The sequence below is a fragment of the Ensifer sp. GW823-FHT05D09 genome (assembly GCF_058795755.1).
This window is the reverse complement of record NZ_JBXAIA010000001.1, coordinates 953,724-1,006,853: the sequence shown is the minus strand read 5'-3', so window position 1 is coordinate 1,006,853 and position 53,130 is coordinate 953,724. Positions and strand designations below refer to the sequence as shown.

General features: G+C 62.4%; 60 protein-coding genes, 2 tRNA genes and 2 pseudogenes (2 of these 64 running past the window's edge). 37 read left to right on the top strand and 27 right to left on the bottom strand.

What is annotated here, in order from left to right; translation table 11 throughout:
• Positions 1-261 carry the final stretch of an MFS transporter gene (locus tag AC1Q80_RS04945; RefSeq protein WP_492359774.1) on the top strand. 900 nt of this gene lie to the left of the window's left edge, so 261 of the gene's 1,161 nt are visible here — the last part of the coding sequence; its start codon lies beyond the left edge, outside the window; the stop codon is at positions 259-261.
• A gap of 9 nt (positions 262-270) precedes the next feature.
• Here AC1Q80_RS04945 and AC1Q80_RS04940 read toward each other — a convergent pair whose 3' ends face one another.
• Positions 271-1,179, bottom strand: a complete 909-nt coding sequence (locus AC1Q80_RS04940) for a LysR family transcriptional regulator (RefSeq protein ID WP_492359773.1) — start codon at positions 1,177-1,179, stop codon at positions 271-273.
• Positions 1,180-1,299: 120 nt separating this feature from the next.
• On the opposite strand from AC1Q80_RS04940, the gene wrbA reads away from it, so the two are divergent.
• From wrbA to AC1Q80_RS04925, 3 genes are read left to right on the top strand one after another with little or no spacing between them, the layout of a single operon-like run.
• A complete protein-coding gene (gene wrbA, locus AC1Q80_RS04935) occupies positions 1,300-1,932 on the top strand; it encodes an NAD(P)H:quinone oxidoreductase (RefSeq protein ID WP_492359772.1) in 633 nt (210 codons plus the stop codon).
• Entirely contained in the window at positions 1,932-3,140 is a 1,209-nt protein-coding gene (locus AC1Q80_RS04930; protein WP_492359771.1) for an MFS transporter, read from the top strand. Before wrbA ends, AC1Q80_RS04930 begins: the two co-directional genes overlap by 1 nt.
• The gene (locus tag AC1Q80_RS04925) at positions 3,137-3,784 is read left to right on the top strand and encodes an MBL fold metallo-hydrolase (RefSeq protein ID WP_492359770.1); all 648 of its coding nucleotides are present in this window, start codon (positions 3,137-3,139) and stop codon (positions 3,782-3,784) included. Before AC1Q80_RS04930 ends, AC1Q80_RS04925 begins: the two co-directional genes overlap by 4 nt.
• Before the next feature lie 87 nt (positions 3,785-3,871).
• Here the strand turns inward: AC1Q80_RS04925 and AC1Q80_RS04920 are convergent, their stop codons facing one another.
• Positions 3,872-4,264: a hypothetical protein gene (locus AC1Q80_RS04920; protein ID WP_173419306.1), complete on the bottom strand. Its 393-nt coding sequence runs from the start codon at positions 4,262-4,264 to the stop codon at positions 3,872-3,874.
• Positions 4,265-4,621: 357 nt separating this feature from the next.
• Between AC1Q80_RS04920 and AC1Q80_RS04915 the strand changes: the two genes are divergently transcribed.
• Both AC1Q80_RS04915 and AC1Q80_RS04910 read left to right on the top strand, forming a co-directional pair.
• Positions 4,622-6,184: a helicase HerA-like C-terminal domain-containing protein gene (locus AC1Q80_RS04915; protein ID WP_173419305.1), complete on the top strand. Its 1,563-nt coding sequence runs from the start codon at positions 4,622-4,624 to the stop codon at positions 6,182-6,184.
• An 89-nt stretch (positions 6,185-6,273) separates the two neighbouring features.
• Entirely contained in the window at positions 6,274-6,486 is a 213-nt protein-coding gene (locus AC1Q80_RS04910; RefSeq protein WP_025426258.1) for an alkylphosphonate utilization protein, read from the top strand.
• Positions 6,487-6,602: 116 nt separating this feature from the next.
• Here the strand turns inward: AC1Q80_RS04910 and AC1Q80_RS04905 are convergent, their stop codons facing one another.
• Positions 6,603-7,025, bottom strand: a complete 423-nt coding sequence (locus AC1Q80_RS04905; RefSeq protein WP_043610962.1) for an organic hydroperoxide resistance protein — start codon at positions 7,023-7,025, stop codon at positions 6,603-6,605.
• A gap of 117 nt (positions 7,026-7,142) precedes the next feature.
• Here AC1Q80_RS04905 and AC1Q80_RS04900 point away from each other — a divergent pair, with 117 nt between their 5' ends.
• Positions 7,143-7,619, top strand: coding sequence for a MarR family winged helix-turn-helix transcriptional regulator (locus AC1Q80_RS04900; RefSeq protein ID WP_492359769.1), 477 nt, complete (start codon positions 7,143-7,145; stop codon positions 7,617-7,619).
• A gap of 148 nt (positions 7,620-7,767) precedes the next feature.
• On the opposite strand, the gene AC1Q80_RS04895 is transcribed toward AC1Q80_RS04900, so the two are convergent.
• From AC1Q80_RS04895 to AC1Q80_RS04880, 4 genes are all read right to left on the bottom strand, one after another.
• Positions 7,768-8,556 (bottom strand): L,D-transpeptidase family protein, encoded by a 789-nt coding sequence (locus tag AC1Q80_RS04895; protein WP_492359768.1) that lies wholly within the window; start codon positions 8,554-8,556, stop codon positions 7,768-7,770.
• 181 nt (positions 8,557-8,737) lie between these two features.
• Complete coding sequence (locus AC1Q80_RS04890) at positions 8,738-11,071, bottom strand: putative bifunctional diguanylate cyclase/phosphodiesterase (RefSeq protein ID WP_492359767.1); 2,334 nt, start codon at positions 11,069-11,071, stop codon at positions 8,738-8,740.
• Positions 11,072-11,235: 164 nt separating this feature from the next.
• Complete coding sequence (locus AC1Q80_RS04885; protein ID WP_492359766.1) at positions 11,236-12,612, bottom strand: PepSY-associated TM helix domain-containing protein; 1,377 nt, start codon at positions 12,610-12,612, stop codon at positions 11,236-11,238.
• 160 nt (positions 12,613-12,772) lie between these two features.
• The gene (locus AC1Q80_RS04880; protein ID WP_492359765.1) at positions 12,773-13,138 is read right to left on the bottom strand and encodes a hypothetical protein; all 366 of its coding nucleotides are present in this window, start codon (positions 13,136-13,138) and stop codon (positions 12,773-12,775) included.
• Between the two features lie 208 nt (positions 13,139-13,346).
• On the opposite strand from AC1Q80_RS04880, the gene AC1Q80_RS04875 reads away from it, so the two are divergent.
• Positions 13,347-14,006: a glutathione S-transferase family protein gene (locus AC1Q80_RS04875; protein WP_492359764.1), complete on the top strand. Its 660-nt coding sequence runs from the start codon at positions 13,347-13,349 to the stop codon at positions 14,004-14,006.
• 36 nt (positions 14,007-14,042) lie between these two features.
• On the opposite strand, the gene AC1Q80_RS04870 is transcribed toward AC1Q80_RS04875, so the two are convergent.
• Positions 14,043-14,984 carry a LysR substrate-binding domain-containing protein gene (locus tag AC1Q80_RS04870; RefSeq protein WP_209787123.1) on the bottom strand — a complete coding sequence of 314 codons (942 nt, stop codon included), beginning with the start codon at positions 14,982-14,984 and terminating at the stop codon, positions 14,043-14,045.
• 90 nt (positions 14,985-15,074) lie between these two features.
• On the opposite strand from AC1Q80_RS04870, the gene AC1Q80_RS04865 reads away from it, so the two are divergent.
• On the top strand, positions 15,075-15,284 hold the full coding sequence (locus AC1Q80_RS04865) for a hypothetical protein (RefSeq protein WP_492359763.1): 210 nt from the start codon (positions 15,075-15,077) through the stop codon (positions 15,282-15,284).
• Entirely contained in the window at positions 15,281-15,667 is a 387-nt protein-coding gene (locus AC1Q80_RS04860; RefSeq protein WP_492359762.1) for an MmcQ/YjbR family DNA-binding protein, read from the top strand. The genes AC1Q80_RS04865 and AC1Q80_RS04860 overlap by 4 nt, the downstream gene beginning before the upstream one ends.
• Positions 15,668-15,705: 38 nt before the next feature.
• On the opposite strand, the gene AC1Q80_RS04855 is transcribed toward AC1Q80_RS04860, so the two are convergent.
• Positions 15,706-16,236, bottom strand: coding sequence for a GrpB family protein (locus tag AC1Q80_RS04855; RefSeq protein WP_492359761.1), 531 nt, complete (start codon positions 16,234-16,236; stop codon positions 15,706-15,708).
• Between the two features lie 113 nt (positions 16,237-16,349).
• Positions 16,350-16,928, bottom strand: a complete 579-nt coding sequence (locus AC1Q80_RS04850) for a dihydrofolate reductase family protein (RefSeq protein WP_173419295.1) — start codon at positions 16,926-16,928, stop codon at positions 16,350-16,352.
• Positions 16,929-17,180: 252 nt separating this feature from the next.
• Here AC1Q80_RS04850 and AC1Q80_RS04845 point away from each other — a divergent pair, with 252 nt between their 5' ends.
• Both AC1Q80_RS04845 and AC1Q80_RS04840 read left to right on the top strand, forming a co-directional pair.
• Positions 17,181-18,107 carry a bestrophin family protein gene (locus AC1Q80_RS04845; protein WP_492359760.1) on the top strand — a complete coding sequence of 309 codons (927 nt, stop codon included), beginning with the start codon at positions 17,181-17,183 and terminating at the stop codon, positions 18,105-18,107.
• A gap of 128 nt (positions 18,108-18,235) precedes the next feature.
• A complete protein-coding gene (locus AC1Q80_RS04840) occupies positions 18,236-18,664 on the top strand; it encodes a hypothetical protein (protein WP_492359759.1) in 429 nt (142 codons plus the stop codon).
• Here the strand turns inward: AC1Q80_RS04840 and AC1Q80_RS04835 are convergent.
• Positions 18,661-19,281: a glutathione S-transferase family protein gene (locus AC1Q80_RS04835; RefSeq protein WP_492359758.1), complete on the bottom strand. Its 621-nt coding sequence runs from the start codon at positions 19,279-19,281 to the stop codon at positions 18,661-18,663. The genes AC1Q80_RS04840 and AC1Q80_RS04835 overlap by 4 nt on opposite strands.
• A gap of 139 nt (positions 19,282-19,420) precedes the next feature.
• Between AC1Q80_RS04835 and AC1Q80_RS04830 the strand changes: the two genes are divergently transcribed.
• Entirely contained in the window at positions 19,421-20,152 is a 732-nt protein-coding gene (locus tag AC1Q80_RS04830) for a DUF4198 domain-containing protein (protein WP_492359757.1), read from the top strand.
• 115 nt (positions 20,153-20,267) lie between these two features.
• Here AC1Q80_RS04830 and AC1Q80_RS04825 read toward each other — a convergent pair whose 3' ends face one another.
• Positions 20,268-20,639 carry a DUF4406 domain-containing protein gene (locus tag AC1Q80_RS04825; RefSeq protein ID WP_492359756.1) on the bottom strand — a complete coding sequence of 124 codons (372 nt, stop codon included), beginning with the start codon at positions 20,637-20,639 and terminating at the stop codon, positions 20,268-20,270.
• Positions 20,640-20,733: 94 nt separating this feature from the next.
• On the opposite strand from AC1Q80_RS04825, the gene AC1Q80_RS04820 reads away from it, so the two are divergent.
• The gene (locus AC1Q80_RS04820) at positions 20,734-21,486 is read left to right on the top strand and encodes a DeoR/GlpR family DNA-binding transcription regulator (RefSeq protein WP_173419289.1); all 753 of its coding nucleotides are present in this window, start codon (positions 20,734-20,736) and stop codon (positions 21,484-21,486) included.
• Between the two features lie 82 nt (positions 21,487-21,568).
• Here AC1Q80_RS04820 and AC1Q80_RS04815 read toward each other — a convergent pair whose 3' ends face one another.
• Complete coding sequence (locus AC1Q80_RS04815; protein WP_492359755.1) at positions 21,569-22,576, bottom strand: asparaginase; 1,008 nt, start codon at positions 22,574-22,576, stop codon at positions 21,569-21,571.
• A 72-nt stretch (positions 22,577-22,648) separates the two neighbouring features.
• On the opposite strand from AC1Q80_RS04815, the gene AC1Q80_RS04810 reads away from it, so the two are divergent.
• Both AC1Q80_RS04810 and AC1Q80_RS04805 read left to right on the top strand, forming a co-directional pair.
• Positions 22,649-23,386 (top strand): DUF3750 domain-containing protein, encoded by a 738-nt coding sequence (locus tag AC1Q80_RS04810; RefSeq protein WP_492359754.1) that lies wholly within the window; start codon positions 22,649-22,651, stop codon positions 23,384-23,386.
• Between the two features lie 140 nt (positions 23,387-23,526).
• Positions 23,527-23,727 (top strand): NUDIX domain-containing protein, encoded by a 201-nt coding sequence (locus AC1Q80_RS04805; RefSeq protein ID WP_492359753.1) that lies wholly within the window; start codon positions 23,527-23,529, stop codon positions 23,725-23,727.
• A gap of 348 nt (positions 23,728-24,075) precedes the next feature.
• On the opposite strand, the gene AC1Q80_RS04800 is transcribed toward AC1Q80_RS04805, so the two are convergent.
• From AC1Q80_RS04800 to choX, 3 genes are read right to left on the bottom strand one after another with little or no spacing between them, the layout of a single operon-like run.
• Positions 24,076-25,077 (bottom strand): NAD(P)H-quinone oxidoreductase, encoded by a 1,002-nt coding sequence (locus tag AC1Q80_RS04800; RefSeq protein ID WP_492359752.1) that lies wholly within the window; start codon positions 25,075-25,077, stop codon positions 24,076-24,078.
• Positions 25,078-25,108: 31 nt separating this feature from the next.
• The gene (locus AC1Q80_RS04795; RefSeq protein ID WP_492359751.1) at positions 25,109-25,963 is read right to left on the bottom strand and encodes an alpha/beta fold hydrolase; all 855 of its coding nucleotides are present in this window, start codon (positions 25,961-25,963) and stop codon (positions 25,109-25,111) included.
• A gap of 2 nt (positions 25,964-25,965) precedes the next feature.
• Positions 25,966-26,901, bottom strand: coding sequence for a choline ABC transporter substrate-binding protein (gene choX / locus AC1Q80_RS04790; RefSeq protein ID WP_492359750.1), 936 nt, complete (start codon positions 26,899-26,901; stop codon positions 25,966-25,968).
• A 103-nt stretch (positions 26,902-27,004) separates the two neighbouring features.
• Between choX and betI (AC1Q80_RS04785) the strand changes: the two genes are divergently transcribed.
• Complete coding sequence (betI, locus tag AC1Q80_RS04785; RefSeq protein WP_209787144.1) at positions 27,005-27,592, top strand: choline-binding transcriptional repressor BetI; 588 nt, start codon at positions 27,005-27,007, stop codon at positions 27,590-27,592.
• A 52-nt stretch (positions 27,593-27,644) separates the two neighbouring features.
• On the opposite strand, the gene AC1Q80_RS04780 is transcribed toward betI (AC1Q80_RS04785), so the two are convergent.
• From AC1Q80_RS04780 to AC1Q80_RS04770, 3 genes are all read right to left on the bottom strand, one after another.
• Positions 27,645-29,441 (bottom strand): EAL domain-containing protein, encoded by a 1,797-nt coding sequence (locus AC1Q80_RS04780; RefSeq protein ID WP_492359749.1) that lies wholly within the window; start codon positions 29,439-29,441, stop codon positions 27,645-27,647.
• A 200-nt stretch (positions 29,442-29,641) separates the two neighbouring features.
• Positions 29,642-29,929 (bottom strand): DUF3995 domain-containing protein, encoded by a 288-nt coding sequence (locus AC1Q80_RS04775; RefSeq protein WP_492359748.1) that lies wholly within the window; start codon positions 29,927-29,929, stop codon positions 29,642-29,644.
• A gap of 173 nt (positions 29,930-30,102) precedes the next feature.
• The gene (locus AC1Q80_RS04770) at positions 30,103-30,504 is read right to left on the bottom strand and encodes a hypothetical protein (protein WP_492359747.1); all 402 of its coding nucleotides are present in this window, start codon (positions 30,502-30,504) and stop codon (positions 30,103-30,105) included.
• Between the two features lie 85 nt (positions 30,505-30,589).
• Here AC1Q80_RS04770 and AC1Q80_RS04765 point away from each other — a divergent pair, with 85 nt between their 5' ends.
• The gene (locus tag AC1Q80_RS04765; protein WP_492359746.1) at positions 30,590-31,171 is read left to right on the top strand and encodes a TetR/AcrR family transcriptional regulator; all 582 of its coding nucleotides are present in this window, start codon (positions 30,590-30,592) and stop codon (positions 31,169-31,171) included.
• Here AC1Q80_RS04765 and AC1Q80_RS04760 read toward each other — a convergent pair.
• Complete coding sequence (locus AC1Q80_RS04760; RefSeq protein ID WP_173419279.1) at positions 31,168-31,716, bottom strand: HdeD family acid-resistance protein; 549 nt, start codon at positions 31,714-31,716, stop codon at positions 31,168-31,170. The genes AC1Q80_RS04765 and AC1Q80_RS04760 overlap by 4 nt on opposite strands.
• Before the next feature lie 145 nt (positions 31,717-31,861).
• Between AC1Q80_RS04760 and betI (AC1Q80_RS04755) the strand changes: the two genes are divergently transcribed.
• The 4 genes from betI (AC1Q80_RS04755) (at position 31,862) to betA (ending at position 37,354) form a co-directional block, all read left to right on the top strand.
• Positions 31,862-32,464, top strand: coding sequence for a transcriptional regulator BetI (gene betI, locus AC1Q80_RS04755; RefSeq protein WP_173419278.1), 603 nt, complete (start codon positions 31,862-31,864; stop codon positions 32,462-32,464).
• A complete protein-coding gene (gene betC, locus AC1Q80_RS04750) occupies positions 32,461-33,996 on the top strand; it encodes a choline-sulfatase (RefSeq protein ID WP_173419277.1) in 1,536 nt (511 codons plus the stop codon). The genes betI (AC1Q80_RS04755) and betC overlap by 4 nt, the downstream gene beginning before the upstream one ends.
• A 1-nt stretch (position 33,997) precedes the next feature.
• On the top strand, positions 33,998-35,461 hold the full coding sequence (betB, locus tag AC1Q80_RS04745) for a betaine-aldehyde dehydrogenase (RefSeq protein WP_492359745.1): 1,464 nt from the start codon (positions 33,998-34,000) through the stop codon (positions 35,459-35,461).
• Between the two features lie 243 nt (positions 35,462-35,704).
• Entirely contained in the window at positions 35,705-37,354 is a 1,650-nt protein-coding gene (gene betA, locus AC1Q80_RS04740) for a choline dehydrogenase (RefSeq protein ID WP_492359744.1), read from the top strand.
• 114 nt (positions 37,355-37,468) lie between these two features.
• On the opposite strand, the gene AC1Q80_RS04735 is transcribed toward betA, so the two are convergent.
• Positions 37,469-37,948, bottom strand: a complete 480-nt coding sequence (locus AC1Q80_RS04735; protein ID WP_173419274.1) for a DUF2214 domain-containing protein — start codon at positions 37,946-37,948, stop codon at positions 37,469-37,471.
• A complete protein-coding gene (locus AC1Q80_RS04730; protein ID WP_173419273.1) occupies positions 37,945-38,334 on the bottom strand; it encodes a DUF6152 family protein in 390 nt (129 codons plus the stop codon). Before AC1Q80_RS04730 ends, AC1Q80_RS04735 begins: the two co-directional genes overlap by 4 nt.
• A 241-nt stretch (positions 38,335-38,575) precedes the next feature.
• Here AC1Q80_RS04730 and AC1Q80_RS04725 point away from each other — a divergent pair.
• From AC1Q80_RS04725 to AC1Q80_RS04700, 6 genes and pseudogenes are all read left to right on the top strand, one after another.
• Positions 38,576-39,229, top strand: a pseudogene (locus AC1Q80_RS04725) (MCP four helix bundle domain-containing protein); the annotation flags it as partial.
• Between the two features lie 126 nt (positions 39,230-39,355).
• Positions 39,356-40,642, top strand: a pseudogene (locus AC1Q80_RS04720) (methyl-accepting chemotaxis protein); the annotation flags it as partial.
• Between the two features lie 247 nt (positions 40,643-40,889).
• A complete protein-coding gene (locus AC1Q80_RS04715) occupies positions 40,890-41,645 on the top strand; it encodes a phosphoadenylyl-sulfate reductase (RefSeq protein WP_492359743.1) in 756 nt (251 codons plus the stop codon).
• A gap of 45 nt (positions 41,646-41,690) precedes the next feature.
• The gene (gene cysD, locus AC1Q80_RS04710) at positions 41,691-42,644 is read left to right on the top strand and encodes a sulfate adenylyltransferase subunit CysD (RefSeq protein ID WP_209787159.1); all 954 of its coding nucleotides are present in this window, start codon (positions 41,691-41,693) and stop codon (positions 42,642-42,644) included.
• The gene (cysN, locus tag AC1Q80_RS04705; RefSeq protein WP_173419269.1) at positions 42,644-44,149 is read left to right on the top strand and encodes a sulfate adenylyltransferase subunit CysN; all 1,506 of its coding nucleotides are present in this window, start codon (positions 42,644-42,646) and stop codon (positions 44,147-44,149) included. Before cysD ends, cysN begins: the two co-directional genes overlap by 1 nt.
• Positions 44,150-44,295: 146 nt before the next feature.
• Positions 44,296-44,490 (top strand): hypothetical protein, encoded by a 195-nt coding sequence (locus tag AC1Q80_RS04700; RefSeq protein ID WP_234941600.1) that lies wholly within the window; start codon positions 44,296-44,298, stop codon positions 44,488-44,490.
• A gap of 81 nt (positions 44,491-44,571) precedes the next feature.
• Here AC1Q80_RS04700 and AC1Q80_RS04695 read toward each other — a convergent pair whose 3' ends face one another.
• Positions 44,572-44,715, bottom strand: coding sequence for a hypothetical protein (locus AC1Q80_RS04695; RefSeq protein WP_173419267.1), 144 nt, complete (start codon positions 44,713-44,715; stop codon positions 44,572-44,574).
• Between the two features lie 828 nt (positions 44,716-45,543).
• Between AC1Q80_RS04695 and AC1Q80_RS04690 the strand changes: the two genes are divergently transcribed.
• Complete coding sequence (locus AC1Q80_RS04690) at positions 45,544-45,723, top strand: hypothetical protein (RefSeq protein ID WP_173419266.1); 180 nt, start codon at positions 45,544-45,546, stop codon at positions 45,721-45,723.
• A gap of 59 nt (positions 45,724-45,782) precedes the next feature.
• Here AC1Q80_RS04690 and AC1Q80_RS04685 read toward each other — a convergent pair whose 3' ends face one another.
• On the bottom strand, positions 45,783-46,289 hold the full coding sequence (locus tag AC1Q80_RS04685) for a hypothetical protein (protein WP_492359742.1): 507 nt from the start codon (positions 46,287-46,289) through the stop codon (positions 45,783-45,785).
• A 91-nt stretch (positions 46,290-46,380) separates the two neighbouring features.
• Positions 46,381-46,457, bottom strand: a tRNA-Pro gene (locus tag AC1Q80_RS04680).
• Positions 46,458-46,731: 274 nt separating this feature from the next.
• Here AC1Q80_RS04680 and AC1Q80_RS04675 point away from each other — a divergent pair.
• Positions 46,732-47,205 (top strand): hypothetical protein, encoded by a 474-nt coding sequence (locus tag AC1Q80_RS04675; RefSeq protein WP_173419264.1) that lies wholly within the window; start codon positions 46,732-46,734, stop codon positions 47,203-47,205.
• Positions 47,206-47,602: 397 nt separating this feature from the next.
• Positions 47,603-48,040, top strand: coding sequence for a hypothetical protein (locus AC1Q80_RS04670; RefSeq protein ID WP_173419263.1), 438 nt, complete (start codon positions 47,603-47,605; stop codon positions 48,038-48,040).
• A 264-nt stretch (positions 48,041-48,304) separates the two neighbouring features.
• Here AC1Q80_RS04670 and AC1Q80_RS04665 read toward each other — a convergent pair.
• Positions 48,305-48,379 (bottom strand) — tRNA-Gln (locus tag AC1Q80_RS04665).
• A 214-nt stretch (positions 48,380-48,593) separates the two neighbouring features.
• Here AC1Q80_RS04665 and AC1Q80_RS04660 point away from each other — a divergent pair.
• Genes AC1Q80_RS04660 through AC1Q80_RS04645 form a run of 4 tightly spaced genes read left to right on the top strand, consistent with a single transcriptional unit; the run spans position 48,594 to position 50,927 of the window.
• Positions 48,594-48,890 carry a cupin domain-containing protein gene (locus AC1Q80_RS04660; RefSeq protein WP_457582550.1) on the top strand — a complete coding sequence of 99 codons (297 nt, stop codon included), beginning with the start codon at positions 48,594-48,596 and terminating at the stop codon, positions 48,888-48,890.
• Between the two features lie 17 nt (positions 48,891-48,907).
• Positions 48,908-49,831, top strand: coding sequence for an MBL fold metallo-hydrolase (locus AC1Q80_RS04655; protein WP_492359741.1), 924 nt, complete (start codon positions 48,908-48,910; stop codon positions 49,829-49,831).
• 2 nt (positions 49,832-49,833) lie between these two features.
• Positions 49,834-50,286: a thiol-disulfide oxidoreductase DCC family protein gene (locus tag AC1Q80_RS04650; protein WP_209787168.1), complete on the top strand. Its 453-nt coding sequence runs from the start codon at positions 49,834-49,836 to the stop codon at positions 50,284-50,286.
• On the top strand, positions 50,283-50,927 hold the full coding sequence (locus tag AC1Q80_RS04645; RefSeq protein ID WP_492359740.1) for a DUF4166 domain-containing protein: 645 nt from the start codon (positions 50,283-50,285) through the stop codon (positions 50,925-50,927). The genes AC1Q80_RS04650 and AC1Q80_RS04645 overlap by 4 nt, the downstream gene beginning before the upstream one ends.
• A 25-nt stretch (positions 50,928-50,952) precedes the next feature.
• On the opposite strand, the gene AC1Q80_RS04640 is transcribed toward AC1Q80_RS04645, so the two are convergent.
• Positions 50,953-51,861, bottom strand: coding sequence for a DUF1499 domain-containing protein (locus tag AC1Q80_RS04640; protein ID WP_492359739.1), 909 nt, complete (start codon positions 51,859-51,861; stop codon positions 50,953-50,955).
• A 260-nt stretch (positions 51,862-52,121) separates the two neighbouring features.
• Between AC1Q80_RS04640 and AC1Q80_RS04635 the strand changes: the two genes are divergently transcribed.
• Complete coding sequence (locus AC1Q80_RS04635; protein ID WP_173419257.1) at positions 52,122-52,511, top strand: hypothetical protein; 390 nt, start codon at positions 52,122-52,124, stop codon at positions 52,509-52,511.
• A 358-nt stretch (positions 52,512-52,869) separates the two neighbouring features.
• On the top strand, positions 52,870-53,130 hold the 5' portion of the coding sequence (locus tag AC1Q80_RS04630) for a hypothetical protein (protein WP_173419256.1). It continues 21 nt past the right edge of the window; the window shows 261 of its 282 coding nt (coding positions 1-261); the start codon lies at positions 52,870-52,872; the stop codon falls past the right edge of the window.

Genomic DNA, 53,130 nt, shown 5'->3' with positions numbered 1-53,130 from the left:
CTGGCGCTGTTCGCGCTGATTGGCGCGGCCAGCTTTGCGCTCTATACCGCAGCGCTCACCATGCTCGGCGAGCAATATCGCGGCAGCATGCTGGTGGCGGGAAGTGCCGCCTTTTCGCTCGCCTATGCAGCCGGCAGTGCGGCCGGCTCCGGCGCCACCGGCTTTCTCATGGCACTGATCAACCCGACAGCCGGCCCGCTCGGCGTCGGCCTGGTGCTGGTCGTCTTCACGCTGATTTTCGCCATCGCCGGCCGAAGATAAGGGCTGCCGTCAGCTTCTGCAAAGCAGCGCGAGCGCCTCGCCAAAGACGCGGGCCGCCGGCCCAAGCGGCTCGTCGATCCGGTGCACGAGATAGGCCTCGGCGGTGACCTGGCTATTGCGACCGAGCGAGGCCGTCGGCAAGCGGACGAGCCGACCTTCGGCGAGATCCCGCTCCACCTGCCAGAGCGGCAACCGCCCCCATCCGAGCCCTGCCAGGATCAGCGCATGCTTGGTGTCCTGGCTGCTGACCCGGCAGGTCTGCGGCGAAAGCACGCCGAAGTCGCGTCCCTCTGAGCGTTGCGAGGGGTCCGACTGGACGATCTGCAGATGGTCGGCAAGCTCCGGGCTGCCGAGCACGCCATCGTCGGCGCCGAGACCGAGGGGATGATGGGCTGCAACGACTGCGATCAGATGCACATCCGTCAGCGCCTGCCGGCCGATCGCCGGATCGCGAAAATCCTCGCCGACCATGATGCCCAGCGTGAAGCGCCGCTCGATCAGGCCATCGAGCGGGGCACCGAGGGGCGCAACCGCCAGCCTGATGGAAACGGATGGATAGGCCACCCGCATTTCCTTCAGCGCCGCACCGATGGTTGCGATGGGGAACAGCGTATCGACGATCAGCGACAGTTCCAGTTCAACGCCCTCGCCGAGGCCGCGCGCACGCGCCCGCATGGCGTCTACACGCAGCAGGATATCGCGCGCATTGGCGAGCAAAGCCTGGCCCTCGGGCGTTAAGACCGGCCGATGGCCGGAACGGTCGAACAGGGAAACGCCGAGCCCTGCCTCGAGGTTGGCAATGGCATGGCTGACGGCGGACTGGACGCGCGAAAGCCTGATCGCACCGGAACGAAAGCTGCCGCTTTCGGCAACCACCACGAAGGTCCGCATCTGGTCGAGGGTCAGGACATCCAACATGATCGATATCATAGATCAGTTTGATGAAAATTATATCACTTTTTCAGATCGATTGAAGCCTTCATCCTGCCTGACATCAGCGGCGGCAAATGCGCCGCAAGCGGAACAAGGGAAAGCGAAATGGCAAAGATCCTCGTGCTTTACTACTCCTCCTACGGCCACATAGAGACGATGGCCGCTGCCGTGGCCGATGGCGCCCGTGCCACCGGCGCGACCGTCTCGTTGAAGCGGGTTCCGGAGATCGTGCCCGAGGCTGTCGCGATCAAATCCGGCTACAAGCGCGATCAGGAGGCACCGGTCGCAAGCGTCGCAGAGCTCGCTGACTACGACGCTATCATCCTGGGCACACCAACCCGCTTCGGTAACATGGCTGCGCAGATGAAGAACTTTCTCGATCAGGCCGGCGGCATCTGGGCCAGGGATGCGCTGGTCGGGAAAATCGGAAGTGTGTTCACTTCGACCGGCAGCCAGCATGGCGGCCAGGAATCGACGATCCTTGCGACCCATACGGTGCTGCTTCACCTGGGCATGGTGATCGCCGGCCTGCCCTACAGCTTCAAGGGACAGATGCGCATGGACGAGATCAGCGGCGGCTCACCCTATGGTGCCTCGACGCTTGCCGACGACGGCAATGGCGGCGACCGACAGCCGAGCGCCAACGAACTGGACGGCGCGCGCTTCCAAGGCCGCCACGTCGCCGAACTGGCATCGGCACTGGTCGCCGGCAGGGCCCGCGTGGCGGAGCTCGCCTGATGTCGGCGGTTGTCGCTCTCAGCCCGGAGAGAACCGAGTGGATCGCCGTCACCGCCGTCGTTGCGGCCGGCATGGTCGCAGCGATGCAGGTTGGCAAGGGGCTGATCGCCGGCCCCCTCCTGCAGGCAGATCTCGGCCTTGACCTGACTGCACTCGGCTGGATCACGTCGATTTTCGCGATCGTCGGCGTCGCCGGCGGCATGCCGGCCGGCGCCATGGTCGCGGCCATCGGCGACCGGCGCATGATGGTCATTGGCATGGGAATTCTCCTCATCGGCATCCTGATCGGCGCCGTGAGCCCGAACTTCTCGCTGCTCATCCTGTCGCGCCTGTTCGAGGGCTTTGGCTTCCTGCTCGTGGTCGTCGCCGGTCCGGCAATCCTCATGCGCATTGTCGCGCTGTCTCGGCGCGACCTCGTCTTTGCCCTGTGGAGCTGCTTCATGCCCGCCGGCATGGCGGTCGCCATGCTCTCAGGCCCGCTGTTTGCAAACTGGCAGGCGATCTGGTGGGGCAACGGCCTCGTCGCGCTCCTCAGCCTGTTGACCGTGATCGCAGCGGTGCTGCCCTCCCGCAGCGGGCCACGCGCATCGGCCAGCGGCATCCGCTCGGACATGCTCACAACGTTGACAAGCCGCGGACCTGTCTTGCTCTTTGCGCTCTTCAGCCTTTACAGCCTGATGTCGTTCACACTGTCCAGCTTCCTGCCGATCCTGCTCGTCGCGCGCATGAACGTTTCGTTTGCAACGGCGGGTGTGCTCAGCGCCCTCATCACGCTTGCCAACGTCATCGGCAATCTTGCAGCAGGGACCATGCTGGCTCGGGGCGTCGGCCGCGGCCGTCTGGTCATCGTAGCCGCCACGCTGATGGGAGCCGCAGGCCTGTGGATCTTTCTGTCGCAATCGGGCGATACGCTGACCTTTGCGCTGTGCGTGCTGTTTTCGGCCATAGGCGGGCTGATCCCCGCGACGTTGATCTCAACGGTCCCGATAGTCTCGCCACGGCCCGAGTTGGCACCGATGGCGATGGGGCTGCTGATGCAGGGGAGCAATCTCGGGCAACTCGTCGGCCCGGTTGCCGTCGGAACCGCAATCGAAACTTTTGGCTGGACGTCGGGTGCCGGATTCATCGGAGCAGGTGCTCTCTGCTGCATCCTGCTTGCAACCATGCTCAATCGCACCCTTCGTACCAAGCCGCGGGAGACGGCATGATGGAGCATCTGTTCGACACCCTCTATGGCGTCGGTGCCGAGCAACTGAGCTTCGCACCGGATTTCACCGGTCGCGCCTTCGTCCTTCGTCGCCCCGATGGCAACCTCATCGTCTACGCCTCGCGGCGGCTTGCAGACGAGGCGGACGGACTGCTGTCGACGGGGGCGTTCGCCCGGCAATACATCAACCACCATCACCAGGCGATGCCGTCCTGCGATTGGGCCTGCGAGCACCTCGCCGCACCGCTGTTCGGTCCGGAGCTGGAACGACGGCAGATCCTGACACATTGCCGTATGGGGGGTGGCTTTGCCGGCCGCGAGACGCACTTCCCGGATTTCGAGGTGATCCCCACGCCAGGGCATACCGCCGGTTCGGCCTGCTTTCTCTGGAACGATGGCCAGCGTCGTTATCTGTTCACCGGCGATACGATCTTCCTGAAAGAGGGACGATGGATCGGCGCTGTTTTGAACAGCAGCGACAGGGCCGCCTATCTTGCGTCGCTGGCGCTGATCAAGTCACTCTCCTTCGACGTCCTGGTACCCAGCCTGGCAAAGGGGCAGCCGTTCCACCAGACCGATCCCCGGGAAACGGAACGCCAGATCGATGCGATGATATGCCGGCTGGAACGCGGCGCGGACGGTTGAGCGTTGATCGAGGATAGGACACGGAGGCAACAAAAAACCCACCGGCGCGAGCACCGGCGGGTTTTCCTTAGACGCACCCGAAACGGATCAGACGAACTGGCTGAGGCCCGGGACCGAGGCGACGACTTCGTCGACGACGTCGGCGCCAGCCTTTTCCTTGGCGAATGCTATGGTTTCCTTGGCAAGCGAGGTGATCTCGCCCATGCCGAGGCCCTGGCTCATCAGCTGCTGGCCGAGCGCCATCACGCCGCCGCCACCGATCGCAGACATCAGGCCGCCGAGCAGGCCGCCGCCGCCCTTGCCTTCGCCGTTGTACTGGGCGATCAGGTCGGTCGCACCCGGGATCGATGCGATCATCTGGGCAACCGGGCCGTCGGCCGCTTCGCGCTGCAGGAAGCCGAGAATCATGCCGACAGCCTTTTCAGCCGTCGCAGGCTCGAGACCGACATTCTCCGCTACGCGCGTGACCAGTTCATTCATGGATAACTCCCTCGTTGAATTTTGACGTTGACGTCAAGGTAAATGATCGCTTCCGAAATAACAAGCGATGATGGATGGAATGCCGGGTAAACCACCAGCTTTCAAACAGCGGTTTACACTTCGCGCTGGCGTGCATTTCCACAGGTCTACACGATCGTTTCACGCTCGCGACCGCTTGGCAATGCGACCGATCCGCCCCTGCCCCATGCGCAACTTTCGCGGCTGTGCGCCGCAATCGACTTGTTGCCGGGTAGAGCGGCACCGCCTATAACAGGGGCGAGCCACATTTCGATGACGGGCCTCGGCGGAAAGCCGCGAACCGCCCGCTTTCATTGATGAAACGGAGATGAAGCCCACATGGTGGAAGAAGGCAAGCTCTTTATCGGCGCCAGCCGCAAGCCGGACGATACGATCAACAAAGGCGAATACCTCGAGCTGAAATTCGGCAACCGCCACGGGCTCATCACCGGCGCAACCGGCACCGGCAAGACCATCACGCTGCAGATCCTGGCCGAAGGCTTTTCGAATGCCGGCGTTCCGGTGTTCTGCGCCGACGTCAAGGGCGACCTTTCGGGCATCGGCGCGATCGGCGAGCCGAAGGATTTCATCACCAAGCGCGCCGAACAGATCGGCCTGCCGACGAACCCCTACGACTTCCAGGAGTTCCCGGTCATTTTCTGGGATCTCTACGGCGAAAAAGGCCACCGTGTCCGCACCACCATGTCGGAAATGGGCCCGCTCCTCTTGTCGCGCTTGATGAACGCGACCGATGCACAGGAAGGCGTGCTCAACATCGCCTTCAAGATCGCCGACCAGGGTGGCCTGCCGTTGCTCGACCTGAAGGACCTGCAGGCGCTGCTCAACTACATGGGCGAGAACGCCACCCAGCTTTCCAACCAGTACGGCTTCATCTCCAAGGCCTCGGTCGGCTCGATCCAGCGCGAACTCCTGATCCTCGAACAGCAGGGCGCCGAGCATTTCTTCGGCGAACCGGCGCTGAAGATCACCGACATCATGCGCACGACCAATGACGGGCGCGGCGCGATCTCGGTGCTTGCCGCCGACAAACTGATGATGAACCCGCGCCTCTACGCGACCTTCCTGCTCTGGCTCTTGTCCGAGCTGTTCGAGGAACTTCCCGAAGTCGGCGACCCCGAAAAGCCGAAGCTGGTGTTCTTCTTCGACGAGGCGCATCTTTTGTTCAACGATGCGCCGAAGGTGCTGACGGAACGCGTCGAACAGGTCGTGCGCCTCATCCGCTCCAAGGGTGTGGGCGTCTACTTCGTCACGCAGAACCCGCTCGACGTGCCGGAAACGATCCTGGGCCAGCTCGGCAACCGGGTCCAACATGCGCTGCGCGCCTATACCCCACGCGACCAGAAGGCGGTGAAGACCGCCGCCGACACCTTCCGCCCCAACCCGGAGTTCGACTGCGCCACCGTCATCACCAATCTCGGCACCGGCGAGGCACTGGTCTCGACGCTCGAGGGCAAGGGCGCCCCGTCAATGGTCGAACGCACGCTGGTGCGCCCGCCGCAATCGCGCGTCGGCCCGCTGACGGCGGAGGAGCGCCAGAAGGTCATGGATGTCAGCCCGGTCCGCGGCCAGTACGACGAAGATTTCGACCGGGAATCGGCCTATGAAATGCTAACGGCACGGGCGAAGAAGGCGGCGGAAGCGCAGCAGCAGGCCGAGCAGGAGCCGGTGGAAGCCAATACCGGCGGCAGCCGCTGGACGCTTCCGGGCTTCGGCGACGATGAGCCGGCGGCGCCGGCCGGAAAGCAGGCCCGCCCGAAGTCTTCCGGATACCAGCGCGAGACCGTGGTGGAGGCGGCGATGAAATCGGTTGCCCGCACGGTTGCGACGCAGGTTGGCCGCGCCCTGGTCCGCGGCATTCTCGGCAGCCTGAGCAGACGCTAACCCCGTTGGCCAAGACGATACGAAGGACGAATTCCGCGCGCCCTGGTCCACCGGATCAGGGCGTGCCCGCATCTTGAAAGGAGCATCCCATGGACGTGAAAGATTCGAACGGCGCCATCCTCAATGACGGCGACAACGTCACCCTGATCAAGGATCTGAAGGTCAAGGGCACCTCGACCACGCTCAAGCGCGGCACGGTGGTCAAGGGCATCCGGCTCACCGACAATCCCGACGAAGTCGAGTGCCGGGTCGAAAAGATCAAGGGACTGGTGCTGCGTACCGAATTCCTGAAAAAGGCCTGATACTGCCGCAGGCATGTTCGGGAAACGGCGCGCGCTCCCTCCCCGTCATTGAAAAACAGCAAAGCCCGGCGGGAACCAACCCGCCGGGCTTTGTTACTTCCGGATGGGAGCAGGTCTCAGGCGACCGTCAGCTTGACGTCGATATTGCCCTTGGTCGCGTGGCTGTAGGGGCAAACGATATGTGCCTTCTGGACCAGATCCTCGAGAACCGCCTTGTCGACGCCCGGCGACGAGATTTCGAGCGCAGCGTCGATGCCGAAGCCGGTGCCATCTTCGCGCGGGCCGATGCCGACCGTGCCCGTCACGGTGGTGTCTTCGGGAAGCTTTACCTTCTCCTTGCCAGCGACGAACTTGAGCGCGCCGAGGAAGCAGGCGGAATAGCCGGCGGCAAAGAGCTGCTCAGGATTGGTGCCGCGGGCGCCGTCGCCGCCCAGTTCCTTCGGCACGGTCAGCGTGACGTCAAGAACGCCATCGGCGCTCTTGGCCTGGCCAGCGCGGCCACCAGTTGCGGATGCTGTGGTACGATAGAGAATGGGCATTGGCGGGGTCTCCTGTGCGGTTTCAATGTCGATGGAGAACGTGTATCGCAAAATTAAATTGTACGCAAATTAATTTTGCAAATTGCATTTTCGACCCAAATTTGCGACAATGCGACCATGACGACGAAAGCGGCACCATTCGAAGCGATCCCCGACGAAGCGCTGACGCTCGGCAAACAGCTCTGTTTTGCCGTCTATTCCGCCGCCCACGCCTTCACGCGCGCGTACAAACCGCTGCTCGATCGTTTCGGCCTCACCTACCCGCAATATCTCGTGCTGCTGGCGCTCTGGCAACAGGACGGGATGACGGTCAAGCGGATCGGCGAGGAGATCGGGCTGGATTCGGGAACACTGTCCCCTCTCCTCAAACGGCTGGAGGCGGCAGGGTATGTCGCTCGCCAACGGGATCCTGGCGACGAACGGCAGGTGATCGTCAGCCTGACCGACAAGGGCCGTGAACTCAAGACGGAGGCCTTCGGTATTCTGGCAGATATCGGCAAGGCATCGGGTTGCAGCCTGGAGGAAGCCGGAGAGATCCGGGAATCCCTGCACCAGTTGACCCGACGGCTCTCGTCCAGCGAGAGCGAAAACTGATCGCCGCCGTTGCGGAGCAGCGCAACACCCGAATTCAGGCCTTGAGTAGCGTGCAGATCACGAGGTTCAGTCTGCGTGCGCCACAGCAAACCGGGATGCCGCAAGTCGGGCATCCGAATTATTTTGACGCGCGGTACGCAAAAGCGGATCAGACGACGAGGATCGGCGCCTTGCCGCGCACGCGATCGTAGAGATCCATGACATCCTGGTTGAGCATGCGCACGCAGCCGGACGACACGGCCTTGCCGATCGACTTCCATTCGGGCGAGCCGTGCACGCGATAAAGCGTATCCTGCCCATTCTGGAAGATGTAGAGCGCGCGGGCACCCAGCGGGTTGTTGACCCCCGGCGCCATGCCGCCGTTGCCGGCGGAAAATTTCGCCAGTTGCGGCTGACGAGCGATCATCGAATCGGGCGGCGTCCAACGTGGCCACTTTGCCTTCCACTGGATGACGCCACGACCGTTCCAGGCAAAGCCCTCGCGACCGAGACCGACACCGTAGCGCAGCGCGCTGCCACCCGGCTGGATCAGATAGAGGAACCGGTCGCCGGTATCGACGACAATGGTGCCCGGGCGCTCGCCAAAGGGATCGCTGACTTCCTGCCGATAAAACCGCGCGTCGATCTGGCGGTAGGGCACGGCCGGGATCTGATAACCGCCATCGTCGACCGCAGCATAGATGTCGCCATAATAGGCGCTCTGGGGCGGCAGACCGGTCGGCTGCGGGCCTTCACCGATCGGGCCTTCCAGAATGCCCTCGGCACGCGGATCGACCCAACGCCCCTCAAGAGCAGGATTGCGGAACACCGGCGCGGTTTCCTGACGGAAACGGTCGGTGTTCATCGAGGACGTACAGCTTGCAAGACCTGCAGAAGCAAGCGCGATGCCTGATGCACGGAGGAACTGGCGACGGGAAAAAATGACTGAAGAGGACATCGAACTCTGAAAGGCTTGAGTGCGGCGACGAACTGGAGTGCTGCACGAAATTGATTAACGAAACGATTCGCGCAGACCCGCCCAATGTAAGAATGCTGGCATCTACGGCTGGAACGAGGCTTGTGTCAGCAAACGTCGGATCACGTTTCCGATGGCATCACGGCGCGTGCAACGGCGCGGATCAGAGTGCGGCGGCTGTCATGGCTGGCTGGCGCAACAGCGCCTCGAAGTCGGCGGACGCGAGCGGGCGGCTGAAGAAATAGCCCTGGATCTCGTCGCAACCGCTGTGGCGCAGGAAATCTACCTGCGCCTGGGTCTCGACCCCTTCGGCAATAACCCTGAGGCCGAGATTTTGCGCCAGCGATATGATCGCCGCCGTAATGGCTTTGTCGTCGACATCGGCTGGAATGTCCTCGACGAAGGAACGATCGATCTTCAGGCGACGCACAGGAAACCGTTTCAACGCGCTAAGGCTTGAATATCCGGTGCCGAAATCGTCGATCGCCAGATGCACGCCGATTGCCTCCAGCTCATGCATCGTCGCCAATGCACCCGGCACGTCCTGCATGATCAGGCTCTCCGTCAGTTCCAATTCCAGGAACCGCGGATCGAGGCCGATCTCGGCGAGAACGGCAGCGACATGCGCCGCCCAGTTTCGCTCGCGGAACTGTCGTGCGGAGACGTTGACGCTGACGATCAGCAACGGCAGCCCCTCGTCATGCCAGGCCTTGCATTGACGGCAAGCGGCGCGCAGCACCCAATCGCCGATCGGCACGATCAGCCCGGTCTCCTCCGCCAGCGGAATGAAATCGCCCGGCGAAATCATGCCGCGCTCGGGATGCCGCCAGCGAAGCAGCGCTTCGGCGGCAAAGACCCGGCCGGTCTCGAGATTTACCTGCGGCTGGAAATGCAGCAGAAACTCGTCCCGGGCGATCGCCTGGCGCAGCTCCGCCTGCTTCAGCAGTTTTTCGTGGGCCTTGTCGGCCATCTCCTCGGTAAAGACCTGCAGGTTGTTACGGCCGAGCTCCTTCGCCCGATACATCGCCATATCGGCGTTGGCGAGCAACTCGCCGACGGTCTTTCCCTGGTTGGGAAAACAGGCAACGCCCATGCTGCAGGAGACCTGCAGCCCGCGGCCGTTGATCTGCATGGGAGCAGCGATTGCGGCCCGGATATCCTCAAGGCGTGCAAGCACGACATCCCGCTCGCAGGGCAGGCCATTCAGAAGAAGGATGAACTCGTCGCCACCGACCCGCACGACCATGTCGGACTTGCGCACCGATGCGCGCATGCGCGTGGCAGTCACCTTGAGCAGTTCGTCGCCCGCCGCATGGCCGAGCGTGTCGTTGACGAGCTTGAAGTTGTCGAGGTCGAGGAAGGCAAGCACCGCCCACTGCCCCGTCCCACGCAGCGCTTCAAGCGCTTCGGCGACCTGCTCTTCGAACAGCGCCCGGTTGGGCAAGCCGGTCAGCGCGTCGTGGTGCGCCATGAAGCTGATGCGGTCTTCAGCCTGCTTGCGCTCGATCGCAATGCCCGCCAGGTGGGCGGCCATGGCGATCAGCTCCTTCTGCTGCTCGTCTGGAACGCACACGGCCTCGGAGTATAGCGCAAAGGTGCCGAGCACCTTTCGCTCGCGAGAATGGATCGGCGTCGACCAGCAGGCCCGGAATTCGTAGGGTCGGACGATCTCGCGATAATCCTCCCACAGGGGATCTTCGAAGATATCGGCGACGATCACCTGTTCGCCGCGCCAAGCGGCGGTGCCACAGGAACCCGCCTTTGGGCCGATTTCCACGCCGTGAATCATGCCGCAATAGGTTTCGTCGAGATTCGGGGCCGCACCGTGAAGCAGACGGTGACCATCAGGCGACAGCATCAGGATCGAACCGCGAATGCGAGGGATAAGCGCCTCGATCAGCAAGATCAGTTCACGGAAAAATTCGTCGAGCGGCCGGCCATTGGCGATCATCTCCAGCAGGTGCGCCTGCCCTTCGAGCAAGCGTTCCGCCGCCTTTCGGTCGGAGATGTCGCGCGATACGCCGACGATGCCGACGATCTTGCCGCTCTTGTTGCGCAACGGCACCTTGGAGGTCATCAGCCAGCGATCGCGGCCCTTGGTGACCATCGCACGCTCTTCAATCCCAAAGATTGGCTCGCCCGTTTCGATCACCCGGCGTTCCACCTCGGCGATGGCCATGGCCAAATGCTGCGGATGCAGATCGAAATCGGTCTTGCCGATGATATCGCGAAGCGATTCCAAGCCGTTGTCGGCGACAGTCACCTGGTTGGCAATGAGGAAACGGCCGTCGGTATCCTTGGCGTAGATGTAATCCGGCACATGGTTGATGATGGTTTCCAGCCAATAGTGCCGGTCGGCAATATCGGGGTCGGCGGGAAAGATCCGGCTCATTTCTTCGGCCAGACGCGTGCTCGCGTCGATCAGGCGACGCGTATTCTCGTTGCCGCCCGCATTGAGGGCAGCGTAACGCGGATTGCGGGAGGTGTTCTTCGCCAAGCAAGGCCTCCGGAAGCAGTGTCGAGATCGTCCGTCTTCCCCAACCCACGATAGGCGGCCAAAGGTTAGCCTTCCCTAAATAACATCAGAAAAAACGTGTGGAGGTTGCATCTGGCACTAGCATAGCCGGAAAGATGGGGCGGCGCGAGCCGCCCCACGCCAAATCAGGACAGGACCCTGCGCATTGGCGCAAACAGCATCAGCGCCTGGTCCACAACGATCATCACGACGATCGCGATACCGGTCAGCGGAAAAGCGAGCCCGAACAGCAGCGCCATCAGCCACAATCCCGCGTAGATGCTACGGCGCGGCGGCATCGGCGGCACGCCGATGCGCCCGGCCGGGCGTCGCTTCCACCACATGACGACCGCCGAAACCGATACGAATATGATCGCAAGGCAGGTCGTGAGCATCAGCAGCTGGTTGAACAGCCCCCATTCCTGTCCCTTGTGGACGTTGATGCCCCACTCGATCGCCTTGCCGAGCGGCGGGTACTGGCCAAAGGCGATATCGACCAGCGGCTTGCCGGAGTACTGATCGATATGGATCGTGCGTTCGCGCGAAAGGTCGGCCGGAAAGATGGCTGCGGTATAAACGCCGGTCTCGTCGCCGGGAATGGCCAGTTCATAACCCGGCAGCATGCCGGCCTTGTCGGCAATCGCCACGGCCCTGTCGATCCCGATGGAAGGGACCGAAGCGCCATCCGTGGTCGACAGGGGCACAGGCGCGTTTTCCACCAGCCAGCCGGCCTTGGCGAGCACGTCGGTCGATACCTTCGTGGAGGTCGGAACGTCGTCCCAGAGTTGGGCGGGGTAGCCGAGGCCGGCCGCCGTCAGCTTGCCATTAACCGTCGAGCCCCAATAACCGGACCAGAGAAGGCCGGAGAAGGCGAGAAAGACGATCAAAAGCGCCGAGGCGATGCCGGTGACCGCATGCAGGTCGCGCCAGAACACGCGTCGCGCCGGCGTGCCGCGAACGGTGATCACGCCACCGGTCTGCTGCCGCGGCCACCAGAGATAGACGCCTGTAAAGACGAGCAGGATCGCAAAGCCGGCGACGATTTCAATGATGATTTCGACGCGCTTGCCGAAAAAATCCAGGCTGTGCAGGTCCTCGACCACCCGGTTGAACTCGTCGCTCGGGGCGACCATGTCAAGAATGTCGGCGGTATATGGATCGACGTAGACCATCATCCTGCCGGCGCCAACGCCCACGGTCACGCGTGCAGACCGGTCGGCGCCACCAGGCGTGCGATAGGCAATCGCCGCGCTGCCCGGCACCGCCTCGACGGCGTTGGCAACGATCACCGAGGGCTGAAGCGGCGCCTCCCCCACCGGCACGATATTGCGGTAGGCAAACAGCGTGTCGTCGATCTCGTCGTTGAAGAGGTAGAGCCCGCCGGTGACGGCAAGGCTGATCATGAACGGAATGACCAGAAGGCCGGCGAAGAAGTGCCAGCGCCAGATGGCGCGATAGAGCGAAATGCCGCGCTCGGCGACATCAGGCAGTCGCGCGGAGCCGGAAAGAGATGCGGTCGTCATGGGTGTCTCCCCCGGGTAAGGGCCGGCATGAAGAGCCAGCGACTTGCCCCTTGCTTGAAGTGTGGATGTAGTGGCTGAGCCGGCTCCGGAAGCGACCAGGCCCACCGAGATGCTCTCGGCGTCGGTGTCGCTGCCTTCCGCTCACCCCTTCAGGCGCAGATCAGGCGAGGAATTGTGGAGGCGCGCGCGGTCCGAGGCCAGCCAAAAGCACCGGTCGGGCGAGCAGAAGCTCGGCCGCCAGCGAGGAGCGCACAAAGATTTCGGAAGAGAACCTGCCCTGAAATGCCTGTGGCGTCGGCAGGGCCACGGGGGCGGCAAGGCAGCAGGATTGGCACGCATGGCTGCTGGTGCGGCCCTTGCCATCTTGCGCAGCATGACCGGTCAGGCAGAGGTCGGCAAACGATCCGTCCGGCAGCACATAGGCTGCCATCTCCGGCATGACCGGCATGGCAGCGCCCGCCGGCGGCTGGGCCAGGACAGAAAAGACGAGGATCAGCGCGCACAGGATGCGTGCTGGCAGATCCATCTTTACCCATTCTCGCCGCTGTCGCGTCAATCAAGCCCCCGATCGTTGTTGGGATTGCTAGAGCGCGAAGGCTTGAAAGACAAGCGGCCAAGGCGCCGCACCGATCGTTTCATCAAAAGATTTCATGGCGGATATCAACGCCTGCGGCTTCTTGTGCGGCCCGTGTTTGCCTAAGACGGAGGAGGAAAAACGGAGGAGGAAACCGGACATGCTGACGATCTATGGCGTCTATCGCTCGCGCGCATCGCGCAATTACTGGATGGCGGGAGAGCTGGGCATTCCCTTCAAGTCTGTTCCCGTGAAGCAGTCCTATCGGCTGGCCGATCCGCTGGCGGACGACGCGCCCATCAACACCAAATCGGCAAGCTTCCTTGCCGTCAACCCGATGGGCCTGATCCCGGCGATCGAAGACGATGGCCTTGTTCTGACGGAATCCCTTGCCAACAATCTCTATCTCGCCCGCAAGTATGGCGGACCGCTTGCACCAGCCGACATCAGAGAAGAAGGTCTGATGGGCAACTGGACGATGTGGGCGGCGACCGAAGTCGAGCCGCACGCCGTGCGCATCATTTTGACCTACGACGCCGGCACCGAAAAGACCGATGAAGGCAAGGCCAAGGTCACGACGGCTGTTGCCGCATTGGGCAAGGCCTTCGCCTTTCTCGAAAACCATCTCGAAGGTCGCGACCATATCGTCGGAGACCGCTTCACCGTTGCCGACCTCAACGTGGCGGAGGTCTTCCGCTACGCCATGAGCCAGGCGGACCTGTTCGACCGTCACCCGAAGGTCACGACGTGGCTTGCGCGCTGCCAGTCGCGCCCGGCCTTCAAGGCGATGATGGAGGTTCGGTCGACGGAAGCCGCGTAGGCTTACGGCATCGACCATCACGCCCTTGAAGCGACACTAATCTCTCGGCGTCGCGGGCTTGAAACGGCTACGTGGCGCCTTGAGGTCGAGCAGTCGCATGCCCTCTTCGACCTCGTCGCGAACCCAACGCTTGAAGGCGGTCGTGGCCTTGCTCTCGCGCCTCGAAGGCGAGCTGACGAAATAGTGGCCGTAACCGGTTCTGGCGCGGATGCCGAAGGGAACGACGAGGCTGCCTTCGGTCACGGCGAAACCGGCAAGCGTCTGCCAGGCGAGCATGACGCCCTGCCCGGCGATCGCCGCATCGAGGACCAGCGAAGCCTCGTTGAAGGTATGACGCACCCCCAGTTCGGCACCGGAAAGCCCGACCTCGCGCAGCCAGACCTCCCAGGAGAACATCGAATGGCCGTCGATGACGGCCGGGATCTTTAGAATATCTGCAGGCTCGCGCAGGTTCTCCGCCATCGCCGGCGAGCAAACCGGGAAGACTTCCTGCTCCAGCAACAACTCCGATTTGACCCCGGGCCAGCGCCCCTCACCGACGCGTATGCCGACATCGACATCGGACGTATCGAGATTGACCAGCCTCGTGGTCGCGTCGATGCGCAGCCTGATATCAGGATGGCGCTCGGCGAAACGGTTGAGCCGGTAGACCAGCCAGCGGGCGGCGAAGACTGGAGCAACGGAAATCGTCAACACCGATTCATCCCGCCGTCGTGCCAGGGCAACAGCCTCGGCGAGCTCGCTGAAAGCACTGCTCAGCCGCGCCAGCAACAACCGACCGAAATCCGTGGGGACCAGCCCACGCGGCGTGCGCTCGAACAGGATGCGCCCGAGTTGCGCCTCGGTCTTGGCGATCTGCTGGCTGACGGCCCCCGGGGTCACCGCCAATTCCTCGGCGGCAGCCGCCAGCGAGCCAAGCCGACCGGCCGCTTCGACCGCGCGCAAGCCGTTCAGATGAATGGCATTCAGTTCCTTCATATAGTTTTTCTAAATCGTCCTCTCGGCAATCTCAATTGAAACTTTGGCAAAACAGGCGGATGCTCGGAAACATCGAAAGGATGGTCCGCCATGCTGAAGATTTTCTCCTTGTTGAAACCGACTCGATTTTTGACCGATACCCGCCAGGACGCCTTGCTCTCCTGGGCGCGCGATCCGTTGCGGCATCCCGATCTCGAACGCATGGACGGGCGCGAACTCGGCGACCTGCCTTTTCCCGGGTGGCCGTGGCCGACGGCGGCGGAGTGCAACTGCGATTGCGCGCCGACAGGTGGTCGATGAGCCACCGACCCGCCGCGCACGACGGCATGCCAGTCGCTGACCTCGACGGACCGTTTGCCCGCGTGGTGAAGCTCGCCGAAAGCACCGGCCTCCCGGAGGTTTCGCTCGGGACCTCCTATGGCACCCCGGCTCTGCTGGTGAAGGGCAAGAGTTTCGTGCGCATGAAGGATGCCGAAACCCTCGTGGTGATGTGCGCGCTCGAGGAAAAGGAAATGCTGCTCGAACTCGATCCGGCCCTCTTCTTCGAAACCGATCACTACAAGGGATGGCCGGCGATGCTGGTGCACCTTCAAGCGATTGACGACGCCAGCCTGACCCAGAGGCTGATCGCCGCCTGGCGGGAAAAAGCACCGCGCAAACTGTCAGCCGACTTTTCCGCATAGCTCAGGCTTGCGACGGGCAGCACCAACCGCCTTGCCCCTCAAGCGCGGCGCCACGCCAAGGCTTGTGCCTCGATCGACTTGATCCAGGCGTCCTTGCAATCGCTATAGGCGTGGGAATCCTCGGGGTGAAGATCCCGGCACCGGGCCTTCTCGCGATCATAGGCGGCAGCGATCTGCGGATGACTGCGCAGATAGTCACGGAAGGCGAGATGGCGCTCGATCTCCGGCGAACCGTCTTCATAGCAATGCAGTTGAACGAGCCGTCGTCCAGTCGCCGGGTCGCTCTTGGTGCAATAGCGGCGACCGGGCAGCCCAAGCTCGCCCCACCATTCGTAGCCATGCGCCTCGATTTCACGGCGGCCGTCGTCGAGCGCCTGCAGATCGGTGACAACAGGAACCAGGTCGAGGACCGGTTTTGCGCGGATCGTCGGAATGGCCGTAGAGCCAATGTGATGCATGGCCACCAGACACGAGCCGATGATCGCCGCAAAGAGATCACCTTCCAGAGCCGTGCTCTCCACCCATCGCGGATCATGCGGCAACAACTCGACCTTGATAGGCGGGGGCAAATCGACACCTCATCGCATCAGACACTGCAGATCAGCCCCGCTGTTAATCGAGAAATGACGCCCACGCTACATCGCAGAAACACTTGCCCCGTCGAGACGACCGGCGCGAACGGTCACTTGCCGACGCTGTAGACGAGGCTGACCGTTCCGTCGGAACGCGACTTCGCTTCGTTGAGCTGCAGACGATGCCGCTGCGCGACCGTTGCAAACAGTGCCTTGCCCTCCCCCACGACCAACGGATGGATCGTCAGGCGCAATTCATCGATCGTGCCCCGGTCGAGCAGGCCGGACACCGTCCGTGCGCCACCGACGATATAGATCGTCTTGCCGGGCTTGCGCCGCAAGACATCGATCTCGCCCGCGTCGCGCAGCACCGTCGTGTTCGCCCAACGCACGCCGTCGAGCGTATTGGACAGCACATAGTGCGGCGTGTTCAGGGCAAAATCGGCATATTCGATCTCCTCCGAAGTTGGGAGGTTGCCGCTCAGTTCGAGCGGGCTGTGCGGGTCTGCCTTGATCGCGCTCCAATAGTGCTCGTAGCCCTCGTACATGCCGCTTCCGAGCACGCAGGCATCGATTTCGGGCAACAGATCAAACGTATCCGACCAGGAATCCACCCAGTCTGCATAACCATCGGGACCATCGATCATGCCATCGATGGTCATTTGCATGCCGGCAACAACCTTGCGCATTTCGGCCTCCTCTTCGTTCCTCTCATCAAGGACGGGTGGAGTGGTCGACTGCCGACACGGCGCTTCAACGTTTTTCAGGAGGCCGACGCGACAGCACAGAGGCCGATGAAGTCCGCAGCAGACAAACCACTCGTTCAAGTCGTGCAGCTTCGGCAAGGAGCCGTTCCGAGCACAGAGCGACATCGCGCTCTCTTCCAATTTTTGCGTGCCGGCTATACCGATGCTCAATCCTTGCCGCACAGGTGCCCGACAATGATCGTTCGCGACCGCCCAAGCCTTCTCAAGCTCTTCTTCATCCTGCGCGGTTCGGTCATCCAGCGGATCTTCCCGCAGGTCCTGTTCGTCTTTGCGCTCTCTGCCGGCGTCGTCTGGTCGCACCAGGCCTTTCCGGCCATGGTGCCGAGCGTCAACAGCGGACCGTTCGCGCTGCTCGGTATCGCCCTTTCGGTGTTTCTCGGCTTTCGCAACAATGCTTGCTACGACCGCTGGTGGGAGGCCCGCAAGGATTGGGGGCAGCTGATTTTCGTCTCCCGCGATCTTGCCCGCCAGACGCTGGTCCTCGGTGCAGATGGAACAGTCGGCGAAAACAACGCCCGCACACGCCTGCTCAATCTGGCGATCGCCTTTGCACAGACGCTGGTCTGCCACCTGCGTCCGGGCAGTCACCCCGACAAGCCGCTGAAAAGGCTGCCGGCAGATCTGCTGCCGGCCTACAAGGCCAGCCGGAACGCCCCCGACCTGCTGCTGCGCGAAATCGGCGCTATTCTAGCGGAGCTGCGCGCCACTGACAGGATCAGTGATATTCAGCTGATGATGCTGGACAGCACGGTCGGGCGCATGTCGGCGGTGCTTGCCGCCTGCGAACGCATTCGCAACACGCCGGTTCCCTTCGGCTACACGCTGCTTCTGCACCGCACCGCCTATCTCTTCTGCTTCCTGCTGCCCTTCGGCTTTGCCGACGCACTCGGATGGGCGACGCCGTTCGTCACCGCGCTCGTCGCCTACACCTTCTTTGGCCTCGACGCGCTTGGCGACGAACTGGAGGAGCCGTTCGGTACACTGCCGAACGACCTGCCGATCGTGGCGCTTGCCGACACGATCGAGATCAATCTGCGCGAAGCGCTGGGTGAAACCGATCTGCCCGAACTGCCGAAACCGAAGGATTACATGTTGATGTAGTCGGGGGACCTCCCGGGACGAGCGTCGACAAGCGTACGAAGCACGCAGGGATAGCCAAGATTTAATCTTGCAGCTTACGGCTTTACTCCCTACTTGGCATGCAGGGTTTCTGGGCGCGAAGGTTTCAAATGCGGGTCGGCAAGGCATTGAACGGACTCATCGCCAGCCTTGGCCTCGTCGTTGTTCTCATGCTCGTGATGAATTTCAGGGTGGCCGAATTCGGCCGTGCCTCCAACGCTGATAACCTCACGGTCGAGGAATGGCAGGAGAGGAAACGTGCTCTTCGCGAAGAACGTCATGCCTTTTCCCGTGCAGCAACCGGGTGCAGGCTCGGGATGGAAAAGCGCATTGCCGAGGGCCGGATAGCCAATGTCGATCTGGCAAAGCTGGGGACCCACTTTGATGTGCGGCTGCCAGAGATTCCCGCAGCCTATTGCCGGCTGTTCGTCCGCGCCATTATCGACGACAAGATCAGCTATGAAGAGTTCATCGCCTGGGCGGACGAACCCCCGCTCGACCTGCCCGAGAGACTTGCTGGACGCTCGCCCCGAACCTAGTCTTTCAGAACCGCGAGAACCCGGGCGACCGCTGGCCGCTGTGTCATGCGATTGCGGTGATCGAGAACTTTCGGAAACCGCGTCGGGTCGACGCCATCCGGCTCGAGCCAGCCGGCAATGGTGAAGAGATAGGGGTCGGCGATCGAGTAGGTTTCGCCGGCGACGAAGGGGCCGGCGAGCATGGTGGTCTCTATCAGCTGGAAGCAATCCGTCATGTTTGAGGCAACCTTGGCTCTCATCGCCTCGTGCGCCGTCGGGTCATCCGCCCAGCGCGCACCGCGGCGGCCGTGGGCATGGGCGACATGCACGGTCGAGCAGAGGTAGCTGAGGAAGGACTGGATCCGCGCAAATTCGAAGGCATCGTCAAGCGGTGCGAGCTTCGCCTGCGGAACGCTCTGGGCAATGTAGGTCAAGATCGCCGGGGTCTCGGTAATCGTGCCGCGATCGGTAACCAGTGCCGGGACCCGTCCCTTCGGGTTGACCGCGAGATAGTCGGGCTTGGTCTGTTCCGCCTTGGAAAAATCGACCGGAACGGCGCTGTAGTCGATGCCGGTCTCTTCGAGCGCTATGTGCGAGGCCAGCGAACAGGTTCCCGGGGTGTAGAACAATTTCAGCACGTTACTCTCCTTGCCATTCGGTGCGACCATCACGCCGTCTTTCGTGCCGCAGAAGAAATGAAGTCGCCACGGTTGACAAGCCAAATCCAACTTCAATAGAACGTTATTGTTACGTTATAACATATTTTCGGAGTTGCTCATGAAGACCTTCATTTCCTCCCTGCTTGCCGCCGGCCTGATGGCCACCGCCGCCACGCCGGCATTTGCACATGGCGCCTGGATCGGCGAGCGCTGGGGCGATCTTGCCGTGATCTACGGCCACGGGCCCGCCGACGAAGCCTATGATCCGGCAAAAGTGAAGTCCGTTTCCGCGCTCGGCGAGGACGGCAAGGCCCTGCCTGTCACGATCTTGCCGGCCGGCAGCCATGCCTTGCTGAAGCTCGACGGCGAACCGGCCCTGCTCGCGCTTGAGTTCGACAACGGCTACTGGAGCGAGGGTGCCGACGGCAAATGGGTCAACAAGCCGAAAAGCGAAGTTCCTGGCGCCAAGCAGGCCAGCCACTCGGTGAAATACAGCATCGCGCTCGTGCATGTGCATGGCGACATGCCGGCCTTCCCGGCTCAGCCGCTGCAGATCGTGCCGCTCGACAATCCGATCGGCCTGAAGCCGGGCGAAAAATTTCGCGTCCGCTTGCTGCTTGACGGCAAGCCGCTCGAAGGCAAGGAAATCACCATCGATTATGCCGGACTGCCGGAGCTTGTTTCCGAAAAAACGGACGCGAAGGGCGAAGCCGACGTGACCCTGCGCAATGCCGGCGTCAACATTCTCGCCGTCAGCCACGCCATTCCGCTCGACGGCGACACCGCCGCCGACAAGAAGGGATTGACGGCAACACTGACCTTCGTCGCCGAGCCGCACGTGCACGAATAGTCACGTCTTTCCGCAGAGCGGAACGTGCGCGGCCAAGCCGTTGAGAGGCGCGCTTGCGACTTGCGTCCAGGCAATTGAGGCCCCGGTGGAACATGTCCACCGGGGCCGTCTTCACTCAGGCTACCCGGGCCTCGCTGCAGCCAGGCACGTCCTGCAGGCTGTAGTAAACCGGAATGCCGCGCTCGCGGGCAATGCGCACATCGTTGTCCGCGCCCTTGCTGTCGCCCGGAAGGCGCAGCACGGCATCGCAGAGCGCCAGCAGCCGTCCTGCGACGGGATGGAAGATCTCTTCGTAAAGGTCGTCGCCGATCCTGGCACCACCCGCCGCATGCCAGACCGGCAGCGCCACCCATTCGCCGATCATCGGCACATGGCCGGCCCTGAACAGGGCATGGGACGGCTCCTCCAATCGCTTCAAATTCTCCGCCATCTTGGCCGGGTCATCACCGGTGCCCGAGCGATAGGGACCTGCAATCAGGATCAACATGATTTCTTCCTCATTTTTGCACGATATATCCAGATAATTCTGGAATATTTGTGATAATTCGTGCAATATCGTGAAGAGTCAAGGAGCGAAATGAATGCTGACGACACAGAGACGAGCGCTGATTTCGGCGCGGCTGAACCGCGACGGGGAGATCGTCGCCAAGCGCCTGGCAGACGAGCTGCAGCTTTCCGAAGATACAATCCGCCGCGACCTGCGGGAGATGGCGGCCGAAGGGCTGCTGCAGCGGGTGCATGGCGGCGCGTTGCCGCTCGTCCCTGCCCTGCCGGATTTTGCCGCGCGACAGGAGATTGCCGGCGACGTCAAGCGCCGGCTCGGGCGCAGGGCGGCTGGGCTTGTCACACCGGGACAAACGATCTTTCTCGACGGCGGCACCAGCAACGCCGAAATCGCTCGGGCGCTTCCGCGTGAAATGCGGCTGACGATCGTCACCCACAGCCCGACGATCGCGGCCGAACTCGAACGGCACGAGGCGGAGGTGATCCTGATCGGCGGCAGGCTCTACAAACACTCAATGGTGGCGACAGGTGCAGCCGCGGTCGCAACGATTGCCGCTATCCGCGTCGACATGTTCTTCCTGGGCGTCACCGCGATCCATCCGGTGCACGGGTTCTCGACCGGCGACTATGAAGAGGCAGCGGTCAAGCGCGCGATCCTCGCACAGGCGGCGGAGACCTTCGTCGTGGCCACCGCCGAAAAATTCGGCGCGGCTTCACCTCATCACGTCGCCAATGTGGAAGACATTGCCGGGCTGATCGTGCCGGAAGGCATGAATGAGGATGCCCTCAAGCCCTATCGCGACAAGGGCGTGACGCTGCTGCCCGCCTGAGGGCGGAGCACGATTGGCTGCGCGACGTGTGCAAGAACGCGCGGGCCGTTTCCTTGCCCGCGCGCTTCCAAGCCTGTGAATCTCAGGCGGCGAAGGCGTCCGTCACCCTGACGTCGCCGACCGCGATACCGTTCCAGTTCTTCATAGTGTGGTTGGCCTGCGCCATCAGCGCGGACTGTACTTCTGGCTCGTCCTGGAAGAAGCGGGCAAGCGTCGCTGTGACCATCGCCTCGGCAGCGCGGGTGGCGCCGTCCTCGCATTTGACGGCGATGGCAATGCCCTTCTCCGGAATTGCGGCGCAGAACACGCCTTCGGCACCGGTCTTGGCAAAGATCCGGCCAGGCGCCGTTTCCATCAGCCGCGTACAGCCACGCTTGGTGCCGGCGACGTAGAAGGGCTCGGCCATGCAGGCCTCGATCAGCCGCTTCGATGCGCGGGCGCGCTCGGGCGCAAGGCCGACGCCGGTCGCCATCTTGGCAAAACCATGTGCAAGGCCCTTCAGCGGCACTGCATAGGTCGGGATCGAGCAGCCGTCGACGCCGCAATTGTCGCGGCCGAGGATGGCGCCTGTAAGGCTTTCCATGGCGCCGCGGATTTCCTGCTGGAGCGGGTGATCATAGCCGACATAGCCCTTCACCTCGGTGCCGGAATGGCAGCAGGCGCAGACGAAGCCGGAATGTTTGCCGGAGCAATTGTTGTGAAGCGCACTCGGCGCCTCCATCGAGCGCGCCTGGCCGATCAGCGTCTTCTGGTCGGACGACCAGTGAGCGCCGCATTCGAGCGCCGAGACGTCGCGGCCGGCGGCAGCCAGCATTTTTGCGGCCAACGCCACATGCTCCGGCTCGCCCGAATGGGAGGAGCAGGCAAGCGCCAGTTCCTTGTTGCCGAAGCCGTAGGCATCGGCCGCGCCGCTTTCCATCAGTGGCAGCGCCTGCATCGCCTTGCAGGCTGACCGCGGGAACACGCCGGCGTCGGTATCCCCCAGCGAAAAGATCGTCCGGCCATCACCGTCGACAGCAATGACCAGACCGCGGTGGCGGCTTTCGACCAGATTGCCGCGGGTGACTTCGACGAGAACGGGATTCGACATGCCTTGCCCTCAAATTTCCTAGATTGGTGCATGCATTTAGCAGGAATCGAACAACAGGAAACCGGGGCTTTCATGAAATTCGTCCGCAGGCTCGTTGCCGCCTTTCTGGTGATCTATCTCTTGCCGGCGCTCGCCTCGGCCGGATGGTGGTACATGAAGGAGCGCCCGCAGAGCTGGCGGGACGCCGACTGGTCGTCGGCAGGCATCCTGCCGACGCCCGCACAAAGCCCGGATGCGGCAGTCTATATCTTCTCCGCCACCACGGGCGGTCTCAAAGGAGCCGTCGCCAGCCACGCCTGGATCGTCACCAAGGAACGGGGTGCTGCGGCCTATAACCGCTACGACAAGGTCGGATGGGGCAAGCCGATCCGCAGGAACGCCTATCGGGCGGATGCCCGCTGGTACTCGAACGAGCCACGCCTGGTCGCGACCGCGACCGGCGCTGAGGCGGACAGGCTGATCCCGAAGATCGAAGTGGCGATCGCTGCCTACCCCTATTCATCGGCCGGCGGCTACCGGATCTGGCCGGGGCCGAATTCCAACACCTTCGTTGCCCATGTGCTGCGTTCGGTACCGGAGCTCAATGCGGTGCTGCCGCCGGATGCTGTCGGTCGAGATTACCTGCCGGAGGGAAAACTGTTCCAGATCGACGCCGATGGGCGCGACCTGCATGCAACGCTCTATGGCCTTGCGGGTATTTCGGCGGGCATGCGCAGCGGCTTGGAGCTGCATTTCTTCGGCCTCGTCGCCGGTCTCGACATTGCCAGACCCGGGATCAAGATCCCGGCACTCGGGCGTTTCGGCATCTGACGGCACCCGTTCCCTGGGATATCAGACCGGAACGCAGTCGAGGATCACGATGGGCAACTGCATGGTCCGGCCGCCATTGCGACAAGGACCTCCCAAGGCATGAAATTCCGATCAGAACCTTTGCCGTCTGCGTCGTCATCGTGCGCGAAGCGGGTGACCCCCACCAGGTTCTCCTTTTGCGCCGCAACGGATCCCTGGCGGGCAAAGGGTGCCAGATCGCCGGCGCGATCGAGGCTGGCGAAACCGCCTGGCAGGCAGCACTGCGCGAGGTCGAGGTGGAGACCGGGTTGCGACGAAGCTGTTCGAATGGTGCCCTTTTCCGGGCAACGGAAGGTGCTTAGGCACATTCAAGAGGAATTCGTCGACCGCGAACCGAGTGCCTGGCTGCAGATCCGTGACGCGGTAGCCGCCAACGGCTGAGGGCGTTCACGGACGCGGTGGCAAAAAAATGGAAAAGGGCCGCGCGAGGCGACCCTTTCCATGAGTTTTGGCCAAGTGGCTGGCCCGGGTTTGGGACCCGAAGGAAGGCGGGATCAGGTCGAAGATTGCCTCGACGTGTTCACCTCTCCCATGCCTGTCACGACGACCGAAATCTCATTAGACATTGGATCACCTTCCTTTCTGTTCGTTACCGATAGTTCCAAGGTAGGTGATTTTCGCGGGATTGCAAGGTCGACGAAGGTCGTACGTCAGCGCATCGTCATGACGATCTTGCCAATATGGTCGCCCTCTTCCATCATCCGGTGTCCATCTACCACCTTTTCGAACGGCAGCACCGCGTGGATGACGGGCGCCACCTTTCCCGCTTCCAGCAACGGCCAGGCAGATGCCAGCAGCCCGTCGCGGATCGCCTGTTTCTCCAACTCCGTGCGTGGGCGGAGTGCCGAACCCATGACGTGCAGCCGCTTCGTCAGGATCGGGGCGATGTTGGCCGCCTCGACCTTGGCACCGCCGAGAAAAGCGATGATCGAGAGGCGGCCGTCCTTGGCAAGCGAAGCGATGTTGCGATCGAAGTAGCGGCCGCCGACCATATCGAGGATAACGTCGACGCCCCGGCCGCCGGTTTCCTCAAGCACCACCGCCTTGAAGTCCTCGTCGCGATAATTGATCGCCCGTTTCGCGCCGAGCGCCTCGCAGGCGCGGCACTTCTCGGTGCTGCCGGCAGTGACGAAGACCTCTGCGCCCAGGGCTTTTGCCAGCTGGATCGCTGTGGTGCCGATGCCGCTCGAGCCGCCGTGGATGAGGATGGTTTCCCCGGCTTTCAGGCCGGCCATATCGAAGACATTGGCCCAGACGGTGAAGAAGGTTTCCGGCAATGCCGCCGCCTTCACCGCGTCATACCCTTTCGGCCAGGCAAGCGCCTGGGTTGCCGGCACCGCGGCGTATTCGGCATAACCACCGCCATTGGCGAGCGCGCAAACCTTGTCGCCGATGGAAAAACCTTGTGCGCCTTCGCCGAGCGCCACCACTTCACCGGCGACCTCCAGCCCGAGAATGGGGCTTGCGCCGGGCGGCGGCGGGTAATCGCCTTTGCGCTGCAACACATCGGGCCGGTTGATGCCCGCGGCCTCTACCCGCAGAAGAATGTCGCCCGGCTTGAGCGTCGGCAACGGTCCCGTCTTCAGCTGCATATTCTCCGGACCACCGGGGGACGGAAGATCGACGAAGGTCATTTCAGACGGAATCGGCATGGCGTAACCTTTCAAGTTTCACGCGCCATACCTAGCGCCGCGCATGCGTCGCGGAAAGGTCCGATGTCGATCCGGGCCAGCCGCCTTCGTCGCCGAGAAACGAAAGGACCAGCGCCGCGACCTCGGCCGGGTTTTCCCAATGCGGGTTGTGGCCGTGGCCTTCGAGCGTGATCGAGCGGACAGAGGCGAAGGTTTCTGCAAGAACTTGCCGATGGCCGACGTCAAAAAGCGGATCCTGTGCTCCCGCGATGCACAGCACCGGCGCCCTGACCTGCGCCGCACGCGACGTAAGGTCCGCCTCCGCGAGCGCATCCAGGAGCGTACGCCAAGTGCTTGTCGGGATGGCTGCTGCTTCGCGGCGCAGATGCATCAGGAACGCCGTGTCGACCGGCCGGCTGCAGGCATGCCAGCGATCGAAGAAGGCGTCGCCGGCGCCAAGCGGGTCCTTGAGGGCACGTATCGCTCGGGCGACATCCGTCCTTGGCCCGAAGTCCGGCTTGAGGCTCCCCGAGAGCAGGACGACTGCGCGGACCGCCTGCCGTCGACGGGCGGCAATTTCGATAGCAACCATCGCACCCATGGAATGGCCGACAAGCGCATATTCGGGAACGGCCAGCCGATCGACCAGACCATCGACATCGCGGGCGAGTTCGGCAACCGACAGCCCTTCCGTGGGCATCGAGCCACCGTGCCCGCCAAGGTCCGGAATGATCAGGCGATATCCGTCCAAGGATGGAGCAATCAGCGAAAAACTGCGGCTGGTATCGGAATAACCGTGTAACAGAAGGAGTGCCGGCCCCCGCCCGTGATCGACATAGGCGAACTGCCTGCCTCCGGGCAGTTCCATCCGCCGCTTGGCGGCCACCCACGACTGCTGGTCAATCACGCTCAAAGACCGAGCGCGGCTTTGACCGCCGCCAGCCCCGGCTGCCCGTCATAGGTCGTCACGCCCGCGAGCCATGTTTCGAGACGCTGCGGTTCTTGCCTAATCGACTTGACCCCTGCCTCGTCGGGCGACAGGCCGTCATTCATCAGATAGCCCATGCCGCGGTTCTCGAAATCGACATCGAAAACGAGGTTGTTCAGCAACCGAGCGACATTCGGGCATTCCTGGAGGTACCCCTTGCGGACCTGAGTCGCCACCGTCGCCGCGCCGAAGTTCGGGCCATAGAATTTGTCGCCACCCGTCAGGTACTTCACCGAGAACACGGTGTTCATCGGATGTGGCGCCCAACCCTGGAACACGATGAAGGCCTTGTCGCGTACCTTGCGCGTCACCTCGGACAGCATGCCCTGCTCGCTCGACTCAACCACTTCCCAGTCTGCCAGACCAAGATCCGGATCCTTGATCGCGTCGAGCATCAACTGATTGGAGCCCGGCTCGATGCCATACATCTTCCTTTCGAATTTCTCGGCGAAGGTTTTCAGATCCGAGAAATCCTTGACGCCCGCTTCCCAGACGTAGTCGGGAACGGCAAAGGTATATTTTGCCCCCTCGAGATTGGTTCGCACCATCTCGACCGAACCGTCCTCCCGGTAGGGCTTGTAGTAAGCGACCATCGCCGGATCCCAGTAGCCGAGAAAGACGTCGAGATCCTTGCTGCGCAGGCTCGTGTAGATGACGTCGATGCCGAGAAGCTTGCTTTCCGGCTCATATCCGAGCGCCTTCAGCAGGCTCAACCCGACGCCGGTCGTAAAGGCCAGATCGTTCCAGCCCGGCTCCGCCAACCGCACGCTTTTGCATGCCTGCGGATCGCCCGCAAAGGCGGAGCTCGTGGCGGTCAACAGAGCAGCGGCAGAAATCAGGCTCTTCCAATGCAGCATCACGATCCCCCAATTGTCCATCCGGACTTTAAATTGACCCATGGGTCAACAATTGATCTTCCTGGAAAGTTTGTCAATGTGAGAATCGCTGGGGAGAAGACGCATGCGATTGACGAAGATCAGCGAGATCAGGCGCCGCGAGCTGCGGCGGGCGGCCTTCGAGGTCTTGCAGAAAGAGGGAATGGCCGGGGCGACCCTGGAAAAGGTGGCGACACATGCCGGCGCCTCCAAGGGCATCGTACTGCATTATTTTGCCAACAAGCAGGAGCTTTTCGAGCATGCCATGCGCGAGGCGAATGCTGCCTTAAAGGAAGCGGTGGTCGAACGGCTGAACCGCGCGCGCACGCCGCTTGAGCGGCTGGACGCAATCATCGAGGCCAATTTCGAGGAGCGCTTCTTCCAGCCCTCCGTCTGCCATGCCTGGCTGTCGCTTTGCGCCGAGGTGCCGCGCGAACCGCAACTGGCGCGGATTCAGACGATCATTCATGCAAGGATGCGGTCGAACCTGCTGTCGGCGCTGACGCACATACTGCCGGCGGGCGAGTGCGAAGCTGTGGCGCTTGCCATTACGTCGTTGATCGACGGGTTGTGGCTGCGGCTCGGGCTGCAATCGGAAGGACTGACACGCGACATGGCACTGGCCCAGATGCGCGACTACCTCGTCCACCGCCTGCCGAAAACCCAGGACTAGATTGGCGCGGCGGCACTGACTGCCGACGACAAGGTGTTTGCCAATCCACGCGTCAGACGCCGAGCGCCTCCAGCACAAGCCCGCCGGGGCTGGCCTTGGCGCGGGACTTGATTTCGGCGATGCGGGCGCTGACGGCCTGGCCATCCGAGAAGACGAAGCCCTCCGGCAGCCCGAGAACGGCAATCGAACAGCGCATCAGCGGAAAATCCTTGGCCGTGCCATCGCGGCCATGACCGCTGATGCGCCCCTCGGCCTGATGCTCCGGCAGGTAAAGCTGGCGCACGTCGGAAGCGAAATCGTCCTGCAGACGGTGAAGAACGGCCTGCAACTCGTCGACGGTGCAGCCGCTGATGCCGACGAAGAAATCGTCGCCGCCGACATGGCCGAGGAATTTTTCCTCGCCGATGAAGTGCCGCCGCAGCAGGGCTGCGAAAAGCGTGATCGCCAGATCGCCCTTCTGGAAACCGTAGGTATCGTTGAAAGGCTTGAAATTGTCGAAGTCGCAGTAACAGAAATAGCGGGGCTGATCACCATCGAGGATCGCATCCTGAACGTAATCGCGGATGGCGCGGTTTCCGGGCAACCCGGTCAGCGGGTTTTGCTCCTGCGCCGTCTTCAGCTGCTTCTCATTGATGATCTTCAACAGTGACGATGCCGACAGGATGCCGGCGTAGCGCATGTTTTCAGTCAGGATTACGCAGTCGCTGCCGTCCATGCCGGCAAAGATCTTCAGCATCTCGTCGGCCGGCGTATCGAGATCGGCGATCGGCGCGGGGCTTGCGAAATGCGAGATGCGGCGCTGGTAGAGCCGGTTCTTCAGAAGGTCGCGGCCGAAGGGATGATAGATCATCTCCTTGACGTGGTACTCGTGCAGGATGCCGCGTGGCTCGCCATTGGCGTTGAGCACCGGAAAGAAGGCCTGCCGTGGATTCAACCGGAAAAGATCGAAGACGGATTCGAGCTCATCGCTTTCGCGCACCGCCGGCAACTGTTCGATCTGCTTGCGGATGAGGATGCTGTCGAGCGTGGCCGACGACCGGTGGCCGCCGCCGTTCAGGGCCAGATGCGGATAGGTCGGCTGCAATTCACTTAGGTGCGTCGTCGGCCGGGCGATGAAATAGCCCTGTACCAGGTCGCAGCCGAGATCGCGGCAGGTCTGGAACTCGGCTTCGGTCTCGACGCCCTCGGCGATCACTCTGGTTCCGAGCACATGTGCGGTGTTGACGGTGTGGCGCACGAGGTGACGCTTGCGCGCATCGGCGTCGATACCGGAAATGAAATGCCGATCGATCTTCACGTAATCGACGGGTTGATCGCAGAGCAGCTTCAAGCCGTTGAAACCGGCGCCGAAATCATCGATGGCCAGCTTGAAGCCGGCGAGCCGGAGTTCGCGCACCAGCGCCGAAAAATCCGGCATCTTGCCGCTGTCGAAACGTTCCGACAGCTCGAAACACAGGGACGACGGCGCGATGTTGGCGCGCTTCAGATGATTGACGAGGCGCTCGACGATGGCGTTTTCGCCGCCGACCAGGCGCGAATCGAAGTTCAGGAACAGCGTACGGGTCGAAAACTCCGGCAACGTTGCAAAGGCGGCCACGGCACGGCTGTTGACCATATGCTCCAGCGCCAGCAGCTGGCCGGCCTCCTCCGCCTTGTCGAGCAATTCGAGCGGCGAGGCAAAGCCCAGCTTCTGAAAGCCGCGCATCAGCGACTCGTAGCCGAAGACGGCCCCGGTTGCCGCCTCGACGATCGGCTGGAAGGCGCTTTCGATCACAAGCTTAGCAAGCGTTACGATCTGGTCGTCGCCGAACCGGCGAAGCGAGAGAATTTCGGCGGGGGCGGCGGACATGCCGGGCTCCAGAAGATTGAGAACGGACGATCGGACGGCCGCAGGATGGCGGCCAACGGTCAACGAAGTCTTTCCTCAATATGAAGCTTTGATGAAAGCTATGTGACAGCTTCGCCAGTACTGGTCATTGTCGAACTTTCTAATAAAATCAGTGGTTTCATCAAGTTTTCCGAAATTGCCGAAAATGCCTCGCAACAGGTTCAGGCGGAAGCGAGAACGATGACATAGGCGGCACCGATGAGCAGGCACAAAGGCCCGTAGATATGCCGATCGAGCGTCGCGAACGGCTCCTGCGGATGACGCCTGCGGAAGATGGGCAGGAGCGCAAGACTGCCACGGACAAGAAAGATTGTCGCGAGAACCACCATCCCCGTCCACAACAGGTTCGCCGGCAGGCCCGATGGCACACCCGAAACGAACATCGGCGGCAAAAGGCCGGCAATGAAGATCAGGAGTGCGACCGCCATCGTCAATCCCGTGGGCGGCATGGTCTCCAGGCCGGGCGCTCTTCACGAGCGACGCTTCATCGCAGCCCGGCCAGAGTCCACCATATGCCCAATAGGCGTGAAGGGCTGATATCACCGAAAGAACAAGGCAAATTGCCGAAGCAGACACAAGTGCGACCAACTTATCCTCCCTCGCAAGGTTGGGGCCACCGCACTCAGGCGGCCAGCCGGCTCAAGTCCGACGGCGCGGAACGCAAGCCCACCAGAGCGAGAGCGGAAATCAGCAGGAACACGGCCCACTGTGGCGTCTGCCAGAGCGTCCCGACATAGGCGAGCCCGTAGCCGATGAAGAGGCCGGCATAGCCGAGATATTGCGCGACGACGGCACCGGTGAGCGCCTCGCGATATCGGCGGCTGATCGATGCCCAAAGCAATGCGACGCTGTTGACAGCAAGAACCGCCGACGTCGCATGCCAAAGCAGCGACACATAGACCTTGAGCACCGGCGGCATATCGATGGCAAGCAACGGATCGTGCACATCGGGTCCGCCCGCCAGCACATGAATGCCCGTGGTCAGAAGGGAAATTGCTGCTGCCGAAAGAAGCCAACGATTCATGATCTCGTCTCCAAAAACGCACCATACGGCAGCGTATGTAGGCGCGACCATTGCGCATGTCAATACGGTGGCGTATGGGTGCGACATGATGACGAAAACACCTCTTTCGGGCGAAGACTGGATCAAGGCGGCCTTCCGTGCGCTGTCTTCAGGCGGCGTGCAGGCGATCAGGGCAGAGGCGATCGCGCGCGATCTGAAGGTCAGCAAAGGTTCGTTCTACTGGCATTTCAAGGATGTGCCCGATCTCAAGGCGCAGATGCTGGAACACTGGGCCGGCCAAGCCACGGATGCCATCATCGCCGATGTCGAAGCGAACGACGGGTCGGGGCGCGAACAACTGAGGCTGCTGGTGGAGGCTGCCACCGATGATCGCAACCTCGCTTATGGTGGCGTGCGGACGGAAGGTGCGATCCGCGAATGGGCGCGTTACGACAGTGCCGCTGCGGCTGTACTCAAGGCCGTCGACCAGCGGCGGCTCGCCTATGTCGCCGAACTGTTTGCGCGATGCGGCTTTTCGGCCAGCTCAAGCCGAAGCGGCGCGAAAATTCTCTACGGCGCCCTGATCGGGCTGGAAGCGCTCGCGACGGGCGAGCTTGCCGATCTGCGCGCCGACATGTTCGCGTTGCTTTCAGCGCTTCTTGAGAGCGGCGGCAGGCAGGGAGCCTAGGCCTTCGCCAGGACCCCGAAGGCAATCAGCGACAGACCCTGCATCACCAGATCCACCGCCAGGAACAGGCCGAGGATCCACAAGCTGTTGACCGGCCAACCGGCGGCAATGATGAGACCGGCGACAAGCGTCACCAGACCGCCAAGCGCGACCCATCCCCAACCCTGGATCGGCCGCAGCTTGAAGCTGACCCAGATGCGGAAGCAACCGGCGACGATCAACGCTATGGCCATCAGGACAGTGAGGACCGACGAGGCCAGCACCGGATTGATGAAGGCGAAGAGCCCGGCAATGGCGTAGCAGGCGCCGCTCAGGACCCAATAGAGCACACTGTCCCAGCCCTTGACCTGGAAGGCGTGGGCGAGATTGAACAGGCCACCGATCAGCATGATCAGTCCGACGTAATAGACCGAAGCCACCGTCGCCATCAGCAGGTTGCCGAAGGCAAGACCGCCGCACATGATCAAGAGCACGCCGAGCGCGACGAACCATCCCCATTTGCCGGCAACCGCCGCCTTGCCAGCCGGATCGAATGCATAGGTCATTTCAACCTCCAGTCCTTCGACTATCCAGAACGCCACCATCGGATTGAGCCGGATTTCTCTGCAAAAAGAAAGCAAAAACGTCCAAGTTTTTTATTGATTGATGAGTCAATCAAAAATAAACTAACGATCGTCAAGGGAGAGACAGATGCCCAAGGTCGGAATGGAACCGGTGCGCCGAAAGGCGCTGGTGGACGCGGCGCTGCGCGTGATCGGCGATCAGGGCACGCTTGCCGTCACCATGTCCGACATCGCCCGCCGTGCTGGCGTCTCCCCCGCCCTTGCGCATCACTATTTCGGCAGCAAGGAGCAATTGCTGATCGAGACCGTGCGTAGCCTTCTAAGGCAGCTGCGCGACGATACGGTGACGGCGCTGAATGCGGCGACAGCGCCGCGCGAAAAACTGAGCGCTCTGATCCGCGTCTCGTTCCAGGCAAGCCAGTTTGCGCCCGACACCATTGCTGCATGGCTCGCCTTCTATTCCGAAGCCCAGCGTTCGGAGGACGTGCGCCGCTTCCTCGTCGTCTATGCCCGGCGGCTGCGCTCCAACCTGGTGGCGAACCTGAAAGTCCTTTGCCCCGTCGATGACGCGGAACGCATTGCGGAAGGCGCAGCTGCGATGATCGACGGGCTTTACATCCGCCAGAGTCTGCGCTCCGCGCCGATCGGCATCGAAGCCTCGATCGCGTTGACCGAAGACTATGTCACCTCGCATCTCGACCAGCTCTACCGCCAAGGACGGCCCGCATGACCGCCAGACCGAACATCCTGATCATCATGGTCGACCAGCTGAATGGAAAGTTCTTTCCCGACGGCCCGGCGGATTTCCTGCATGCGCCGAACCTGAAGACCCTTGCCGCGCGCTCCGCCCGCTTTCGCAACAATTACACCTCTTCGCCGCTTTGCGCGCCAGCCCGCGCCTCGTTCATGGCGGGGCAGCTGCCGAGCCGCACCCGCGTCTATGACAACGCCGCAGAATACCAGTCGTCGATCCCGACCTATGCCCATCACCTGCGCCGCGCCGGCTATTACACGGCGCTATCAGGCAAGATGCATTTCGTCGGGCCGGATCAGTTGCATGGTTTCGAGGAGCGGCTGACGACCGACATCTATCCCGCCGATTTCGGCTGGACGCCGGATTATCGCAAGCCCGGTGAGCGCATCGACTGGTGGTATCACAATCTCGGCTCGGTCACCGGCGCCGGTACCGCCGAGATCACCAACCAGATGGAATATGACGACGAGGTCGCCTTCCTCGCCAATCAGAAGCTCTACCAGCTGTCGCGCGAAAACGACGATGCAGGCCGCCGCCCGTGGTGCCTCACCGTCTCCTTCACCCATCCGCACGACCCTTATGTCGCACGCAAGAAATTCTGGGATCTCTACGAGGGTTGCGAGCATCTTCTGCCAGAGGTCGGCATGCTGGCGGAGGAAAAGCAGGACCCGCATTCGAAGCGCATCATGCATTCCTGCGACTACGGCAACTTCGACCTCACCGAAGACAATATCCGCCGCTCGCGGCGCGCCTATTTCGCCAATATTTCCTATCTCGACGAGAAGGTCGGCGAACTCTTGGACACGCTGACTCGCACCCGGATGCGCGACAACACGCTGATCCTGTTCTGCTCGGATCATGGCGACATGCTCGGCGAGCGCGGCCTCTGGTTCAAGATGAACTTCTTCGAGGGCTCGGCCCGCGTGCCGCTGATGGTGGCGGGCCCCGGCGTGACGCCCGGCCTGCACCTTGCTCCGACGTCAAACCTCGACGTAACGCCGACGCTTTGCGACCTTGCCGGCATCTCGATGGACGAGGTGAAGCCCTGGACCGACGGTATCAGCCTGGTGCCTGCCATCAACGGCGAGGAGCGCACCGAGCCGGTGCTGATGGAGTATGCGGCGGAAGGCTCCTACGCACCGCTGGTCGCCATTCGCGAAGGCAAATGGAAATACATCCACTGCGCACTCGACCCGGATCAGCTCTACGATCTCGAGGCCGACCCGCTGGAGTTGAACAACATCGCCGCCAATCCCGAAACGCCAGTGCACTCGGCAACGCTGCAGGCATTCCAGGACATGTGCGCCGCCCACTGGGACATGGAGGCCTTCGATGCCGCCGTGCGCGAAAGCCAGGCCCGGCGCTGGGTGGTCTATGAGGCACTGAGAAACGGCGCCTATTACCCCTGGGACCACCAGCCGCTGCAAAAGGCATCCGAGCGCTACATGCGCAACCATATGAACCTCGACAATCTCGAGGAATCCAAACGCTATCCGCGGGGAGAATGACATGAAAGCCCAACCGCAAGCCTCGCACTTCATCGACGGCGAATATGTCGAGGACACCGCCGGCACCGTCATCGAGAGCATCTATCCGGCAACCGGCGAAGTGATCGCCCGGCTGCACGCGGCAACGCCCGCGATCGTCGAAAAGGCGATTGCCGCTGCCAAGCGCGCCCAGCCGGAATGGGCCGCCATGAGCCCGACGGCGCGCGGCCGCATCCTCAAGCGCGCCGCCGAGATCATGCGCGAGCGCAACCGCGAGCTTTCCGAACTCGAGACGCTCGACACCGGCAAGCCGATCCAGGAAACGATCGTCGCCGACCCGACATCGGGCGCCGATAGTTTCGAGTTCTTCGGCGGCGTCATCGCCACCGCGCTCAACGGCGACTACATCCCCCTCGGCGGCGACTTCGCCTACACCAAGCGTGTGCCCTTAGGCGTCTGCGTCGGCATCGGCGCCTGGAACTACCCGCAGCAGATCGCCTGCTGGAAGGGCGCGCCGGCGCTTGCCGCCGGCAACGCCATGGTGTTCAAGCCGTCGGAAAACACCCCGCTCGGGGCGCTGAAGATCGCGGAAATCCTGATCGAGGCCGGCCTGCCGAAGGGCCTATACAACGTCATCCAGGGCGACCGCACCACCGGACCGCTGTTGGTCAACCATCCTGACGTCGCCAAGGTTTCGCTGACCGGTTCGGTGCCGACCGGCAAGAAGGTGGCGGGTGCTGCCGCCGCCGAACTCAAACATGTGACGATGGAGCTTGGCGGCAAGTCGCCGCTGATCGTGTTCGAAGACGCCGACCTCGAAAGCGCCATCGGCGGCGCCATGCTCGGCAACTTCTATTCCACCGGCCAGGTCTGCTCGAACGGCACCCGCGTCTTCGTGCAGAAGGGCATCAAGGACGCGTTCCTCGATCGCCTCAAGGCTCGCACCGAAGCGATCATCATCGGTGACCCGATGGATGAGGCGACCCAGCTCGGGCCGATGGTGTCGGGCGCACAACGCGACAAGGTCTTCTCCTATATCGAAAAGGGCAAGTCAGAAGGCGCGCGTCTCGTCACCGGCGGCGGCATCCCGAACGCGGTGAGCGCCGAGGGCACCTATATCCAGCCGACCGTCTTCGCCGACGTCACGGACGACATGACAATCGCGCGCGAGGAAATCTTCGGCCCAGTGATGTGCGTGCTCGACTTCGACGACGAGGCCGAGGTCGTCGCGCGCGCCAATGCCACCGAATTTGGCCTGTCGGCCGGCGTCTTTACCGCCGACATCACCCGCGCCCATCGGGTGGTCGACCAGCTGGAGGCCGGCACGCTGTGGATCAACACCTACAATCTCTGCCCGGTCGAGATCCCCTTCGGCGGTTCCAAGCAATCCGGCTTCGGACGCGAGAATTCCGTGGCGGCGCTCAACCACTACAGCGAGTTGAAGACGGTTTACGTCGGCATGGGGCCGGTGCAGGCGCCGTATTGAGATTGGGGGCTTGCCCCTCACCCTAACCCTCTCCCCGCCAGCGGGGAGAGGGGACGTGGCCGATCTGCACGCCCGGCCGGGACAGGCATACGGAACGCCCAAGAGGATGTGTGGGACATGACCGCAACGTACCTTCTCCCCGCAAGCGGGGAGAAGGTGGCGGCAGCCGGATGAGGCGCGCATCCCTCACCGCACCGATGAGGGGCATGCCGCTGGCAGCCAGGTAGAAGAAAGAGCACGACTATGCAGGCAGATTACATCATCATCGGCTCCGGCTCGGCCGGTTCGGCGCTCGCCTACCGCTTGTCGGAGGACGGCAAGCATTCGGTGCTCGTGCTCGAATATGGCGGCTCTGATATCGGGCCGTTCATCCAGATGCCGGCAGCGCTTGCCTGGCCGATGAGCATGGATCGCTACAACTGGGGCTATCATTCCGAGCCCGAGCCGAACCTTAATAACCGGCGCATCACCGCGCCGCGCGGAAAGGTCATCGGCGGCTCCTCCTCGATCAACGGCCTTGTCTACGTTCGCGGCCACGCCGAGGACTTCAACCGCTGGGAGGATCTTGGCGCACGCGGCTGGGCCTATGCGGATGTGCTGCCCTACTTCAAGCGCATGGAGCATTCTCACGGCGGCGAGGCCGGCTGGCGCGGCACCGACGGGCCGTTGCACGTCAAGCGCGGGCCGGTGAAAAACCCGCTGTTTCACGCCTTCATCGAGGCCGGCAAGCAGGCCGGCTTCGAACTGACCGACGACTATAACGGCTCCAAGCAGGAAGGCTTCGGCCTGATGGAGCAGACCGTCTGGCAGGGCCGCCGCTGGTCGGCGGCAAACGCCTATCTCCGGCCGGCGATGAAGCGGCCGAACGTTTCGCTGCTGCGCTGCTTTGCCCGCAAGGTGGTGATCGAAAACGGCCGGGCGAACGGCGTCGAGATCGAGCGCGGCGGCAAGATCGAGATCGTAAAGGCGAACCGCGAGGTAATCGTCTCGGCCTCCTCCTTCAACTCGCCGAAACTCCTGATGCTTTCGGGCATCGGGCCGGCGCAGCACCTGAAGGACATGGGCATCGAGGTCAAGGTCGATCGACCCGGCGTCGGCGCCAATCTGCAAGACCATATGGAGTTCTATTTCCAGCAGGTCTCGACCAAGCCGGTCTCGCTCTATTCCTGGCTGCCCTGGTTCTGGCAGGGTGTCGCCGGCGCGCAGTGGCTGCTGTCGAAGGGCGGTCTCGGCGCCTCCAACCAGTTCGAGGCCTGCGCTTTCCTGCGCTCGGCGCCGGGCGTCAGGCAACCCGACATCCAGTACCATTTCCTGCCGGTCGCCATCAGCTACGACGGCAAGGCGGCGGCGAAGAGCCACGGTTTCCAGGTGCATGTCGGCTACAACCTGTCGAAGTCGCGCGGCAACGTCACGCTTCGGTCGTCAGACCCGATGGCCGACCCGGTCATCCGCTTCAACTATATGAGCCACCCGGAAGACTGGGAGAAATTCCGCCACTGTGTGCGCCTCACCCGCGAGATCTTCGGCCAGCAGGCTTTCGACCAGTATCGCGGGCCGGAAATCCAGCCGGGCGAGAAGGTGCAGACGGACGACGAAATCGACGCCTTCCTGCGCGAGCATCTGGAAAGCGCCTATCATCCCAGCGGCACCTGCCGGATGGGCGCCAAGGACGACCCGATGGCCGTGGTCGACCCGGCGACGCGTGTCATCGGCGTCGATGGCTTGCGCGTCGCCGACAGCTCGATCTTCCCGCACGTGACCTACGGCAACCTCAACAGCCCGTCGATCATGACCGGCGAAAAGGCCGCCGACCACATCCTCGGCAAGCAGCCGCTTGCCCGGTCCAACCAGGAGCCGTGGGTCAATCCGCGCTGGGCCGTCAGCGACAGATAGGGATTGTTCGATGGCGCCATCTGCGCGCCATCGCCGCTACGATCTCGACCATGCGACCGCCACCGGCCCGCTGCCGGTGCGGCTTTGCACGCCAAAAATCAGTGATCGCCTGTTTCAAAGAAAGCCGATCCAGCGGCCGGCCAGCAAAGCGCCGGGCCAGACGAGCAGGGAAATTCCGGCGGCCAGCCGCACAGTACCTGCGATCGGGCCGCCAGCTGCAACCGTCCGCCAAGCGTCGCTCGATTGCAGGAGAATGGCATTGACCGCTCCAACCGCCAGCAATGCCAGCTTTATGAGGAATGCCGGATTGCCCGCATAGGCCGCCGGTCGCACGCTGAAGAGGCAGAAGCCGGTTACGACCACGAGGGCCAGACCAACTGCGGCTGCGCGCGAGAGGAAGGGGCCAAGCACTTCCAGCGAAGTGTTGCCGAAAAAACCGAGCAGCCGCAGGTCCAGCGGCACAATCGCACCGACCAGAAGCGCGATCGCCAGGATGTGTCCCGCGTTGACGACGAGATAGAGGATCGCGGATCGACGCATCGCCGATGCAAGTGGCCAGGCCGCGATCGCTTCAAGCAACTCGGCCGCGCTCATCCACCGGTCCGGATGCGTTCCGGATAGATGTCAAAGGTCTTGCCGCCGATGCTGACGCGGACCGCCTTTAGGCGCTTTTCGGCCGGATCGAGCGAGCGATTGCCGAGAACGACGATCTGATCGCCGACATTGGCAACACCCTCGACAAAGCCAGAGCGCTCCGTCTGCCTGGGATTGCCCAATTCGATACGCCACAGTCCATCCTTTTCGGTTTCGACTTGGAGCGTCGGGTGCGGCGGTGCCATCGAGATTTCGCGGATCGTGCCTGACAGCTCGATCTGGTCGGCTTCGGCCCAGGACCAGCCATGATGGGCGTAGGCGCCGGAAACCAGAAGCATCACCCCCATGCTTGCGATAAGAACGCGGCGAGGAAAGAACACGAACATCGGCCACTCCTTCATTTGCCTTGGAGACCTGGAGATTGAACCCGAAGCTCCGGAGGCGAAAGCATCTGTCGTTCAACAAATCTTGAGCGAAGGGCAGCGTTCTGCAGTCCGACAGTCGGCCTCGCCGCAAGTCACGAACTGATGGTTGCATAAGTGTTATTCAACAGCTTAAAATTTAGCCATTTTTAATCTCCACCTGTTATGTCTATATCAGACGGAGTGAACGCTTGGCGGATGTGCCATGACGGCAATCGGCTGCAAAGATTTTGCGTGCTCCATCGGACCATCGTCATCTCCCTTGCCAAGGCAAGCACGCCAACTGATGTCCAAGCGGTACGTCCGCAGCCATCGGACGAGGACGAATTTGCCTTGCGGGCAACCGAAGAGCGTTTCCATGACAATCAAAGCACGCCTGCTTATTTGTTTGTCGCTGCTCGCCGTGGCCATGCTGGTCATGATCGTCACGGCATTCAATGCGATGACATCGATTTCCAAGCGCACAGAATCCATCGTTGCCGATCGACTGGTGCCAGTCGATCAGTTGAAGACAGTGTCGGACATGTATGCGGTCGAGATCGTCGACACCACCCACAAGGTGCGCAGCAGCGCCCTCGGCTGGGGCGCCGGCAAAGAAGCGATCACGGCAGCCCTTTCCACGATCGACACGCAATGGCGCGCCTACGAGGCGACCAGGTTGACGCCGGAGGAAAAGACGCTCGCGGAGAGCTTCGATAGTGCACGGGTGGAAAGCGACGCTTCGATCCGCGCGCTCATGCAGATCCTCGATCGCCAGGACAAGGCGGAACTCGAGCGCTTCGTCGATGCCCGGCTCTATCCCGCGGTCGATCCCCTCGCCGTGCCGATCAGCGAACTGATCAAGTTGCAGCTGTCCGTGGCAAACACCGAACTCAGGGCAGCGACCACCGAAAAGAACACCCTGACGCTTTGGCAAACGGTGATAGCCGGCCTCGCACTCGCCACACTCGCAGCAACGGTGTGGTTCGTCATCTCCGGACTTTTCCGCCCGCTTTCGAAGCTGCGCGAAGCGATGCGGCAGCTTGCCGCCGGCAACCTCAAGACATTGATCTACGGTGAAGGGCGGCGGGATGAAATCGGCCAGATGGCAGGCGCCGTCGCCGTATTCCGCGACAATGCGCTTGAACGCCAAAGACTGGAACAGGACGCGGAGGCAAGCCGCTCGCTTTCGGAGCGCGAGCGCGAACAGCGCGAGGCACAAAAGGCCAGGGAAACTGCGGAAGTGCAAGCGGCCGTCGAAGCGCTGGCCTTCGGGCTCGACCGCCTTGCCGAAGGCGACCTGACCTATCGTATCCGCACGCCGCTTGCCGAGCGGCTCGACGCGCTTCGCACCAACTTCAACAGTTCGGTCGGCAATCTGGAAGATGCCCTGCGCTCCGTCGGCGACAATGCCCGCAGCATCAATGCCGGCGCCAGCGAAATTCGCTCGGCGGCGGGTGACCTATCGAAGCGGACCGAACAGCAGGCAGCCTCCGTCGAGGAGACGGCCGCTGCCCTCGACCAGATCGCAACGACAGTCGCCGACGCAAGCCGGCGCGCCGAGGAAGCCGGAAGTCTGGTCACCAGAACCCGCGGAGCGGCGGAAAAATCCGGCGAAATCGTCGGCAACGCCGTCACCGCCATGAGCGGCATCGAGGCCTCTTCGCGAGAGATCTCCAGTATCATCGGCGTTATCGACGACATCGCCTTCCAGACGAACCTCCTGGCGCTCAATGCCGGCGTCGAGGCTGCTCGCGCCGGCGAGGCCGGCAAGGGTTTTGCCGTGGTCGCCCAGGAAGTACGCGAACTCGCCCAGCGCTCGGCCCAGGCCGCCAAGGAGATCAAGGTGCTGATCGCCACCTCCGGCGCCCAGGTCAAATCCGGCGTCAGCCTGGTGCGCGAGACCGGAGCGGCACTGGAGGGCATCATTGCAGAGGTGCAGGAAATCAGCGCCCACGTGACGGCCATCGTCGAAAGCGCCCGCGAACAGTCGGCCGGAATCCAGCAGATCAACACGGCGGTCAACTCGATCGACCAGGGCACCCAGCAGAATGCGGCGATGGTGGAGCAGTCAACGGCTGCAAGCCATAGCCTCGCTCGGGAGGCCGGTGCGCTCAACGATCTCCTGATGCGTTTCAAGACCGGCAACGGCCAGACGCATCCGGTGCATCTCGTCGGATCCCCCTCCGTCGAGCAGGCAGCCTCTTCGCCAGCACGCACGCTCAACCGCAGGCTTGCCGCCGTCTATCGCAGCCCTGCGGCCCAACAGGAGAAGGGCTGGGCAGAATTCTAGCCGGCGCGAATACCCAACCACCGATTGGAACGCGGACCGAAAGGCCCGCGCTTTTCATGTAATGGCCGGGCCAACGGCGCCAAGGCAAGTATAAAGTCTAGTAAATTACTAGTTTACCTTGCGTTTTTCGCTGGTTTTCGATCTGAGAGGCAGATTTGCTCCAAACGCCCGGCATTAGAAACCGCTATTTCTGTCCCTTCTCACGTGCGGCTGCGATATTCCTGAATAGTTGGAACAGGACGCAGCCATGACCACGTCACCCCTCGATGCCACCGCAAAAGCTTTGAACGAAGCGCTTGAAGGCCTGGACCTCGCGGAACGTCTCGCGTTCGTCGCCGAGCTTGAAGGTCGCGCCGTCTTTACCACGTCGCTCGGCATCGAGGATCAGGTGATTACCGCCGTCATCGGCAAAAACGATCTCTCGATCGACGTCGCAACGCTGCAGACGGGCCGCCTTTTCAACGAAACCGTGGCGCTGATCGACAAGACGGAAGAGACCTACGGTATCCTGATCAAGCGTTTTCACCCGGAGAGCGCCGATGTCGACGCCTATGCCGCGCAGTACGGCGCCAACGGCTTTTACGACAGCGTCGAAGCCAGGCATGCCTGTTGCGACGTGCGCAAGCTTAAACCCCTTGCGCGCGCACTCGAGGGCGCCGGCTACTGGGTGACAGGACTTCGCCGCGGCCAGTCCGGCAACCGGGCAACGACGCCCTTTGCCGAAGCAGATGCAGAGCGCGGCCTCATCAAGATCAATCCGCTCGCCGACTGGGACATCGACACCATCCGTGCTTACGTTACCGCGAATGACGTTCCCGTGAACCCGCTGCATGCCCGAGGCTATCCCTCGATCGGGTGCGAGCCCTGTACCCGCGCCATCAAGCCGGGCGAGCCCGAACGGGCCGGCCGCTGGTGGTGGGAGAACGACGAGAAGCGCGAATGCGGTCTCCACGTCCCCGAGGCAACCACCTCAACTATCCCGAACACGAGCAGCGCCGCCTGAGGGCAGGCGCGCTCCTCAAAAGACAAGATCCTCCCGGAGACTGAAATGCCCCTTACCCATCCGGAAACGGAACTGCATAACCCGCAGAGCACCAAGCCGCCGCTTGATCCGCATCTGAAGGCGCTGGAAAACGAAGCGATCCACATCTTCCGTGAAGTGGCCGCCGAGTTCGATCGCCCTGTCATGCTCTACTCGATCGGCAAGGATTCCTCGGTGCTGCTGCATCTGGCGCGCAAGGCCTTCTATCCCGGCCGTGTTCCCTTCCCGCTGCTGCACGTCAACACCGGCTGGAAGTTTGCCGAGATGATCGCGTTTCGCAACGAGATCGTGAAGCGCTACGACCTCGACCTGATCGAGCACGTCAATCCGCGCGGTGCTGCGGAAAACGTCACGCCGTTCAGCCACGGTTCGGCGCTCTATACCGACATCATGAAGACCGAGGCCCTGCGCCAGGCGCTCGACGCCGGCCAGTACGATGCGGCATTCGGCGGCGCCCGGCGCGACGAAGAAGCCTCACGCGCCAAGGAACGCATCTACTCGTTCCGCACCCCCGACCACCGCTGGGATCCGCGCAACCAGCGCCCCGAGCTCTGGAACGTCTACAACGGCATGGTGCGCAAGGGCGAGAGCGTGCGCGCCTTCCCGCTGTCGAACTGGACCGAGGTCGACATCTGGCGCTACATCCAGGCCGAAGACATTCCGATCGTGCCGCTTTATTTCGCCAAGAAACGCCCGGTCGTCGAACGCGACGGCATGATGATCCTTGCCGAAGACTCGCGTCTCGAGCTTTTGCCTGATGAAACCAGGCGCGAAGAAGTGATCCGCTTCCGCACGCTCGGCTGCTTCCCGCTGACCGGCGCCATCCGCTCCGAAGCGACATCACTCGACGACATCATCTCCGAACTTGAAACCGCGACCGTATCCGAACGCCAGGGCCGCGCCATCGACCGTGACCAATCCGGCTCGATGGAAAAGAAAAAACGCGAAGGATATTTCTGATGACCGCACCAGCAACCGCGAATGCCGTTCAGGAAGACGCAGCCGGCCAGGTTCTGGCGTTTCCGGCCTCCGAGACGGCACGCGCCACGCGCGACAGTCGTCCCCTTCGCCTCATCACCTGCGGATCGGTCGACGACGGAAAGTCGACGCTGATCGGCCGGCTGCTCTGGGATACCAAAGCAGTCAAGGAAGACCAGGCGGCAACACTGCGGCGTGATTCCAGCGGCAAGCAGAACGACCTTGGCCTGCCGGACTTCGCGCTGCTGCTCGACGGTCTTCAGGCCGAGCGCGAACAGGGCATCACCATCGATGTCGCCTATCGTTACTTCTCAACCGACCGGCGCTCGTTCATCGTCGCCGACACGCCCGGCCACGAGCAGTACACCCGCAACATGGCAACCGGCGCCTCGACGGCCGACCTCGCAGTGCTGTTGGTCGATGCCCGTGTCGGCCTGCTCGAGCAGACCCGGCGCCACGCGACCATCGCGACGCTGATGGGCATCAAGCAGTTCGTCCTGGCCGTCAACAAGATCGACCTGACGGACTACGACCGTGCCCGGTTCGACCAGATCAGCCACGAGTTTCGTGAGCTGGCGCTGTCGCTTGGCGTGCGTCAGGTCACGGCAATTCCGCTTTCGGCGCTGAAGGGCGAGAACGTCGTTTACGACGGTCGCGCCTCCATGCCCTGGTATGACGGCCCCACGCTGGTGGAAGTGCTTGAACTGGCGACGACACGCTCGTCCCAGACGGTCGGCTTCCGCCTGCCGGTGCAGCGTGTATCCCGTCCAGGCGAGAGTTTCCGCGGCTATCAGGGAACGGTTGCCGGCGGCTCGGTGAAGCCGGGCGACAGCGTCGTCATCCTGCCCTCCGGCATGGTCGCCAACGTCACCAAGATCGTCACCTTCGATCTCGTGCGCAATGCGGCGGTGGCGGGCGACGCCATCACGCTGGTGCTCGACCGCCAGGTCGATGTCTCGCGTGGCGATATGATCGTCGCCATCGACAGCCAGCCGCTGACGGGCCTTGCCTTCGACGCCCAGATCGTTGCGCTGCAGGCGGACGGCATCCAGCCGGGCAAGCGCTACTGGCTGAAAAGCGGCAGCCGCCGCCAACGTGTCCAGGTGCAGCCAGCAAGCCAGCTGGATCTGAAGACCGGCAAGTGGGAACCGGCCGAGCAGCTGCCGATGAACGCCATCGGCAAGGTTCACCTGGCCTTCGACGAACAGGCGATCTTCGACCCTTACGAGCAGAACCGGACGACTGGCGCCTTCATCCTGATCGACCCGGACACCAACAACACGGTGGCCGGCGGCATGATCACGGCCAAACGCTCGGCGCTCGGCGGCATCCACACGGAAGACGCACGCGTGATCCTGTCGCTGCCGGCCGATCTTGCCGACCAGTTGATGGCAACCGAACTGTTTGCGGCTCGGCGTGAGGATGCTGAAGTTCGCCGCGTCAGCGCAGGCAAGGCGAGCGAGATCATCGACACGATCGACGGCTGACCTGCAGTCACCCACGACCAGAAAAGGGCCCACGAGGGCCCTTTTCTTTTCGACCGATCTGCACGACGCCTCGCTGAATGGCGCCAACGCATCTTTCCGAAATTGACTGCTGCACTACTTTCCATGGACAGGGAAGGAGGGCAACCATGATGCTGGACCATGAACGGGAAGACGCGCCGCACCGTGGCTTTCTTGGGCGGGCCGTGACGATCGAGGCCTTCGCGCGGAAGTACCGGCTCGACGCGGAGGAAACACGAAGGCTTCAGGGCCAGTTCGGCTCGACGGCCGGCGAGATCGAGTTGCTGCAGGCCGCTCGGCGCAACGGCATGCCGGAAGAGTAATACCGACCTGCGCTGTAACTCTTTAAGATTGCCGCATGTTTTCGTCCCTCAATCGATTTCGATTTAGGAATGATGCGGCAATCACGACCGCTGCTCGATGCTCGGAAGCACCATCGTCAGCGGTGCGGGATCGGCGTGCTGCCAAAGCTGGTACCCGACCACGCTACCGAGAATGGCGGACCATATGGCGATCTCGCGGAATGTGAATATCGGTTCCTTCAACATCTGAGCCTCACGGAGAGAACGATTGCTGAAGGCAATATCGCCTTTGTTGTTCACTCCGATAAGACGTCTCCGGGTGAACAGGCCGTTTCCAATTGAACAGCAATTGGCGCGATCACAAGGCGCGCATGCGGTTCCGGGCCTCCGCGCCTGAAGCAGGCTTCATCACGGGCTCCTGCCGATCCGCGAGATGGCATCATTCGGATAACCGCCCGCAACGGCCTGCCGCGCCACCCTGTGCCGAAACAGCACACCGCATGCAATTGCTTCACCTTGAGCAGCGGCCATAAAATTTGAGGGTTTAAATATGCCGATGCATTTGTAAGTTGGCGCGTCGATCATGATGACCGATAGGGCTGTTTCACCGTTTCCAAACGTCGTGGGACAGTCCGCCTGACCACAGCTCCTTCCAGACTTTGATCGCACGACAAACAGGGCCCTTGCGAGCCCTCTCCGGTCATTCGCGACAGGATTCCTGATCAGCGGATGCTGAACGCTGGTCGATGCGACTGCCTTCAAAACTCTGCTCCTTGGCGCGATGACGGCTGTCCAGCAGCATCCCGCTTGCAAATGGAATCACTGAAGTCGGATAAGACCTTCTGGAATCAAAGTGTTCGAGTGTCCCTCGTGCATTCCTGTGAACGCATGACGCGCTTGTCGTCAGGCCGGGGTGCTTCGACACGTTTCCAAAAAGATCCGCCGAAGGTCGCAAAATTGTGTCGATAACGACCAGACAGCCGACACAAACGAGACGCAACTGGACATCAGCCGCGACATGCGGATATCAGGCAGGTCTGGCGCGACGACGCGCAGGATCGCAAGGAGACGAAGATGACCGCGGACAAAAAACCGGAAACGGCCGTGACTATCGAAAAGCGCCCGAATGGCAAATGGTGCTTTGTCGTAAAGTATCGCGGCGTCACCCACCCGGCGCAGGGCAACTTTTCCTCGATGCTGCAGGCGCAGGCAATTGGCCAGTCCGTCCTCAGGGCTCTGGAAAAGCAGGGCTGAGCGATCTGGCCAAGATATTGCTGGCAGCAGTCCTGCCGGCACTTGTCAGACTGGCTCGCCTAATCGACGCGGCTGGGCGCGCCGAACCCGGAAGCGGCCCAGAATCGCTGCCACTTTTTTCTGACTGAAAGCATCAGTGTCCGAATGCGCCTGTCGCGCCTTGTCTGAAGCCTGGTCTTCCGCCAGGGCGTATGTCTTCGGTACTCCAAGAAGGTCGCCTTTTCCGGGTGCAGGCATTCTTGCGTGTTTGGCTTGGCGTGCATGAAATGCACGATGGAGGCATTGGAATAGTCGTCCCATCCCTTTCGCGCATTCCATTGGTCGGCAAGCTGCACGAAGTCGCCATCGGCAGCGAAATTCAAGACATCCTGATCCAAGAATTCGAATGAGCGGCTCTGCAAGAGGTCGGTGATCCGGGCGGTATAGCCGCGTTCGTTCCAGGCATCGATATCGACAAGTGCGCGCCCTACTCCACGCCCTGGAGAGAATGTCGAGTGAGAGCGCGGATCAGCGGCCTGCGCAGAATTTTGAGCAGCCTGTCCGCGTGCAAGGCCAGCCTTTTGCAAGGCAGCGGCTTACGTGCCTTGAAAAGGCACGCAATTGCCCCGCATCGAAATGCGATCCGGGCAAAATGGGGAATTAAGGGATTGATTTAGCTGGTCGGAGTGGCAAGATTCGAACTTGCGACCCCCACGTCCCGAACGTGGTGCGCTACCAGACTGCGCTACACTCCGTGACCAGCGGCGCCTCTATAGAACAGGCATTTGGATTGCACAAGCGCCTATTGCGAAAAACATTCACGGTCACGACAATAAAGAGCAGGACCAGTGGAAAACCGAGACGCGAACAGCGATCCGCCTCCTGTTCGACACCGCCGGCAAACCAAATATCGGCCAGAACGGACGATGATCGCTGCCGATCGAGACGCCCCTTGACGGGGACTGTCTGTGTTGCTTGTCTAATAAGCCGGCTTCAGGTGCTTGCCCGCCATCGCCAAGGAGTACGTCAATGCCGCCGATCCGTTCTGTTTCGCTTGCCGCGATCGTCGTTGCCGGCCTGGTGCCCGGCACGGCAGGTGCCGATATTGCGGCCCCTTGGGGCTTCGAAGTGGATCTGTCCTTTTCACAAGCCGCCGCGAGCAAGCTCCAGGCGCTCAAGGAAGGGATCGTGATTGCGGCCTATTATTCAGGCGAGCCGGCGCCGGGCGCCGAAGAGCACGCCGATCAGATCGGCATGATCGATCTCGGTGAAGACAGGACCGAACGTGACGGCGAACCGGCCATGGTGGCTATTCCCGGCAAGGGCGATATCGAAACACGGCTGCACTGGGTCAAGGACGGCGAGCCCCTCGTCAACATCAACGTCTACTCCGCCCGTCGCAGCGGCCCGGACAACCTGCTCGACTGCGATGTCTACGACGGCCCGCTGAAGGCGATCGCCGGGAGCGCTACCAAGATCGGCTGCAAGCTGATCGGTGAATAGGCCGAGCAGCAGAGCCCCCTCGCCGGACGCATCGGAGCAAATCGCGCCCGCGCATCAGCACGAAGACAGCGCGAACGCCGCACCAAAGGCATTGCGCGCCAGCGCTTTCCAGCGCTTTCAAGACGAGTTGTTCGAATCGCTGTGTCGCAACCTTTCCCATGTTTATGGCGGCGGGCGAAGAGGCGTGAATCGGCTCCAACCGTTCACGTTGCCGTGAGGCTGTGGGGCCAGGTAGGGCCTTTCTGCAACGCTTCGCATTTTCCTGAAATAGAATGCAGACAGCGGATTTTCTTTGCAGGCTTTTGGCGCTAGAGGCTCAGCGGAAAGCGCGCAAGCTCAGGGGATTGAGGCCTGCGCGCCATGCCTATTTCCGAACGAGAGCCAAAGGGACGAAAACATGAACTTCCGCATGATGACGGTGGCAGGCCTCGCGCTTGCGCTCGCAGGCTGCACCACGACGACGACGGGGATTTCGAGAAACGCGGTCGAATCCCGCTGGCTCGGTCAGCCGGCCGGCGCCTTCTTTGCCCAGTATGGCCCTCCGCTCTCCGACGTCGAAAGCGGCAGCTCCACCGTCTACAACTGGAAGGGCGGCTACAAGACCCGCAAGGTCCCGGCCCAGTATGAAACCGGCAAGGACGGCAAGCGCGGCAAACGGATTGCCTCAGCCCGCACGGAGTATCTGAGCTGCTCGGTGCAGCTGACAGTCTCTTCCGACTACGTCATCCGCTCGATCCGCCTCCTCGGCGACCACAAGCGCGCCGACGGCCCAAGCTGGTGCGAGGAATTCCTCGGCGGCGCCAAGCAGGAAAAGCCGGCAACGCCGGCGAGCTGATTGCCGAGCGCGTCAGACGACAGACATTCGAAACCCGCCAACATCCATTGGCGGGTTTTCTGTTTCGGCGGCGCAGAGCGGACGGAGCGAGTGACTGTCGCCGCGCGCCAATGAAGGCGAACGATCCGCGCAGCGCGGCCTGACGACGCTGAAACGATCATGCTTGTTTCCGGCATGGGCCAGTGCGCCAACAGCGACCGGCCTCATGCCGGACATGGCAATCGGGACACGAAAGAACGCTGAGCACTGCCTGAAGGAAAAATATGGCTGGGGCGCCAGGATTCGAACCTGGGAATGCCGGTACCAAAAACCGGTGCCTTACCGCTTGGCGACGCCCCAACGGAGTTGACGAAATATAAACTCGCCAAATCGAGCGCCTGATTATCAAAGGTCGTGCCGCGTCACAATGATTAAGTTTGCTGTTTGCGCGGTTTTGTTCGGCTTTGTTCACGCGCATCATTCACGCCTTCGGCGAAAGGCCGGCATCTGGTGCCGAAGCGCCCTTCCCTTCGCCATCGTCCCCTCCTATTCTCCGGCGCGAATGGAGACCTCTATGAGCCAGTTTCGCGCCCGCCCGCCTGCCGTGCCCAGCATTCTTGTCGACGACGCGGTGGTGCGCATTACGAGATGGGACTTCGAGCCCGGCGCCGATACCGGCCACCATGTCCATGGCCTCGGCTATGTCGTCGTGCCGATGACCGATTGCCAGTTCCTGCTGGAAGAAGAAGGCGGTAACCGCCGGGTGGATATCGCCAAGGGTGCTGCCTACCGGCGCGAGGCCGGCATGGCGCACAATGTCGTCAATGCCGGTAGCGAGCCGATGTCCTTCATCGAGATCGAATACAAGTGAAGGCCAGGAAAAGACGCATGCAAGGCCCCGACTTCGATCTCGACTTCAAGCCTGCCCATGGCGAGGCCGTGACCGTTGCCGACGGGGTGCAGCGCATCACCGTCAACAATCCCGGCCCCTTCACCTTCCACGGCACCAACAGCTATATCGTCGGCGGACGCTCGGTGGCGGTGATCGACCCCGGCCCGGACGACGAAGCGCATTTCCAGGCGCTGATGACGGCGCTTGCGGGCCGGGAAGTGACCCACATCGCTGTCAGCCATACCCATCGCGATCACTCGCCGCTGGCACAGCGGCTCAAGGCGGCGACGGGCGCGACGATCGTCGGCGAAGGGCCGCACCGGGCCGCCCGCCCCTTGCATGAAGGCGAGATCAACCCCTTCGCCGAAAGTTCCGACATGGACTTTTCGCCCGACATCGTCCTTGCCGATGGCGGGCGGATCGAAGGCGACGGCTGGGTACTGACAGGGCTCGCCACCCCCGGCCACACCGCCAACCACATGGCCTTTGCGCTCGAGGGCACCGGCACTGTCTTTTCCGCCGATCACGTCATGGCCTGGGCGACGACGATCGTCGCGCCGCCGGATGGCGCCATGGCGGACTACATGGCCTCGCTGGAAAAGCTGCTTGGGCGCGACGACCGGCTCTATCTGCCCGGGCACGGTGGCCCCGTCGTCGAACCGGCCTCGTTCCTCAGGGGGCTGCGCGCCCATCGCCGGATGCGCGAACGTGCGGTGCTTGAGCGCGTGCGTGCCGGCGACAGCAAGATCCCCGACATGGTCAAGGTGATCTACGCCACGACCGACGTCCGACTGCATGGCGCGGCGGCCCTTTCCGTACTGGCGCATCTCGAAGACCTGGTCGAACAGGGGCGTGTCGAGACCGACGGGCCGCCTTCCCTGTTTGGCGACTACCGGCTGGCGCCCGGAGGTGCCGGCTGACCATGCGACAGCAACCCCATGGCTACCGCAACGATGCGTCGGTGCCGGACTTTCCCGACGATCGCCCGGTGATCGTCTTTGACGGCGAATGCATTTTCTGCTCGGGCTGGGTGCGCTTCATGCTACGCCACGACCGGCAGGGGCGCTATCGCTACCTGACGGCGCAGTCGCCGCTCGGCCGGGCGCTCTATCGGCATTACGGCCTTGATGACCGCAACTATGAGAGCAACATCCTGATCGAGAACGGCATCGCGCGCTTCAAGTCCGACGGATCGATCCGCACGCTTGCAGGTCTTGGCCTGCCGTGGTCGCTGGTAAACATCTGCCGTATCCTGCCTGCCGCCCTTCGCGATCCGCTTTACGATCTCGTTGCGAGAAACCGTTACCGGATCGCCGGGCGCCGCCAGACCTGCATGGTACCATCAGCGGAAGAGCGCGGGCGCTTCATCGCATGAAGAGCAAAGCGGCGGAACGTCTGGTTCATCGGCAAAGCCTCTACCGACAGATTCTCGGCAAGGATTGGGATCGCCTGCCCTCAGCGATCCGCGGCTTGCACGAGATGTCGGAGGGAAACGCCACATTCAGGGGACGTGCGGTCGTCGAACGCGGCCGGGGGCCATTTGCCCGTCTCGCAGCCTCTATCGCCGGTTTTCCCGCGGCCGGGGAGGATGTCCCAGTGGAGATCCGCTTCGCATGCGCCGATGGTCGCGAGGTGTGGACCCGGCGCTTCGGCGACAAGGTTCTGCGCAGCTCACAGCGGCCAGCCGAAGGCCGCGAGGAACGATTGCTCGCCGAGCATTTCGGGCCATTTCGCATCCTCTGCGCCCTGGAGCCCGAAGAAAACCGCCTGCACCTGAGGGTTCGAGGCTGGTCCTTCCTCGGCCTCCCGCTTCCCGCACTTCTTGCACCGGGCGGGCGGACCTTCGAGGAGGATCGCGACGGCCTATTTAACTTCCATGTGGAGGTCGAAAGTCCGATGACCGGGTTGATCGTACGTTATCGCGGCTGGCTCAAGCCAGCGGACCAGCCGACAGCGCCGATCACGAGGGAAATGCTTCGCAAATCCGACGATTTCGGCGCCCTCATGCACGGCTGAGGCGTTCGGGCCGGTCCTGTCCTGATCAGTCGCCGGCAATGCCGAGCAGCTCGGCATCGAGAGCGCGCAGGAACTGGTCGGCGAAGGCAGCGCCGATGCCGAGGTCGTGCTGGCCGTAGCGGGACGCGACGCGCAGGTCGACGAAGGTCGTTTCCGCTTCTTCGCGCAGGCGGATCAGCACATCGAAACGAAAACCGGCGATCAGAGTACGCCATTCACCCTGAAGCACGACATCGCTGGAACGCCGTCCCGGAATGGCGCCTTCGAGAGCGACCTCCGGCCGAGATTCCGGCACGGGTACATTCTCCGGTTCGGCAGTGGCGTCCGCCCCGGCATTCGGCCGGACCGCCAGATCCTCGAGATCGGCGCGGGTATTTTCGACGCCGAGTTCCTGCGTAATCCCGACGCGCGTTTTCTCGACGACGTTGCGCACGCCCTGGAAAACACGGTCGAGTGCGCCGTCGTAACGTCGTCCGGTCAGGCCGGGATAGGCGACGATCTGCGCTTCACGATCTTCGAGAGTGACGGTCGGCTTACGCTTCAACCAGCTTTCCTCCGTCTGCGGTACTTTCAGCCAGGGTGGCGGCGTCACCGTATCGGTGCTGACATCATAGATCGCTGGACGGGTCAGGTATTGCGCGACACCGAAGCCGATAAAACCGAGGGGCGGCGCGGCATAGACAAGGGCCGAAGCCGAGGCGAGCCCGCCGATCGCGGCGACCTGCCAAAGCCGCGCGAGCCCGACGACGGCAAGCAGGACGCCAACCAAAGCGAAAGCACCGGAAAGGCCGACCAGGCCGAGGAAGTGCGGTGTCGTCAACGGGCCGAACCGATGCGCAGCCAGGGACAGGGCGAAGATCGCAAAGGCGATGCGGGCAAAGCGGCGCGCCCAATGGGCGGCATGGGAATAGGGGCGCTCGTACCGGACCATCATGTAACGGAATCAATCCCCTGCATCGAAACAGATCCGCATTCTTAGACCATGGCCGGGGCCGTGAAAACAGGCAATAGAATCGAGAAGGAAGCATGGGGTGGGCGCGTCAGGAGCATTGCCGCAAAATCGCCATTCTCGTTAACCACCTATCAGACATTACGAATATGCCCGCACGGCGGCAAAGGCCGCAGGGAACAGTCAACCGGAGGCAATGGCCGACGTCTGGGAAGTGATCCAGCACGGCAGGACGGAGAGACATCATGGTCGCATCGCAAGCAGCCGTGGCAACTGCCACCCACGCAGCACCGCCCTCACCGGCTGACGCCGGCATACCGATGGCGTTGCTGGAGCTTGAGCTTTCCCTCGACGGTTTCTCCGGCAGCAAGGATGATTTCACCGCTTTCATTCGGACGGTCGCCGACAATGTCGGCGGCGAGTTTCTCTTTGCCTTGCCGGCTTCCGGCCTGATCGAGGACTGCCTGAGCATCGCCGTCCTGCGCCTCGGCGAGACTGAGGGCGATACCTCGCCGATCCTGTTCGTCTGCCTTGAGGAAGAAGGCTCGACGATCCGGCTTGAGCACCCCGGCGAAAGCACCCAAGACCTGAAAAGCTTTGCCGAATCCTTTGTCGGCGTGCTCGAGCGAATGTAAACATCGAGGTGTACGGAAACGGATTGACGGCTGGCCGCCGGCAGGCTCATCATGTTTCCATGCGATTGAATCGTGAATGCAAGATCCTTGTGGGGCGCGCACGCCTGAACTCCGGCGTTTGGCCTAGCGTTGCGCCGACGCCTCGGCCGGCGATCGCACGAACCGCCCTGCCGGTCGTCATAGCAATACCCGAAAAAATCAGGGTGGACACGACAGCCCGCCATGCGGCAGAGCTCTGTTCTGCAGGCGGCGGTAAAGAGCTGAGCGACTTGGTGTGTCCGACCTCCTGACAAGGATGCGGTTGGGGCACAAGCAAAGACGGTTTTTCGCCGAGCCGATCTGCATCCGCTCAGGAGGCATGAATATAATGAAGACCAAACTGCTGACCCTTTGCGCCGTCGGGCTTTTGCTTGCGGCCTGCCAGACGATGACCCCGGAAGAGCGGCGTGCCGCCGATGGCAATACCTGCGCCTCCTACGGCTTCCGTCGAGGAACCGACGCATTTGCCACCTGCCTGCAGCGCATCGAGCTTGACCGCCGCGCCGAGTCGCGCGCCTTCCGCTACAACAACGATGCGATGATGTGGGGCTGGAACCGCCCTGTTGTCATCGCGCGCCCG

Bases quoted from the DNA above. Each gene is read 5' to 3' on its own strand.
- betC (WP_173419277.1), top strand. From the start codon at position 32,461: ATGACCGCCAGACCGAACATCCTGATCATCATGGTCGACCAGCTGAAT.
- AC1Q80_RS04895 (WP_492359768.1), bottom strand. From the start codon at position 8,556: ATGTCCTCTTCAGTCATTTTTTCCCGTCGCCAGTTCCTCCGTGCATCA.
- AC1Q80_RS04650 (WP_209787168.1), top strand. From the start codon at position 49,834: ATGCGACAGCAACCCCATGGCTACCGCAACGATGCGTCGGTGCCGGAC.
- betI (WP_173419278.1), top strand. From the start codon at position 31,862: ATGCCCAAGGTCGGAATGGAACCGGTGCGCCGAAAGGCGCTGGTGGAC.
- AC1Q80_RS04840 (WP_492359759.1), top strand. From the start codon at position 18,236: ATGCGGGTCGGCAAGGCATTGAACGGACTCATCGCCAGCCTTGGCCTC.
- betI (WP_209787144.1), top strand. From the start codon at position 27,005: ATGCGATTGACGAAGATCAGCGAGATCAGGCGCCGCGAGCTGCGGCGG.
- AC1Q80_RS04775 (WP_492359748.1), bottom strand. From the start codon at position 29,929: ATGCCGCCCACGGGATTGACGATGGCGGTCGCACTCCTGATCTTCATT.
- AC1Q80_RS04645 (WP_492359740.1), top strand. From the start codon at position 50,283: ATGAAGAGCAAAGCGGCGGAACGTCTGGTTCATCGGCAAAGCCTCTAC.
- AC1Q80_RS04865 (WP_492359763.1), top strand. From the start codon at position 15,075: ATGCTGAAGATTTTCTCCTTGTTGAAACCGACTCGATTTTTGACCGAT.
- AC1Q80_RS04760 (WP_173419279.1), bottom strand. From the start codon at position 31,716: ATGACCTATGCATTCGATCCGGCTGGCAAGGCGGCGGTTGCCGGCAAA.
- AC1Q80_RS04670 (WP_173419263.1), top strand. From the start codon at position 47,603: ATGAACTTCCGCATGATGACGGTGGCAGGCCTCGCGCTTGCGCTCGCA.
- AC1Q80_RS04925 (WP_492359770.1), top strand. From the start codon at position 3,137: ATGATGGAGCATCTGTTCGACACCCTCTATGGCGTCGGTGCCGAGCAA.
- AC1Q80_RS04885 (WP_492359766.1), bottom strand. From the start codon at position 12,612: ATGACGACCGCATCTCTTTCCGGCTCCGCGCGACTGCCTGATGTCGCC.
- wrbA (WP_492359772.1), top strand. From the start codon at position 1,300: ATGGCAAAGATCCTCGTGCTTTACTACTCCTCCTACGGCCACATAGAG.
- AC1Q80_RS04730 (WP_173419273.1), bottom strand. From the start codon at position 38,334: ATGTTCGTGTTCTTTCCTCGCCGCGTTCTTATCGCAAGCATGGGGGTG.
- AC1Q80_RS04910 (WP_025426258.1), top strand. From the start codon at position 6,274: ATGGACGTGAAAGATTCGAACGGCGCCATCCTCAATGACGGCGACAAC.
- choX (WP_492359750.1), bottom strand. From the start codon at position 26,901: ATGCTGCATTGGAAGAGCCTGATTTCTGCCGCTGCTCTGTTGACCGCC.
- AC1Q80_RS04715 (WP_492359743.1), top strand. From the start codon at position 40,890: ATGACCACGTCACCCCTCGATGCCACCGCAAAAGCTTTGAACGAAGCG.
- AC1Q80_RS04640 (WP_492359739.1), bottom strand. From the start codon at position 51,861: ATGATGGTCCGGTACGAGCGCCCCTATTCCCATGCCGCCCATTGGGCG.
- AC1Q80_RS04860 (WP_492359762.1), top strand. From the start codon at position 15,281: ATGAGCCACCGACCCGCCGCGCACGACGGCATGCCAGTCGCTGACCTC.
- AC1Q80_RS04930 (WP_492359771.1), top strand. From the start codon at position 1,932: ATGTCGGCGGTTGTCGCTCTCAGCCCGGAGAGAACCGAGTGGATCGCC.
- betB (WP_492359745.1), top strand. From the start codon at position 33,998: ATGAAAGCCCAACCGCAAGCCTCGCACTTCATCGACGGCGAATATGTC.
- AC1Q80_RS04675 (WP_173419264.1), top strand. From the start codon at position 46,732: ATGCCGCCGATCCGTTCTGTTTCGCTTGCCGCGATCGTCGTTGCCGGC.
- AC1Q80_RS04635 (WP_173419257.1), top strand. From the start codon at position 52,122: ATGGTCGCATCGCAAGCAGCCGTGGCAACTGCCACCCACGCAGCACCG.
- AC1Q80_RS04810 (WP_492359754.1), top strand. From the start codon at position 22,649: ATGAAATTCGTCCGCAGGCTCGTTGCCGCCTTTCTGGTGATCTATCTC.
- AC1Q80_RS04815 (WP_492359755.1), bottom strand. From the start codon at position 22,576: ATGTCGAATCCCGTTCTCGTCGAAGTCACCCGCGGCAATCTGGTCGAA.
- AC1Q80_RS04770 (WP_492359747.1), bottom strand. From the start codon at position 30,504: ATGAATCGTTGGCTTCTTTCGGCAGCAGCAATTTCCCTTCTGACCACG.
- AC1Q80_RS04660 (WP_457582550.1), top strand. From the start codon at position 48,594: ATGAGCCAGTTTCGCGCCCGCCCGCCTGCCGTGCCCAGCATTCTTGTC.
- AC1Q80_RS04900 (WP_492359769.1), top strand. From the start codon at position 7,143: ATGACGACGAAAGCGGCACCATTCGAAGCGATCCCCGACGAAGCGCTG.
- AC1Q80_RS04700 (WP_234941600.1), top strand. From the start codon at position 44,296: ATGATGCTGGACCATGAACGGGAAGACGCGCCGCACCGTGGCTTTCTT.
- AC1Q80_RS04765 (WP_492359746.1), top strand. From the start codon at position 30,590: ATGATGACGAAAACACCTCTTTCGGGCGAAGACTGGATCAAGGCGGCC.
- AC1Q80_RS04905 (WP_043610962.1), bottom strand. From the start codon at position 7,025: ATGCCCATTCTCTATCGTACCACAGCATCCGCAACTGGTGGCCGCGCT.
- AC1Q80_RS04825 (WP_492359756.1), bottom strand. From the start codon at position 20,639: ATGTTGATCCTGATTGCAGGTCCCTATCGCTCGGGCACCGGTGATGAC.
- AC1Q80_RS04800 (WP_492359752.1), bottom strand. From the start codon at position 25,077: ATGCCGATTCCGTCTGAAATGACCTTCGTCGATCTTCCGTCCCCCGGT.
- AC1Q80_RS04690 (WP_173419266.1), top strand. From the start codon at position 45,544: ATGACCGCGGACAAAAAACCGGAAACGGCCGTGACTATCGAAAAGCGC.
- AC1Q80_RS04870 (WP_209787123.1), bottom strand. From the start codon at position 14,984: ATGAAGGAACTGAATGCCATTCATCTGAACGGCTTGCGCGCGGTCGAA.
- AC1Q80_RS04735 (WP_173419274.1), bottom strand. From the start codon at position 37,948: ATGAGCGCGGCCGAGTTGCTTGAAGCGATCGCGGCCTGGCCACTTGCA.
- AC1Q80_RS04655 (WP_492359741.1), top strand. From the start codon at position 48,908: ATGCAAGGCCCCGACTTCGATCTCGACTTCAAGCCTGCCCATGGCGAG.
- AC1Q80_RS04880 (WP_492359765.1), bottom strand. From the start codon at position 13,138: ATGGATCTGCCAGCACGCATCCTGTGCGCGCTGATCCTCGTCTTTTCT.
- AC1Q80_RS04875 (WP_492359764.1), top strand. From the start codon at position 13,347: ATGCTGACGATCTATGGCGTCTATCGCTCGCGCGCATCGCGCAATTAC.
- AC1Q80_RS04695 (WP_173419267.1), bottom strand. From the start codon at position 44,715: ATGTTGAAGGAACCGATATTCACATTCCGCGAGATCGCCATATGGTCC.
- cysD (WP_209787159.1), top strand. From the start codon at position 41,691: ATGCCCCTTACCCATCCGGAAACGGAACTGCATAACCCGCAGAGCACC.
- AC1Q80_RS04915 (WP_173419305.1), top strand. From the start codon at position 4,622: ATGGTGGAAGAAGGCAAGCTCTTTATCGGCGCCAGCCGCAAGCCGGAC.
- AC1Q80_RS04830 (WP_492359757.1), top strand. From the start codon at position 19,421: ATGAAGACCTTCATTTCCTCCCTGCTTGCCGCCGGCCTGATGGCCACC.
- cysN (WP_173419269.1), top strand. From the start codon at position 42,644: ATGACCGCACCAGCAACCGCGAATGCCGTTCAGGAAGACGCAGCCGGC.
- AC1Q80_RS04780 (WP_492359749.1), bottom strand. From the start codon at position 29,441: ATGTCCGCCGCCCCCGCCGAAATTCTCTCGCTTCGCCGGTTCGGCGAC.
- AC1Q80_RS04850 (WP_173419295.1), bottom strand. From the start codon at position 16,928: ATGCGCAAGGTTGTTGCCGGCATGCAAATGACCATCGATGGCATGATC.
- AC1Q80_RS04820 (WP_173419289.1), top strand. From the start codon at position 20,734: ATGCTGACGACACAGAGACGAGCGCTGATTTCGGCGCGGCTGAACCGC.
- betA (WP_492359744.1), top strand. From the start codon at position 35,705: ATGCAGGCAGATTACATCATCATCGGCTCCGGCTCGGCCGGTTCGGCG.
- AC1Q80_RS04845 (WP_492359760.1), top strand. From the start codon at position 17,181: ATGATCGTTCGCGACCGCCCAAGCCTTCTCAAGCTCTTCTTCATCCTG.
- AC1Q80_RS04920 (WP_173419306.1), bottom strand. From the start codon at position 4,264: ATGAATGAACTGGTCACGCGCGTAGCGGAGAATGTCGGTCTCGAGCCT.
- AC1Q80_RS04940 (WP_492359773.1), bottom strand. From the start codon at position 1,179: ATGTTGGATGTCCTGACCCTCGACCAGATGCGGACCTTCGTGGTGGTT.